The sequence below is a fragment of the Pseudomonas sp. CG7 genome, from assembly GCF_023701885.1.
GTDB classification, from domain to species: domain Bacteria; phylum Pseudomonadota; class Gammaproteobacteria; order Pseudomonadales; family Pseudomonadaceae; genus Aquipseudomonas; species Aquipseudomonas zanjanensis.
The window spans coordinates 1-57,671 of sequence record NZ_JABAEE010000039.1 but is presented as its reverse complement, the minus strand read 5'-3'; the positions used below and the strand labels follow the sequence as shown (position 1 = coordinate 57,671).

The 57,671-nt window shown below is 60.3% G+C and carries 29 protein-coding genes and 3 pseudogenes (1 of these 32 running past the window's edge); 20 read left to right on the top strand and 12 right to left on the bottom strand.

Annotated elements, in window-relative coordinates:
* The 6 genes from recC to yfiB all read left to right on the top strand — a co-directional run.
* A protein-coding gene (gene recC, locus HGO40_RS17015) for an exodeoxyribonuclease V subunit gamma (RefSeq protein ID WP_250963957.1) crosses the window boundary here: on the top strand, positions 1 to 3,305 show its 3' portion. It extends 148 nt beyond the left edge of the window; only the last 3,305 of its 3,453 coding nucleotides appear in the window; the start codon falls outside the window, past its left edge; it ends in the stop codon at positions 3,303 to 3,305.
* The gene (recB, locus tag HGO40_RS17010; protein ID WP_250963956.1) at positions 3,302 to 6,991 is read left to right on the top strand and encodes an exodeoxyribonuclease V subunit beta; all 3,690 of its coding nucleotides are present in this window, start codon (positions 3,302 to 3,304) and stop codon (positions 6,989 to 6,991) included. Before recC ends, recB begins: the two co-directional genes overlap by 4 nt.
* Positions 6,988 to 9,078, top strand: coding sequence for an exodeoxyribonuclease V subunit alpha (gene recD, locus HGO40_RS17005; protein WP_250963955.1), 2,091 nt, complete (start codon positions 6,988 to 6,990; stop codon positions 9,076 to 9,078). Before recB ends, recD begins: the two co-directional genes overlap by 4 nt.
* Positions 9,079 to 9,217: 139 nt before the next feature.
* Complete coding sequence (gene yfiR, locus HGO40_RS17000) at positions 9,218 to 9,793, top strand: regulatory sequestration protein YfiR (protein ID WP_250963954.1); 576 nt, start codon at positions 9,218 to 9,220, stop codon at positions 9,791 to 9,793.
* Complete coding sequence (dgcN, locus tag HGO40_RS16995) at positions 9,790 to 11,058, top strand: diguanylate cyclase DgcN/YfiN (protein ID WP_250963953.1); 1,269 nt, start codon at positions 9,790 to 9,792, stop codon at positions 11,056 to 11,058. The genes yfiR and dgcN overlap by 4 nt, the downstream gene beginning before the upstream one ends.
* 3 nt (positions 11,059 to 11,061) lie before the next feature.
* Entirely contained in the window at positions 11,062 to 11,565 is a 504-nt protein-coding gene (gene yfiB / locus HGO40_RS16990; protein WP_250963952.1) for an outer membrane lipoprotein YfiB, read from the top strand.
* Here the strand turns inward: yfiB and HGO40_RS16985 are convergent.
* The gene (locus HGO40_RS16985) at positions 11,562 to 12,509 is read right to left on the bottom strand and encodes a LysR family transcriptional regulator (protein ID WP_250963951.1); all 948 of its coding nucleotides are present in this window, start codon (positions 12,507 to 12,509) and stop codon (positions 11,562 to 11,564) included. The genes yfiB and HGO40_RS16985 overlap by 4 nt on opposite strands.
* Before the next feature lie 140 nt (positions 12,510 to 12,649).
* Here HGO40_RS16985 and HGO40_RS16980 point away from each other — a divergent pair, with 140 nt between their 5' ends.
* Complete coding sequence (locus tag HGO40_RS16980; protein ID WP_250963950.1) at positions 12,650 to 14,176, top strand: CoA-acylating methylmalonate-semialdehyde dehydrogenase; 1,527 nt, start codon at positions 12,650 to 12,652, stop codon at positions 14,174 to 14,176.
* A gap of 10 nt (positions 14,177 to 14,186) precedes the next feature.
* Entirely contained in the window at positions 14,187 to 15,074 is an 888-nt protein-coding gene (gene mmsB / locus HGO40_RS16975; protein WP_250963949.1) for a 3-hydroxyisobutyrate dehydrogenase, read from the top strand.
* Positions 15,075 to 15,261: 187 nt separating this feature from the next.
* Here the strand turns inward: mmsB and HGO40_RS16970 are convergent, their stop codons facing one another.
* Together HGO40_RS16970 and HGO40_RS16965 are read right to left on the bottom strand one after the other, a co-directional pair.
* Positions 15,262 to 15,606, bottom strand: a complete 345-nt coding sequence (locus HGO40_RS16970; RefSeq protein ID WP_060739285.1) for a cupin domain-containing protein — start codon at positions 15,604 to 15,606, stop codon at positions 15,262 to 15,264.
* A gap of 96 nt (positions 15,607 to 15,702) precedes the next feature.
* Positions 15,703 to 16,584: a LysR substrate-binding domain-containing protein gene (locus HGO40_RS16965; protein ID WP_250963948.1), complete on the bottom strand. Its 882-nt coding sequence runs from the start codon at positions 16,582 to 16,584 to the stop codon at positions 15,703 to 15,705.
* A gap of 215 nt (positions 16,585 to 16,799) precedes the next feature.
* Between HGO40_RS16965 and HGO40_RS16960 the strand changes: the two genes are divergently transcribed.
* The gene (locus HGO40_RS16960) at positions 16,800 to 17,564 is read left to right on the top strand and encodes a sulfite exporter TauE/SafE family protein (protein ID WP_250963947.1); all 765 of its coding nucleotides are present in this window, start codon (positions 16,800 to 16,802) and stop codon (positions 17,562 to 17,564) included.
* Here HGO40_RS16960 and HGO40_RS16955 read toward each other — a convergent pair.
* A complete protein-coding gene (locus HGO40_RS16955; protein ID WP_207963412.1) occupies positions 17,554 to 17,868 on the bottom strand; it encodes a putative quinol monooxygenase in 315 nt (104 codons plus the stop codon). The genes HGO40_RS16960 and HGO40_RS16955 overlap by 11 nt on opposite strands.
* Positions 17,869 to 18,069: 201 nt before the next feature.
* On the opposite strand from HGO40_RS16955, the gene mdaB reads away from it, so the two are divergent.
* The gene (gene mdaB, locus HGO40_RS16950; protein WP_250963946.1) at positions 18,070 to 18,660 is read left to right on the top strand and encodes an NADPH:quinone oxidoreductase MdaB; all 591 of its coding nucleotides are present in this window, start codon (positions 18,070 to 18,072) and stop codon (positions 18,658 to 18,660) included.
* 211 nt (positions 18,661 to 18,871) lie between these two features.
* The gene (locus tag HGO40_RS16945; RefSeq protein ID WP_250963945.1) at positions 18,872 to 19,783 is read left to right on the top strand and encodes a LysR substrate-binding domain-containing protein; all 912 of its coding nucleotides are present in this window, start codon (positions 18,872 to 18,874) and stop codon (positions 19,781 to 19,783) included.
* Between the two features lie 405 nt (positions 19,784 to 20,188).
* On the opposite strand, the gene HGO40_RS16940 is transcribed toward HGO40_RS16945, so the two are convergent.
* The gene (locus HGO40_RS16940; protein ID WP_250963944.1) at positions 20,189 to 21,634 is read right to left on the bottom strand and encodes a SulP family inorganic anion transporter; all 1,446 of its coding nucleotides are present in this window, start codon (positions 21,632 to 21,634) and stop codon (positions 20,189 to 20,191) included.
* A 335-nt stretch (positions 21,635 to 21,969) separates the two neighbouring features.
* Here HGO40_RS16940 and HGO40_RS16935 point away from each other — a divergent pair, with 335 nt between their 5' ends.
* The 4 genes from HGO40_RS16935 to HGO40_RS16920 all read left to right on the top strand — a co-directional run bounded on the left by HGO40_RS16935 (position 21,970) and on the right by HGO40_RS16920 (position 26,168).
* Positions 21,970 to 23,319: a GntT/GntP/DsdX family permease gene (locus HGO40_RS16935; protein WP_250963943.1), complete on the top strand. Its 1,350-nt coding sequence runs from the start codon at positions 21,970 to 21,972 to the stop codon at positions 23,317 to 23,319.
* A 21-nt stretch (positions 23,320 to 23,340) separates the two neighbouring features.
* Positions 23,341 to 24,201, top strand: coding sequence for a MurR/RpiR family transcriptional regulator (locus HGO40_RS16930; RefSeq protein ID WP_250963942.1), 861 nt, complete (start codon positions 23,341 to 23,343; stop codon positions 24,199 to 24,201).
* 1 nt (position 24,202) lies between these two features.
* Positions 24,203 to 25,675 (top strand): N-acyl-D-amino-acid deacylase family protein, encoded by a 1,473-nt coding sequence (locus tag HGO40_RS16925; RefSeq protein WP_250963941.1) that lies wholly within the window; start codon positions 24,203 to 24,205, stop codon positions 25,673 to 25,675.
* Positions 25,676 to 25,799: 124 nt separating this feature from the next.
* Positions 25,800 to 26,168 (top strand): glyoxalase superfamily protein, encoded by a 369-nt coding sequence (locus HGO40_RS16920; protein WP_250963940.1) that lies wholly within the window; start codon positions 25,800 to 25,802, stop codon positions 26,166 to 26,168.
* A 6-nt stretch (positions 26,169 to 26,174) separates the two neighbouring features.
* Here HGO40_RS16920 and HGO40_RS16915 read toward each other — a convergent pair whose 3' ends face one another.
* The 6 genes and pseudogenes from HGO40_RS16915 to HGO40_RS30880 all read right to left on the bottom strand — a co-directional run.
* Complete coding sequence (locus tag HGO40_RS16915) at positions 26,175 to 29,042, bottom strand: RHS repeat-associated core domain-containing protein (RefSeq protein ID WP_250963939.1); 2,868 nt, start codon at positions 29,040 to 29,042, stop codon at positions 26,175 to 26,177.
* Positions 29,039 to 33,481 (bottom strand): SpvB/TcaC N-terminal domain-containing protein, encoded by a 4,443-nt coding sequence (locus HGO40_RS16910; protein ID WP_250963938.1) that lies wholly within the window; start codon positions 33,479 to 33,481, stop codon positions 29,039 to 29,041. Before HGO40_RS16910 ends, HGO40_RS16915 begins: the two co-directional genes overlap by 4 nt.
* Positions 33,478 to 38,022: pseudogene (locus tag HGO40_RS30670) on the bottom strand (Tc toxin subunit A-related protein). Before HGO40_RS30670 ends, HGO40_RS16910 begins: the two are co-directional and overlap by 4 nt.
* Positions 38,023 to 38,050: 28 nt before the next feature.
* A complete protein-coding gene (locus HGO40_RS16895; RefSeq protein ID WP_250963935.1) occupies positions 38,051 to 40,582 on the bottom strand; it encodes a Tc toxin subunit A in 2,532 nt (843 codons plus the stop codon).
* A gap of 255 nt (positions 40,583 to 40,837) precedes the next feature.
* A complete protein-coding gene (locus HGO40_RS30885) occupies positions 40,838 to 41,542 on the bottom strand; it encodes a methyl-accepting chemotaxis protein (protein WP_434576621.1) in 705 nt (234 codons plus the stop codon).
* A 201-nt stretch (positions 41,543 to 41,743) separates the two neighbouring features.
* Positions 41,744 to 42,622, bottom strand: a pseudogene (locus HGO40_RS30880) (methyl-accepting chemotaxis protein); the annotation flags it as partial.
* A gap of 325 nt (positions 42,623 to 42,947) precedes the next feature.
* On the opposite strand from HGO40_RS30880, the gene pmrG reads away from it, so the two are divergent.
* Positions 42,948 to 43,640, top strand: a complete 693-nt coding sequence (pmrG, locus tag HGO40_RS16885) for a lipopolysaccharide core heptose(II)-phosphate phosphatase PmrG (RefSeq protein WP_250963933.1) — start codon at positions 42,948 to 42,950, stop codon at positions 43,638 to 43,640.
* Between the two features lie 24 nt (positions 43,641 to 43,664).
* Positions 43,665 to 44,525, top strand: coding sequence for a phosphatase PAP2 family protein (locus tag HGO40_RS16880; protein ID WP_250963932.1), 861 nt, complete (start codon positions 43,665 to 43,667; stop codon positions 44,523 to 44,525).
* A gap of 97 nt (positions 44,526 to 44,622) precedes the next feature.
* Here the strand turns inward: HGO40_RS16880 and katG are convergent.
* Positions 44,623 to 46,887: pseudogene (gene katG / locus HGO40_RS16875) on the bottom strand (catalase/peroxidase HPI).
* Positions 46,888 to 47,579: 692 nt separating this feature from the next.
* On the opposite strand from katG, the gene HGO40_RS16870 reads away from it, so the two are divergent.
* From HGO40_RS16870 to HGO40_RS16860, 3 genes are read left to right on the top strand one after another with little or no spacing between them, the layout of a single operon-like run.
* Complete coding sequence (locus HGO40_RS16870; RefSeq protein ID WP_284739142.1) at positions 47,580 to 49,286, top strand: ShlB/FhaC/HecB family hemolysin secretion/activation protein; 1,707 nt, start codon at positions 47,580 to 47,582, stop codon at positions 49,284 to 49,286.
* 24 nt (positions 49,287 to 49,310) lie between these two features.
* Complete coding sequence (locus HGO40_RS16865; protein WP_250963931.1) at positions 49,311 to 56,738, top strand: two-partner secretion domain-containing protein; 7,428 nt, start codon at positions 49,311 to 49,313, stop codon at positions 56,736 to 56,738.
* Positions 56,739 to 56,741: 3 nt separating this feature from the next.
* Positions 56,742 to 57,377, top strand: coding sequence for an SMI1/KNR4 family protein (locus HGO40_RS16860; RefSeq protein WP_250963930.1), 636 nt, complete (start codon positions 56,742 to 56,744; stop codon positions 57,375 to 57,377).
* Positions 57,378 to 57,671 lie beyond the last annotated feature (294 nt).

Below are 57,671 nucleotides of genomic sequence, written 5' to 3'. Positions count from 1 at the left end.
TTGCCCAATGGCTCAAGCTCGCACTGGCTGAAGACCCGGAAGATGATGATTCCGGCGGCTGCGGTATCGCGGCGGCTATTGATGTGCAACTGCCAGGCAGCTTCATGTGGCAGCTCTATCGAATGGTCCTAGGGCGTGATGAGATTCCGGCCAAGTCGCTGTTGGACAAGGCTCCGCTAACCTGGCGCCTGATGCGCCTGTTGCCGCAGCTTATCGAGCAGCCGCATTTCGAACCTCTACGACGATTCCTTACCCACGACACCGACTTGCGCAAGCGCTATCAACTGTCCGAGCGCCTTGCCGATCTGTTCGACCAGTACCAGGTGTACCGGGCCGACTGGCTCGAGGACTGGGCTGAGGGTCGACACCAGACCCGAAATGTCCGAGGTGAAATCAAGCCGCTCGCGCCGGCGAATTGCTGGCAAGCGGAACTGTGGCGAGCCTTGTTGCTGGATGTGGGGGAACAAGGCATGGCGCAAAGCCGCGCAGGCGTCCACCAGCGCTACATCGAACGTATCAACAATCTGGAAGCAGCTCCGAAAGGCTTGCCCGCGCGAGTCATCGTGTTCGGTATTTCCTCGTTGCCTGCCCAAGTCCTCGAGGCGCTCGCCGGTCTTTCCCGGTTCAGCCAGGTTCTACTCTGCGTGCATAACCCGTGTCGCCACCATTGGGCGGACATCGTTGCCGACAAGGACTTGCTACGTCATCAATACAAGCGCCAGGCACGCAAGACCGGCATGCCCGCCGTCCTCGATCCACAAATCCTGCATCAACATGCCCATCCGTTATTGGCCGCCTGGGGCAAGCAGGGGCGCGACTATATCAACCTGCTCGACAGCTACGATGACCCCAACAGCTATCGCGCTGTATTTCGCGACGGGCGCATCGACCTGTTCACTGATGGGACCCCGACGACCCTTCTCAGCCAGTTGCAGGATGACATCCTGGAACTCCGTCCCCTGAATGAAACCCGGGAACACTGGCCCGTCGTCGACACGGAACGAGACGGCTCGATCCGTTTTCATGTGGCCCACGGCGCCCAGCGTGAAGTGGAAATTCTCCATGACCAGTTGCTGGCCCATTTCAGTGCGGATCCGACATTGCGCCCACGGGATATCATCGTCATGGTCCCGGACATCGACAGTTATGCGCCACACATTCGCGCGGTGTTCGGCCAGCTCGACAGGAGCGACCCGCGTTTCATTCCATTCACACTGACCGACCAGGGCCAGCGCGGACGTGATCCACTGCTGATCGCCGTCGAGCATTTGCTCAAGCTGCCGGACAGTCGTTTCCCGGTCAGCGAAATCCTCGATCTGCTGGATGTCCCGGCGTTGCGCGAACGGTTTGGTATCGATGAGGCCGACCTGCCGACATTGCATCGTTGGATCGAAGGGGCGGGGATTCGCTGGGGAATGAGTGCCGAACACCGCGCCGGGTTGGGCTTGCCCGCGGAGCTTGAGCAGAACAGCTGGCATTTCGGCTTGCGGCGCATGTTGCTGGGGTACGCCGTCGGCAGCTCGCAGGCCTATGACGGCATCGAACCCTATGACGAGATCGGTGGCCTGGACGCGGCGCTGATCGGTCCGCTGGTTGCTTTGCTGGATGCCTTGGAAGTCGCCCACCAGGAACTCACCCAGCCAGCATCGCCGCAGCAATGGGGTTCGCGTCTGCACGATCTGATGCGGTTGTTCTTCCAGGCGAGTAACGAGCATGACGACTATCTGCTGGCCCAACTCGAGGACTTGCGTGAAACCTGGCTGGAAACCTGTGAGTCGGTAGGGCTGCACGATGAACTGCCGCTGACGGTGGTGCGTGAAGCGTGGTTGGCCGGGCTGGATCAGGGGCGACTGTCCCAACGCTTCCTGGCCGGAGCCGTCAATTTCTGCACCTTGATGCCAATGCGTGCGATCCCCTTCAAGTTGGTGTGCCTGCTGGGGATGAATGATGGTGATTACCCAAGAGCCCAACCGCCTTTGGATTTCGATCTGATGGGCGGCGACTATCGCCCGGGCGATCGTTCTCGCCGTGAGGACGACCGTTACCTGTTATTGGAAGCGCTGCTGTCGGCCCGGGAAAAGCTCTATATCAGTTGGGTGGGACGCAGTATCCGCGATAACAGCGAGCGGCCGGCATCGGTGTTGATCGGCCAACTGCGCGATCATCTCGCCAGTGGCTGGCGGTTGGCCGATGACAGCAAGCCTCTCCTCGATGCCCTGACTCAGGAGCATCCGCTGCAACCGTTCAGCGCGCGTTATTTCCATCAAGGAGACGAGCTGTTCAGTTACGCGAGCGAATGGCGAATGCTCCACGACATCTCCGATGACACTGACAAAACTCAGGTGCTGGAACCCTACGTCCAGGAGGAGCCCTTGGGCCTCGGTCAGTTGCAGGACTTCCTGCGCAACCCCGTCCGCCATTTCTTCAGCCAGCGGCTGAAAGTGTTCTTCGACGCCATCGAAGCACCTCTGGCCGATGACGAACCTTTCGTGCTCGACGCACTGCAACGCTACACCCTGAGCGACAGCCTGCTCGAGGCCGCCCTGGTACGCCTGGACCAGCCGGACCTGGCCTTGGCCGCCCATGCCCAGAGGCTCCAGAACAGCGGGCTGTTGCCGATGGCCGGGTTCGGTGAGTGCATGCAGCGCGAATTGATCGAACCCTTGCCGGATCTGCTCCAGCGCTACCAACAGCTTCTGGCGTTGTGGCCCACACCGCTGACCAGTGCTGTGCCGGTCAGCCTGCAACTGCAAGGAGTGAGTGTCGAAGGGTGGCTCAGTGGCCTACACCAACGCTCCGACGGTGCGGTTCTCGCCATCACCGCCATACCCAACAGCATCGGCTCCACCAAGACCCGCAAATGGCATCGCCTGATACGGCCCTGGGTCAATCATCTCGTGGCCTGCGCTAACGGCTTGTCGTTGACGACGGCGCTGGTGGCCAGTGATGACAGCTTGCTGTTGCCACCTTTTGAAGAGCCCGCCGCACAAAAAATGCTTGGCGACCTATTGCAGGCCTGGCAGGCCGGTATGCGCCAGCCGCTACCGATCGCGGTGAAGACGGCGTTCGCCTGGCTCGGCCAGAGTGATCCGCTCAAAGCCGAAGCCGCGGCGCGCAAAGCCTATGAGGGCGACGGACAGACGTTCGAGGGCGAGCGGCGGGAAAGCCCGGCCTTGGCTCGACAGTTTCCTGATTTCGCGGCCTTGATGGCTGACGAAACATTCCCCGACTGGTGCGATACGCTTTACCGACCATTGCTCGAAGCCCCGTGGCGTTCATTGGTCAGCGAGGAGGCCCGTTCATGAGTCAGCAGGCACCATTGGCCCTGGCTTTCCCGCTGCGGGGCAGCCAACTGATCGAGGCCAGCGCCGGTACCGGCAAGACCTTCACCATTTCGGCGCTGTACCTGCGCCTGGTGCTAGGGCACGGCGGTTCGGCGTCCGGTTTTGGCCGCGAGTTGCTTCCGCCGCAAATCCTGGTCGTGACCTTTACGGACGCCGCCACCAAGGAGTTGCGTGAGCGAATTCGCACCCGTCTGGCCGAAGCCGCACGTTTCTTTCGCGATGAGATTCCAGCTCCGGATTCACTGATCGGCGCATTGCGCGATGAATTCAGTGCTGAGCAATGGCCGGGTTGTGCGAATCGGCTGGACATCGCCGCGCAGTGGATGGACGAAGCGGCCGTCTCGACCATCCATAGCTGGTGCCAGCGCATGTTGCGTGAGCATGCCTTCGACAGCGGCAGCCTGTTCACCCAGACCCTGGAAACCGACCACAGCGAATTGCTGGGCGAGGTATTGCGCGATTACTGGCGGCTGTTCTGCTATTCGATGCAAGGCGAGGCGTTGAACTGGGTGCGTACCCATTGGGGAGGTCCAGCGGCGCTGTTGCCACGGGTGAGGGGGTTGTTTTCCAGCGAGCCTGGCGACGCTGACGGGCTTGAGCCTGCCGAGCTAATCGCCGCTTCGTTGCAGGAGCGCAGTGCCGCCTTGCTCGATCTCAAGGCGCCGTGGCGGCAATGGGCCGTGGAACTGTTGGAGATCTGCCAGCAAGGCGTCGCCAGCAAGTCTGTTGATGGACGCAAGATGCAGGCGCGTTACTTCGAACCGTGGTTTCAGAAAATCACCGCCTGGGGCGATGACGAAAGCCACGAGTTGCTGGATATCGGCACCGGGATCACACGCCTGACGCCCGAGGGCATGGCCGAAGCCTGGAAAGGCGAAGTGCCCAACCATCCCGGGCTGGAGGCCATGGCCGGTCTCAAGGCCGACCTGGATGCGTTGCCCACCCCTGATGCCGCCGTGCTGCAGCATGCCGCGCAATGGGTCGGGACGCGTTTCGAAGCGGAGAAACGTCGCCGCGCCGAAATGGGCTTCGACGACATGCTGCTGCGTCTCGACGCGGCGTTGCAGGCCGACGGGGGCGAGCGCCTGGCGAGCCTGATCCGCGAGCAGTTTCCGGTGGCGCTGATCGATGAATTCCAGGACACCGACCCGGTTCAGTACCGGATCTTCGAAAGCATCTACCGTATTGAAGACAACCACCCCGGGACCGGACTATTCCTGATCGGCGATCCGAAGCAAGCGATCTACGCCTTTCGCGGTGCCGACATCTACACCTACCTGCGCGCTCGCGAGGCCACGGCCGGCAGGTTGCATACGCTGGGCACGAACTTCCGTTCCAGTCATGCCATGGTGGGGGCGGTTAACCATATTTTCCAGAAGGCCGAGTCCCGCCCGAAGGGGCGTGGGGCCTTTCTGTTCCGTGAGCCTTCGGGTGATAACCCGGTGCCGTTCCTGTCCGTTGAGTCCCAGGGCCGCAAGGAGTCCCTACAGGTGGCAGGGCACGCCGTTGCGGCGCTGAACATCTGGCACCTGTCGTCGGACCAGCCGCTCTCCGGTGCGGTGTATCGGCAATCCATGGCAGCCGCCTGCGCCAGTGAGATCACGGCATTGCTCAACGGTGGGCAGTCGGGGCGCGACGGCTTCACCGTCGATGGCGAAACGCTGCGCGGGTTGCGCCCGGCGGATATCGCTATCCTGGTGCGCGACGGTAAAGAGGCGCAGGCCGTGCGCGACGAGTTGTCCACGCGGGGCGTGCGCAGTGTCTATCTATCCGACAAGGATTCGGTCTTTGCTTCGCAAGAGGCGCGGGATTTGCTGACCTGGCTCAAGGCCTGCGCCGAGCCGGATGTGGAGCGACCGCTACGGGCAGCGCTGGCCAGCATCACGTTGAACCTGCCGCTGACGGAGCTGGAGCGTCTCAATCAGGATGAGCTGGCCTGGGAAGCCCGGGTCATGCAGTTTCGCGGTTATCGCACGGTCTGGCGCAGCCAGGGCGTGCTGCCGATGTTGCGGCGCCTGCTGCATGATTTCGAATTGCCCCAGGCCCTGATGACGCGCAGCGATGGCGAGCGGGTGCTGACCAACTTGCTGCACCTGTGCGAACTGTTGCAGCAGGCCGCCGGCGAGCTGGATGGCGAACAAGCCTTGATCCGGCATTTGTCCGAGCACCTGGCCTTATCCGGACAGGCGGGAGAAGAGCAGATCCTGCGTCTGGAAAGCGATGAGCAGTTGGTCAAGGTGGTCACGATCCACAAGTCCAAGGGGCTTGAATATCCGTTGGTTTTCCTGCCCTTCATCTGTTCGAAGAAACCGGTGGATGGCAGTCGATTGCCGTTGCATTACCACGACGAGGCCAACAAGGCGCAGATCAGTCTCAAGCCCACCGCCGAATTGATCGCCAAGGCCGATGACGAGCGACTGGCCGAGGATCTGCGGCTGCTCTACGTGGCACTGACCCGCGCACAACATGCCTGCTGGCTGGGTGTCGCGGACCTCAAACGGGGCAATAACAACAGCTCGATCCTGCATGTGTCCGCGCTGGGTTATCTGTTGGGCGGAGGTGCGCCGTTGACCGATTCGGTGGAGCTGAGGCGTTGGCTGGAAGACCTGCAACACGGCAGCGTCGCGGTGAACTGCCAGCCCATGCCCGAAGCGACTGACGAGCACTATCGGCCGCCACGCAACGACGCCGTGTTGCTCGAGCCCTTGGTGCCCTTGCGAAAAGCCAGCGAAAATTGGTGGATCGCCTCCTACAGCGCCTTGCGCATCGGCGAAAGCCTGAGCGAAGGCAGCGATACCGCGCCGGAGAATCCACAGGCCCAGAAACTGTTCGACGATGAGCGTCTTGACCCGGACGCGCCCAGGGAGCCGATCGCCGTCGGTGGCGACATCCACCGCTTTCCCCGCGGCCCCGGTCCCGGCACTTTTCTCCATGGCCTGCTGGAGTGGGCTGCCGGGGAAGGGTTTTCATCCGCGCCGGCAGATATCGAGGATGCCATTGCCCGACGCTGCAATCGCCGAGGTTGGAAAGGCTGGATCACCACGCTGAGCGACTGGCTGCAGCATTTGATTAAAATGCCCATGCCCGTCGGCAGCGACCAAGCGCCGGTGGTACTCGAACAACTGACCCGGTTCCAGGTCGAGATGGAGTTCTGGTTCGCCAGCCACAAGGTCGATGTGCAAAAGCTCGATCACCTGGTTTGCCGGTTCACCCATGGCGGTGTCGCCCGCGTCGCGGCGGAGCCGGTGCTGCTCAACGGCATGTTCAAGGGGTTCATCGATTTGACGTTCGAGCACGACGGCCGGTATTACGTGGCCGATTACAAGTCCAACTGGCTGGGGGTCGATGACATGGCCTACACCGTACAGGCCATGGAGCAGTCGATCCTGGACCATCGCTACGACCATCAATACGTGCTGTACCTGTTGGCCCTGCATCGCCAGCTCAAGGCTCGGCTTCCCGATTATGACTACGACCGGCACGTCGGCGGCGCGCTGTACCTGTTCCTTCGTGGGACCCGCTCGACCAGCCAGGGCGTGTATTTCACCAAGCCGCCACGGGCCTTGATCGAACAGCTGGATCGGCTGTTCCAGGGCGCGCCAGAGCCCAAGGCTGAGCCAGCGTGGGTACAGGGAGAGTTGCTATGAGTCGTTCCTTTGCCGACCTGCTGCCCAAGGCGTCCGACGATGAAAGCCTGGTTGACCTGGCGCCTTTGAGCCGTGCGCAGGACCTGCTGTTGTTGCTGACGCGCTGGGTCGAGCGCGGCTGGCTGCGTGCCCTGGACAAGGCCTTCGTGGCGTTCCTCCATGAACTGGCGCCCGACGATGATCCATTGGTCCTGCTCGCCGCTGCGCTGACCAGCCATCAACTGGGTCATGGGCACGTTTGCCTGGATATATTCGAGACCCTCAAGGAACCGGACTTTGCCCTGTCGCTGCCCCCCGAGGGTGATCCGCAGACCGGCGCGATGCTGCTGCCCTCGCAAATATTGCAGACGCTCGACGGCGCCCATTGGTGCAAGGCCCTGGCGTCCAGTCGGCTGGTGGCCTTGGCTGTGGACGAGAGCGAAGAGGCGCAGCAACGTCCATTGGTACTGTCTGGCAAGCGTCTTTATCTGCGTCGCTACTGGGGGTATGAACGGCGGATCGACGAGGCGTTGCGCCAACGGTTGGTCGAGCAGGAAGCGGCGCCCGGTGACCTGCGCGAGCGTTTGGACGGGCTGTTCGGGCCGGCCAATGCCAGCGGCCCGATCGATTGGCAGAAACTGGCCTGCGCGCTGGCGACCCGTGGGGCCTTCAGCATCGTGACCGGCGGCCCGGGCACCGGCAAGACCACCACCGTTGTGCGTCTGCTGGCCCTGTTGCAGGCTCCGGCCGCCGAGGCCGGGAAGCCGCTGCGGATTCGCCTGGCTGCGCCCACGGGCAAGGCGGCGGCGCGCCTGACCGAGTCCATCAGCCAGCAGGTCCGGACCCTGGATGAGGCTGTGCGCGGGTGCATTCCCTGCGACGTCACGACGGTCCATCGATTGCTGGGCAGTCGTCCCGGCACTCGGCATTTTCGTCACCATGCAGGCAATCGCTTGCCGCTGGATGTGCTGGTGGTCGATGAAGCGTCGATGATCGACCTGGAGATGCTGGCCAATCTGCTGGACGCACTGCCGGCCCATGCACGGTTGGTGTTGCTGGGGGACAAGGACCAGGTGGCCTCGGTGGAAGCCGGTGCGGTGCTGGGGGATTTGTGTCGAGACGCCGAGGACGGCTGGTACAGCCCCCAGACCCGTGCCTGGCTGGAGTCGGTCAGTGGGGAAACCCTGGCGGCCAGCGACCTGCAGCAAGACCTCAATGGCACTCATCCCCTGGCGCAGCAAGTAGTCATGCTCAGGCATTCCCGGCGCTTCGGAGAAGGCAGTGGGATCGGTCAGCTCGCTCGTTCGGTCAACCAGCAACAGCCGGAAAAAGCCCGCCAATTATTGGATAACGGGCAGTACGTCGATTTGTTTTCCTTGAAATTGGCAGGTGAACACGACACGAAGCTGGAAAAACTGTTACTCGACGGCAAGCCAGAAGGGCCCAAGGGTTATCGGCATTACCTGAGCCTGCTGCGGCAGCGCCGTCCGGCCATTTCTCAGCCATTGGAAGATCGTTGCTGGGCCGATTGGGCCCGTGAGGTCTTGGCGGCCTTCGACGAATTCCAATTGCTTTGCGCGGTGCGCAAAGGCCCGTGGGGCGTCGAAGGATTGAACCAGCGAATCACCGCCGCATTGCTCAAGGCCCGCCTTATCGATAGCGATCACCAGTGGTACGAAGGCCGTCCGGTACTGATGACCCGTAACGACTATGGGCTGGGGTTGATGAACGGTGATATTGGCATTGCCCTCAAGCTTCCCGAGCGTGACGGGCCGGATGCCGGCAAACAGGTCCTGCGGGTCGCTTTCCCGCGCAATGACGGCCAGGGCGGCGTGCGTTTCGTCCTGCCTAGCCGCCTGAACGACGTAGAGACCGTGTATGCCATGACGGTGCACAAATCCCAGGGCTCGGAATTCACCCATACCGCGTTGATCCTTCCGGATGCGCTCAACCCGGTCTTGACCAAGGAATTGGTGTACACCGCCATTACCCGGGGCAAGCAATGGTTCAGCCTGATCGAACCGCGGGCGGGGGTCTTCGAAGAGGCGGTCGGGCGCAAGGTCAAGCGCTTGAGCGGTTTGATGCTGGCGTTGGAGCAGGCTGACTGAATCATTGGCTTTCAAGGATTCATGTCCTTCTGGCAACCTGGCCTGTTTCGCTTTCAAGCCTGCGTAACACGCTGTCTCGCTGGCTTTTTGGCACTGTGCTATCGTTCCGGCACTTATCGTCTGGATCAAGAGATTTTCCATGGAAGTGCCTGTAGGGGAGGCAGTGCGCAGCAAGGGCTGGGGGCATGTTCTGCTTGCCGGCCTTTTGTGTTTGCTGCTGCCTGTCGCGGTTGCCCAGGAGCAGGCCTCCACGACCCAGGCCGAGCAGCGGGCCGAAGCGGTGACACAAGTGGTCTTGGGCATTCTCAGTTATGCCCGCTGGCCGGTGGAACCCACTCAACTGCAACTGTGCATCGTCGGGCCGACCCAATACACCGACGATCTGGTCAAGGGCACCACCCAGGCCACGGGGCGACCGGTAATTGTGCAGCGGTTGTTGGCCGATCATCCCAATATCGCCACTGAGTGCAACGCGGTCTACGTCGGCAGGCTGACCAACGATGAGCACACCCGTCTGTTTGCGTCCTTGATCGGCAAGCCCGTGTTGAGCATCAGTGAGGGCGGCGACCAGTGCACCGTGGGTAGCCTGTTCTGCCTGCGGGTAGGTGATGAACAAGTGTCTTTCGAGGTCAACCTCGATTCCGTGGCACGTAGTGGCGTGCGCATCCATCCGAGTGTGCTGCAGCTTTCCCGCCGCAGGTCCGCAACCCCATGAAGCAGAGCAAACCAAGGGTCCGTCCCACCCTGGGCTCGGTCATCGGTCGCGGTCATCTGATCGTCGCATTGGTGGCCATTACCATGGCCAGTGTGTCCCTGACCTTGCTCGGGCTGTTGGCGCTGCGAGTCTATGCGGATCACAACCTGCACTTGATCGCCCGTTCGATCAACTACACCGTGGAGGCCGCCGTGGTCTTCGATGATTCGGCCGCGGCCACCGAGGCACTGGCCTTGATCGCCTCCACCGAGGAGGTCGCCGATGCCGAGGTATTCAATGAACACGGCCGTCTGTTGGCGCGCTGGCAACGACCGCAAACCGGCCTGTTGTCGGAACTGGAAGTGCACATTGCCAAGGCATTCCTGGAAAAGCCCATCAGCCTGCCGATCGTTCACCAAGGGCAGAACATTGGTCGCATCGTGTTGGCGGGGCATGGCGGTAGCCTGTTGCGCTTTTTGCTCAGCGGTTTGGCGGGGATCATCCTGTGCACCGCGGTGAGTGCCTGGGTGGCGCTTTATCTGGCGCGGCGGCAGTTGCGGGCGATCACCGGGCCGCTGCGCAGCCTGGCCGAGGTGGCCCACGCGGCCCGCAGTGAACGAGCCTTGGACCGACGCGTGCCGCCGGCCGCCATCGCCGAACTGGATAATCTGGCCAATGACTTCAACGCGCTGCTCGATGAACTGGAATCCTGGCAGACCCACCTGCAAAGCGAAAACGAAACCCTGGCCCACCAGGCCAGCCACGACAGCTTGACCGGCTTGCCGAACCGGGCATTTTTCGAGGGCCGGCTGATTCGCGCCTTGCGCAATGCCAGCAAGCTCAATGAACAAGTGGCCGTGCTGTACCTGGACAGTGATCGGTTCAAGGGCATCAATGACAATTTCGGCCACGCCGCCGGCGACGCGGTGCTGACGGCCGTGGCGACCCGGGTCCGGGCGCAGTTGCGCGAGGATGACTTGGTCGCGCGCTTGGGGGGCGACGAATTCGCCGTGCTGCTGGCGCCTTTGCACAAGGCCGAGGACGCTGAGCTGATCGCTGAAAAGATCATCGCCAGCATGGAAATGCCGATTCAATTGCCCGGCAACGCCTCCGTGTTGACCTCCCTCAGTATCGGCATTGCCGTTTTCCCCGATCACGGTGCCACACCGGGCACCCTGCTACACGCCGCCGATGCGGCCATGTATCAAGCCAAACGCCTCGCCCGAGGCGGTCAACATACGGCGGGGTCGGATCACTCCGTCGCTGATCTTCAAACCAGGAGCTGACTCGTGCGTTCATCCCTTCAAAATTCCCTGCGCTGGTTCGCGGCGCTTTTCCTGCTTGCTGTCGTGGCCCTGAGCGGTTGCCAGACGGCACCGCCGAAAGGCCTGACCCCGGCGCAAATTGCCGTGCTCAAGCAACAAGGTTTCGAGCTGACTGACGATGGCTGGGCCTTCGGTTTGTCGGGCAAGGTGCTGTTTGGCAGCGATGTGGAAAACCTCAACCCGGCCAGTACCGAAATCGTCGAACGAATTGGCAAGGCGCTGCTCGGGGCCGGAATCGAGCGGGTGCGGATCGATGGACATACCGATGCATCGGGTTCTCAAGCCTATAACGAACAACTGTCGATACGTCGGGCCAACAGCGTAAGCAAGGTATTGATCGGCGTAGGCATGCGCCAAGAAAACGTTCAATCGCGCGGGCTCGGTAGCAGCAAGCCGGTCGCATCCAACGATACGGTCGAGGGCCGCACCGAAAACCGCCGCGTCGCCATCGTGGTCATCGCCGACTAGTCGGCGAATACCATCTCCCGACGCTCACCCATCAGCAATGGCCGGTTCTGTTCAGTCACCTCGCGGATGTAATCCCACAACAACGTAATCCGCTTCAACTTCCTCAAATCCTCCCGGCAGTACATCCAGAACTGCCGGGTGACGTTGATTTCCTCCGGCAGCACCGGCAACAGCCGTGGATCCTGGGCGGCGAGGAAGCAGGGCAGGATTGCCAGCGAACGGCCTTGCTGCGCTGCCACGAATTGCGCGATCACACTGGTGCTGCGCAGGTGGGCATTGGCGCCGGGCAGGACGTTGGCCAGGTAGAGCAACTCGGAACTGAACGCCAGGTCATCCACGTAGCTGATGAATGAGTGCCTGGCCAGGTCGGCCGGGCGCTGGATCGGTGGGTGATTGTCCAGGTAAGGCTGGGTGGCGTAGAGCTGCAGCCGGTAGTCGCACAGTTTGCAGCACACATACGGGCCGTGTTCGGGGCGTTCGAGGGCGATGACGATGTCGGCCTCGCGCTTGGACAGGCTGATGAAGTGTGGCAGCGGCAGGATGTCCACCGAGATGGCTGGGTAGGCGTCGACGAAGTGGCTCAACTGCGGGGTGATGAAGAAGCTGCCGAAGCCTTCGGTGCAGCCCATGCGCACGTGGCCGGACAACGCGACGCCAGAGCCCGAGACCTGCTCGCAGGCCATGTGCAAAGTGCTTTCGATCGATTCGGCATAACCCAGCAAGCGCTGGCCTTCGGCCGTCAGGACAAACCCGTTGGTCCGGGATTTCTCGAACAGCAGCGTGCCCAACGAGGCTTCCAGCGAGCTGATGCGTCGCGACACCGTGGTGTAGTCGACGGCCAGGCGCTTGGCGGCCGTGCTGGCCTTGCGGGTGCGGGCCACTTCGAGGAAAAACTTGAGGTCGTCCCAATTCAGCGACCCCAGGGAGGTGATGTTTTTTTGCATGATGGACCGGCTTTTATGTGCATTCTTATTAGAAGTTTGCACATCTATACTCCAAAAACCGTCTCATCACCAACCGTGCTCGCGCACCTTGGTCTTTGCTGAACCAGCGCTCTCTCATAAGAACAATCCCGGAGGCCAGCATGAACGTTTCCCTTACGCCCAGCGATACCACCCTGCAAACCGTCAGACTGCTGATCGATGGCGAGTGGGTCGAATCCCAATCCAGCGAATGGCACGACATCGTCAACCCGGCCACCCAGCAGGTGTTGGCGAAGGTTCCGTTCGCCACGGCCGCGGAAGTCGATGCCGCCATTGCCGCTGCCCAGCGTGCGTTCCAGACCTGGAAATTGACGCCCATCGGCGCGCGGATGCGCATCATGCTCAAGCTCCAGGCATTGATCCGCGAGCATTCCAAGCGCATCGCCGCGGTGCTCAGCGCCGAGCAGGGCAAGACCATCGCTGATGCCGAGGGTGATATCTTCCGTGGCCTGGAAGTGGTCGAGCACGCTTGCTCCATCGGTACCCTGCAAATGGGCGAGTTCGCCGAGAACGTCGCCGGTGGCGTGGTCACCTACACGCTGCGCCAGCCGATCGGCGTGTGTGCGGGCATTACGCCGTTCAACTTCCCGGCGATGATTCCGCTGTGGATGTTCCCGATGGCAATCGCCTGCGGTAACACGTTCGTGCTCAAGCCGTCGGAACAGGATCCGCTGTCGACCATGCTGCTGGTGGAGCTGGCCATCGAGGCCGGCGTCCCGGCGGGTGTGCTCAACGTGGTGCATGGCGGCAAGGACGTGGTGGATGCGCTCTGCACCCACAAGGACATCAAGGCCGTTTCCTTTGTCGGTTCGACTGCGGTCGGCACCCATGTCTATGACCTGGCGGGTCGCCATGGCAAGCGCGTGCAATCGATGATGGGCGCCAAGAATCATGCGGTGGTGCTGCCCGATGCCAATCGTGAACAGACCCTCAACGCCCTGGTCGGTGGCGGTTTCGGCGCGGCGGGCCAGCGTTGCATGGCCACTTCCGTGGTGGTGATGGTGGGTGCGGCAAAACAGTGGTTGCCAGAGCTCAAGGCCTTGGCACAAAAGCTCAAGGTCAACGCCGGCAGCGAGCCGGGCACCGACGTCGGTCCGGTGATTTCCAAGCGGGCCAAAGCGCGGATCCTCGAGTTGATCGAGAGCGGTGTGCAGCAAGGCGCGAAGCTGGAACTCGATGGCCGAGGCATCAGCGTGCCGGGCTTCGAGCAAGGCAACTTCGTCGGCCCGACCCTGTTTTCCGGCGTGACCACCGACATGCGCATCTACACCGAAGAAATCTTCGGGCCGGTGCTGGTGGTGCTGGAAGTCGACACCCTCGACCAGGCGATTGCCTTGGTCAACGCCAACCCATTCGGCAACGGCACGGGTCTGTTCACCCAGAGCGGTGCGGCAGCGCGCAAATTCCAGAGCGAAATCGACGTCGGCCAGGTGGGCATCAACATCCCGATTCCGGTGCCGGTGCCGTTCTTCAGCTTCACCGGTTCCCGCGGTTCGAAACTCGGCGACCTCGGCCCGTACGGCAAACAAGTGGTGCAGTTCTACACTCAGACCAAGACCGTGACCGCGCGCTGGTTCGATGACAACAGCGTCAATGACGGTGTGAACACCACCATCAATTTGCGTTAAGGAGCCGGACATGAACATCGCATTTATCGGCCTGGGCAACATGGGCGCCCCGATGGCGCGCAACCTGCTCAAGGCCGGCCATTCGCTGAACCTGTTCGACCTGAACCAGACGGTACTGGCCGAACTGGCAGCATTGGGCGGTACCATCAGCGCCTCGCCGCGCGACGCAGCCCAGGGCGCGGCAATGGTCATCACCATGCTGCCGGCCGCCGCCCATGTGCGCAGTGTCTGGCTGGGTGAAGACGGTGTGCTGGCCGGTATCGCCGCTGGCACGCCGGCAGTGGATTGCAGCACCATCGATCCGCAAACCGCCCGTGACGTAGCGGCTGCCGCGGCGAAACAAGGCGTGGCGATGGCCGATGCGCCGGTCTCGGGCGGCACTGGCGGCGCGGCGGCGGGCACGTTGACCTTCATGGTCGGCGCCACGGCTGAGTTGTTTGCCACCTTGCAACCGGTGCTGGCGCAAATGGGTCGTAACATTGTGCATTGTGGTGAAGTCGGTACCGGGCAGATCGCCAAGATCTGCAACAACCTGCTGCTGGGAATTTCCATGGTGGGCGTCAGCGAAGCCATGGCCCTGGGCGATGCCTTGGGGATCGACACCCAAGTGCTGGCCGGCATCATCAATAGCTCAACGGGCCGCTGCTGGAGTTCGGACACCTACAACCCGTGGCCGGGCGTGATCGAAACGGCCCCGGCGTCCCGTGGCTATACGGGTGGCTTTGGCGCCGACCTGATGCTCAAGGACCTGGGCCTGGCGACCGAAGCCGCGCGGCAGGCCCATCAGCCGGTGGTGCTGGGGGCTGTGGCGCAACAGTTGTACCAGGCGATGAGCCAGCGGGGCGAGGGCGGCAAGGACTTTTCGGCGATTGTGAACAGCTATCGCAAGCCGCAGTAAACCTGTGATATCGAGAGGCTTTTGTGGCGAGGGAGCTTGCTCCCGCTGGGCTGCGTAGCAGCCCTGTTTGTTGGCGGTTGCTGCGCAACCGAGCGGGAGCAAGCTCCCTCGCCACAGAGCTGAAGCGGTGAAGTTTTCACGGTTGTTTTCCGAGAGACCACGTCGGGTGGTCTCTCGGTTTTTTGTTTCAGGCGAAGACGAAATATTTACGCACGGTCTCGACCACTTCCCAGGTGCCTTTCATGCCGGGTTCGATGACGAAAATATCACCGGCGCGCAGATGGATCGGCTCCAGGCCCTCTGGGGTGATGATGCAGTAGCCTTCCTGGAAATGGCAGTACTCCCACTTCACGTATTCCACATACCATTTGCCCGGTGTGCAGATCCAGGTGCCCATGATCTTGCTGCCGTCTTCGCTGGTGTAGGCGTTGAGGTTGACGGTGTGCGGGTCGCCTTCGAGTTTTTCCCATTTGCAGGCATCGAGTACGGGCAGCGGATGGGTGTCGCGCAGGACGGTGATGGGGGCGGTCATGTGAGCTCCGAAAGGGCGGAAGAGGACAGGCACCCTAACGCGCGGCAGGGGTGGGTAGATGTCTGTAGTCGACACCGGGCTATCCAGAAACGCGCATCAATCGGCCAGATGCCGAGCCAGGGCCTTGGCGTAGGTGGGCAAACCTTCGAAGTTGCGGGCGCACAGCAGCAGCGCCCGGTGGGTCCAGGCCTCGTGCAGTGGGACGCATTGATACGACAGCTCGGTCGGTCGCCGATCGACGGCCGCCTTCGGCACGATGGCAATGCCTGCGCCATGGGTCACCATGCGAATCATCCCGTCGAAACCCTCGGCGCGAATGCGGATTTGCATGCGCGAGCCGATGTGCAGGGCCTGTTCTTCCAGGTGGATCGCCAGGGCACTGGCGGCGTTCAGGCCGACATAGTCGTGGCTGAGGGTTTCGCTGAAACGCACGGTTCGACCGTCAGCCATGGGATGTCCGTTCGGTAGGATCAATACCAGCGGATCGTCGCGAAACGGCCAGGCCTGAAGGCCATCGGTGTCCACCGCGTCGGAAACGATCCCCAAGTCCGCCGCGCCCTCGCGCAGCGCATGGGTGATCCGTGAGCTGGGCAACTCCTGCAAGTCGATGTCGAGGTTGGGATGGGTCTTGAGAAAGCCGGCCAGCAGTTCGGGCAGGTACTCGGTCATGGCGCTGGTGTTGCACAGCAGCCGTACCCGGCCTTTGACCCCCTTGGCATATTCGGCCAGGTCCTGTTGCAGGCGTTCGGCCTGTTGCAGCAGGAGCCGGGCGTGCTCGGCCAGGGCCCTGCCAGCCGGCGTTGGGGTTACGCCACGTCGTCCGCGTTCAAGCAGGTCGATGCCCAGGGACCCTTCCATGGCCCGCACTCGCGCACTGGCCGCAGCCAGGGACAAATGGCTGCGAGCCGCACCGGCGGTGATGTTGCCGGTGTCGAGGATGTTCAGGTAGAGGCGCAGGTCGGTGAGGTCGAAGTGCATGGGCGGGAATCCTGTCTCAAGGGCTGTGGTGCTTGGTTTATCGTCATCGCGAGCAAGCTCGCTCCCACAGTTTGAAATGCAATCCCCTGTGGGAGCGAGCTTGCTCGCGATGGCGCCAGTAGCATCCACAAAAATTTTCAGCCTCTTTCTGAAAGAGAGGCACCCTCAGTATATGGCAGATTTTCAAGCCAAGCCCCGGGGCGCACGATAGCCCCATGAACACACTCATCGCTTTCTATCAGAATCTCGGCCTGGCCCTTTCCTTACTGGTCATCGGCACCTTCCTGCTGGCCGGTACCATCAAGGGCGTGATCGGCCTCGGCCTGCCGACCATCTCCATGGGTTTGCTCGGTCTGGCTATGGCTCCGGCGCAGGCTGCGGCGCTGCTGATCATCCCGGCGACCCTGACCAATCTTTGGCAACTGGCGTTCGGCGGCCATCTGCAAACCTTGATCCGGCGTTTGTGGCCGCTGTTACTCGCTATTTGTATTGGCACCGGGCTCGGTACGCTGTGGATCGGCATGACAGGCGGGGCCTGGGTGGTGCGGGCCTTGGGCGGGGCGTTGTTGCTGTATGCGCTGAGTGGGCTGTTGCTGCCGACGCTGCGGGTCGGTCCCGATGCCGAGCCGTGGATCGCTCCGCTCTGCGGGTTGCTGACCGGCCTCGTCACTTCCGCTACCGGTGTGTTCGTCATTCCGGCAGTGCCTTATCTGCAAGCGCTGGGCTTGAGCAAGGATGAACTGGTGCAGGCCCTGGGCCTGTCATTCACCGTTTCGACCCTGGCCCTGGCCGCCGGCCTGTTGTGGCGCGGCGCGCTGGGCGGGGGCGAATTGAGTGCTTCGTTGTTGGCGCTGGCCCCGGCGCTGCTGGGGATGTGGCTGGGGCAATGGCTGCGCCAGCGGATCAGCGCCGTGTTGTTCAAACGGGTATTTTTCATCGGCCTCGGTGCGCTCGGCGGCCATCTGCTGGTCAGCGGCTAGCCGAGGACGGGCTGAGCATGTCGACGCGGCGGATGTCGAAGTCGCGCTCCAGATAATCCATGCGTTGTTCGGAAAATTGCTTCATGTGCGGCAGGTTCGAATGCACCTCCAGGTGTGCCTGGGATGCCCAGATCTCATAGAAGATAAACAGCGTTGGATCCTGTTGGTCCCGCAGCATGTGATATTCGATGCAGCCAGGCTCGGCACGGCTTGGTTCGACGTAGGCGCGGAACAGCGCCTCGAAGGCCTCGGCTTTTTCCGGACGGGTCTTGGCGTGCAGGATGAAACCGTGCAGTTCGCTCATGGAGAGGGCTCCTGAATTAAAAGAGGTGCCGAAGCTTACGGCAACAATCGGTCATCCATTCTTGCGTATAGGTCAAATCACTTTTGTCGTTGCGGTGCTTATTCCGCGCGAAGCTCGTCGGTACTCTGCCGCCATCAATTTCAATCTTTCCATGCGGCGGCCAGCCAACGGCCCACGCTGTGGAACCCGATGAGGCTCCCCATGAAAAAAGTCCTGTTGCTCAACGGCGGCAAACAATTCGCCCATTCCGACGGTCGCTACAACGCCACCCTCCACGAGACGGCGCTCAGCGTGCTGGACCGTGGCGGGTTTGATGTGAAAACCACTTTCATCGATGGCGGCTACGACCTCCAGGAGGAAGTCGCCAAGTTCCTCTGGGCCGACGTGATCATTTACCAGATGCCAGGTTGGTGGATGGGCGCGCCGTGGACCGTGAAGAAGTACATCGACGAAGTCTTCACCGAAGGCCACGGCAGCCTCTACGCCAGTGACGGTCGGACCCGTTCCGATGCCTCGCAGAAATACGGCAGTGGCGGCCTGATCCAAGGCAAGCAGTACATGTTGTCCCTGACCTGGAACGCCCCGCAGCAAGCCTTCGACGACCCGAGCGATTTCTTCGAAGCCAAGGGTGTGGACGCGGTGTACTTCCCGTTCCACAAGGCCAATCAATTCCTCGGCATGACCGGCCTGCCGACCTTCCTGTGCGTGGATGTGATGAAGCGCCCGAACATCGAAGAAGATGTGGCGCGGTATGAGCGGCATTTGCGCGAGGTGTTCGGCCTTTCGCGGTAATCCAGCTACTATCGGGACTTACCCGAACGCAATCCTGCACCCAAGGCGAGCGGGCTTCTGTGGCGAGGGAGCTTGCTCCCGCTGGGCTGCGTAGCAGCCCCCCAAAAAGCGGCCGCTGCGCGCTGGAGCGCCAGCCCGGCCGAGCAGGAGCAAGCTCCCTCGCCACAAAAGCATCCTTCACACTGGATGTGCATTCCACGAGAGGCTGTCTGTGAAAGCCAGATCCGACGAGTTGCAGATTTTCGTCTGCGTAATCGAATGCGGATCCATCTCCGCCGCCGCCGAGCAAGTCGGGCAGACGCCGTCGGCAGTCAGCCGCACGTTGTCGCGGCTGGAGGCCAAGCTCGATACCACGTTGATCAACCGCACCACGCGGCGCATGGACCTGACCGAAGAGGGCAAGTATTTCTTCGAACAGGCCAAAGGCATCCTCGACCAGATGGATGAGCTGGAAGAGCGCCTGTCGTCTCGCCAGAAAAATCCTTCAGGACGCTTGCGGATCAACGCGGCCTCGCCGTTCATGCTGCACGCCATCGTGCCGCACATCGAAGAATTCCGCCGGCTTTACCCGGACATCCAGCTCGAACTCAACAGCAACGACCTGATCATCGACCTGTTGGAGCAAAGCACTGACATCGCCATCCGCATCGGCACCCTTATCGACTCGACGCTCCACGCCCGCTCCCTGGGTTGCAGCCCGTTGCACATCCTCGCCAGCCCGGCCTATTTGAAGCAGCACGGCACTCCCACAAGCGTTGCCGAACTGTCGGAGCATGCGCTGCTGGGGTTTGCCCAGAACGAAGGCCTCAACCAGTGGCCGCTGCGTCACCAACATGGCGATCGCTGGCCGATCCAGGCCGCCATCAGCGCGTCCAGCGGCGAGACCGTGCGTCACTTGGCGCTGCAAGGGCAGGGCATTGCCTGCCTGTCAGACTTCATGACCCGCGACGACATCCAGGCCGGCCGGCTGAAGGTGCTGCTGGCCGATGCCAACAGCGGCTACCGCCAGCCGATCAACGCGGTGTACTACCGCAATTCGCAACTGGCCCTGCGGATCCAGTGTTTCCTGGACTTCATCCAGGGCAAGCTCGCCGACTACGCCTCGCGGGAGTTCAAGGGTTGATTCGAAACTTCAAGGCAAGAGTGATTTGGGCAATGAGTGTGCGCGGCAACAATGCCCGTGAGCTGCTGGGGTGGGCACCGAAGCGGACGTCGGTGGTGGCATGGATTCTTGAAGAGATGGTGCGAGTGACGCCGGTAGTGCCCACAGAATAAGCACCCTTGTGGGAGCGAGCCTGCTCGCGAAAGCGGAGGGCCAGGCAACATTTGTTTTGACTGGCAGACCGCATTCGCGAGCAGGCTCGCTCCCACAGTTGATCGCCAGAGATCACTCTATCTTCATCAGTTCTATAACCCCCTGTGGGAGCGAGCTTGCTCGCGATGGCGCCAGGTCAGTCAGTAATGAAGTCGGCTGATCCACCGCTATCGCGAGCAAGCTCGCTCCCACAGGTTTTGTGTTGGCATGACATCAGTCGTGTTGCACGCCCGCGCGCTTGAGCATTTGTTTGCAGCGCTCGGACAGGTGATACACGCGCAGGTGCTTGCCCGCTTTGCTGTAGCGCTCACGCAAGGTCTTGAGCGCGGCGACGGCCGAGTAGTCGACGAAGCGCAAGTGACGGCAATCGAGGGTCACCAGGGCCGGGTCGTTGGCCGGGTCGAACTGGTTGAGAAACGGCGTCGACGAGGCAAAAAACAGCGTGCCGTGCAGGCGATACAGCTTGCTGCCGTCGGCTTCCTCATGAGTGTCGGCATACAGCTCCCGGGCCTGTTGCCAGGCGAAGTTGAGCGCCGCGATGATGATCCCGCAGAGCACGGCCACGGCCAGGTCGGTGAACACCGTGATGACCGTCACTGCGATGATGACCAGCACATCATTGGCCGGCACTTTGTTGACCACTCGCAACGAGGCCCAGGCGAACGTCTGCTGCGCCACCACGAACATCACGCCCACCAGCGCCGCCAGCGGAATGCGCTCGATCAACGGCGAGAGGAACAACACGAACAGTAACACCATCACCCCGGCCACCACGCCCGATAACCGCCCGCGCCCGCCGGAGCTGAGGTTGATCATCGTCTGGCCGATCATCGCGCAACCGCCCATGCCGCCCAGCAATCCAGAGGCCATGTTGGCCGCGCCCAATGCCACGCACTCACGGTCCGGATACCCACGGCTCTCGGTGATTTCATCGGTCAGGTTCAGTGTCAGCAGGGTTTCCAGCAAGCCGACCATCGCCATGATCACCGCATAGGGCGCGACGATTTGCAGGGTTTCCAGGTTCCAGGGAATGTCCGGCAGGGCAAGCGTCGGCAAGCCGCCGGCAATGTGGGCCATGTCACCCAGGGTCCGGGTCGGCAGACCGAGCAGATAAACCGCCAGGCCAACGCCGAGGATCGCCACCAAGGCCGGCGGTACGCTGCGGGTCAGGCGCGGCAACAGGTAGACGATGGCCATGGTCAGCGCCACCAGCCCGGCCATCAGGTAGAGCGGGGTGCCGCTCAGCCAGACGCCGTCCTTCTTGAAATGCTCCAGTTGCGCCAGCGCAATCACAATGGCCAAGCCATTGACGAAACCAAGCATCACCGGGTGCGGCACCATGCGCACCAGCTTGCCCAGCCGCAACAGCCCGAACGCCATCATGATCAATCCGCCCAGCAGCACGGTCGCCAGCAGGTACTGCACCCCGTGCTGCACCACCAGCGCGACGATCACCACGGCCATCGACCCCGCCGCGCCTGACACCATCCCGGGGCGACCGCCGAACAACGCGGTCAGCGTACAGAGGATGAACGCACCGTACAGCCCCATCAGCGGGTTGAGGTGGGCCACCAGGGCGAAGGCGATGCACTCGGGGAGCAAGGCGAAAGAGGTGGTGAGGCCGGCGAGGGCGTCGGCGCGAAGACGTGCTGGTTTCATGATTTACCTGACTGGGCGCCGGTGGACCGTCGGCTGCCGGGGAGTGGTGCAAAAACAGGTGCGGATGGTACGGAATTGAGTGCGGGGCGGCCAGCCGTTGGTCGATTGTGCTGGTGAATTTGGGGCCGCTTCGCAGCCCAGCGGGAGCAAGCTCCCTCGCCACAAAAGCGATGAAAATCTTGCGCTGAATTTTCATCAACGCCGTGTCGCGTTGTCCGTCAGCGACAAGTTTTACCTCTGCGCGAAAATTACTTTCAACGGGTTTGAAGATTCTTCGTCGAAATGATTTAAGAGTTTCACAACACATCGACGTGACCCCATTCGAGGAGTAACGCATGGCACCTGCTTTCGGTTATTGGCTATTGGTCTATGCGACCATCGCTATCATCGCGCTGATCGTCCTGATCGCGCGCTACCGGCTCAATCCGTTCATCGTGATTACCCTGGTCTCCATTGGCCTGGCGTTGCTGGCCGGGATGCCGCCGTCGGGTGTGGTGGGGGCGTACGAGGCGGGTGTCGGCAAGACGCTGGGGCACATTGCGCTGGTGGTGGCCCTGGGCACCATGCTCGGCAAGATGATGGCCGAGTCCGGCGGGGCCGAGCGCATGGCGCAGACGCTGATCGAACGTTTCGGCGAGCGCAACGCCCACTGGGCGATGGTGTGCATTGCCTTCCTCGTGGGGGTGCCGTTGTTCTTCGAGGTCGGTTTTGTGCTGCTGGTGCCCATCGCGTTCACTATCGCCCGGCGTGTGGGCGTGTCGATCCTGATGGTGGGGCTGCCGATGGTCGCCGGGCTTTCGGTGGTCCATGCGCGGGTGCCGCCGCATCCGGCGGCGATGCTGGCGGTGCAGGCGTTCCAGGCCTCGGTGGGGCAGACCTTGCTGTACGCGATCCTGATCGGCATTCCCACTGCGATCATCGCCGGCCCGCTGTACGCCAAGTTCATCGTGCCGCGCATCCAGCTACCGGCCGAGAACCCGCTGGAGCGACAATTTCTCGACCGTGAACCGCGAGCCAACCTGCCGGGTTTCGGCGTGACCCTGGGGACCATCCTGCTGCCGGTGATCCTGATGCTGATCGGCGGCTGGGCCAACCTCATCTCCACGCCGGGCAGCGGTTTCAACCAGTTCCTGCTGTTCATCGGCAACTCGGTGATCGCTCTGCTGCTGGCGACCATCCTCAGTTTCTGGACCCTCGGCCTGGCCCAGGGATTCAACCGCGAATCGATCCTCAAGTTCACCAACGAATGCCTGGCGCCGACTGCCAGCATCACTTTGCTGGTGGGCGCCGGTGGTGGTTTGAACCGGATCCTGGTGGACGCCGGGGTCACGCAGCAGATCGTCGGCCTGGCCGAGGAATTCCAGTTGTCACCGCTGGTCATGGGCTGGCTGTTCGCCGCGCTGATGCGGGTTGCCACGGGTTCGGCCACGGTGGCGATGACCACGGCCTCGGGCATCGTCGCGCCGGTGGCGATTGGCCTGGGTTATCCCCATCCCGAGCTGCTGGTGCTGGCGACCGGCGCCGGGTCGGTTATCTTTTCCCACGTCAACGACGGCGGCTTCTGGCTGATCAAGGAATACTTCAATATGACCGTCACGCAGACCTTCAAGACCTGGACGGTGCTTGAAACACTGATATCCCTGGTCGCGTTCGCCCTGACCCTCGGGCTTGCGCGCGTGCTTTGACCGCCACTGCAAGGAGTCGTCATGGACATCCTCTACCAGATCCGTGCCCGTCAGGATTCCTTCAGCGCCGGCGAAGGAAGAATCGCCCGGCTGATGCTCGAAGACGTAGGCTTTGCTGCCTCCGCCAGCCTCGATGAACTGGCCCAACGGGCGGAAGTCAGCAGCGCCACCCTGTCGCGCTTCGCCCGCACCGTCGGTTGCCGCGACCTGCGAGACCTACGCCTGCAACTGGCCCAGGCCAGCGGCGTCGGCAGCCGTTTCCTCGACCCGGCCGGTGCGCCGGAGCAGTCGGCGTTTTATGGACAGATCGTCGGCGATATCGAAGCGACACTGCGCCAACATCTGTCAGGGTTCGAAGAGTCGCGATTCGGCGATGCCGTGAGGATGATCGGCAAGGCACGGATGATCCATGCGTTCGGCCTGGGTGGCTGGTCGGCGCTGTGCGGCGAGGAGTTGCAAGTGCGGCTGGTGCGCTTTGGCTACCCGATTGCCGCCTGCCGCGACCCGGTGATGATGCGCATCACCGCCACCTCGCTGAGCGACCAGCATCTGGTCATCGCCTGCTCACTGACCGGTATCACGCCGGAGCTGTTGAGTGCGATTGAACTGGCCCGCAGCTACGGTGCGGCGATCCTGGCCATCACCCGCGCCGACTCGCCACTGGCCCAAGTGGCCGATTGCGTGCTGCCCCTGCAAAGCGCCGAGACTTCCTTTATCTACAAACCCACGGCGGCGCGCTACGGCATGCTGCTGGCCATCGACGTGCTCGCCACCGAGCTGGCGTTGGCCCATCCCGAAGACAATCAAGAGCGCCTGCGGCGAGTCAAGCTCGCCCTGGACGATTACCGCGGCGGCGACGATCATTTGCCGCTGGGAGACTGACATGCTGTACGACACGCTTATCCGCAATGCGCTGGTCCTCGACGGCAGCGACACGCCCGGCTACCACTCCGACGTAGCGATCCACGGCGGTCGCATCCAACGCATCGGCGAGCTGCGCGATGCCCGGGCCGAGGAAGACATCGACGCCGCCGGCCGCGTGCTGGCGCCAGGCTTCATCGATGTACACACCCACGACGACACAGTGGTCATTCGCCAACCGCAGATGCTGCCCAAGCTCAGCCAGGGCGTGACCACCGTGATCGTCGGCAACTGCGGCATCAGCGCCGCGCCGGTGAGCCTGCGGGGCGATCCGCCAGATCCAATGAACCTGCTCGGCACGGCCCAGGCGTTCGCCTACCCACGCTTTGCCGATTATCGCGCAGCGGTGAAAGCGGCGACGCCAGCGGTCAACGTGGCTGCGTTGGTCGGGCACACGGCGTTGCGCAGTAATCATATGGACGATTTGTTGCGCACGGCCTCGGTAGGAGAAATCACCGCCATGCGTCGGCAATTGCGCGAAAGTCTGGAGGCCGGTGCCTTGGGGTTGTCCACCGGCCTCGCCTACGCCAACGCCTTTGCAGCGTCCACTGACGAGGTCATGCAACTGACCGAAGAATTGAGCGCATTCGGCGCCGTCTACACCACCCACCTGCGCAGCGAATTCGAACCGGTGCTCGAGGCCATGGACGAGGCGTTCCAGATTGGCCGTCATGCGCAGAGTCCGGTGATCATTTCCCACCTCAAATGCGCCGGCGCCGGTAATTGGGGACGAAGCCCGCAGGTGCTCGCGGCATTGGAAAACGCGGCGAAAACCCATCCGGTCGGTTGCGACTGCTACCCCTACGCGGCCAGCTCCTCGACCTTGGACCTCAAGCAAGTGACCGATGCCCATCGCATCACCATCACCTGGTCGACACCTCACCCGTCGGTGGGCGGACGCGACCTTATCGACATCGCCCGCGATTGGGAGGTGTCGCTGTTGGAGGCGGCGCGGCGCCTGCAACCGGCAGGCGCGGTGTACTACGGCATGGATGAAGGCGACGTACGACGGATCCTCGCCCACCCGTTGACCATGGTCGGCTCTGACGGTTTGCCCGAAGACCCGTTTCCCCATCCGCGTTTGTGGGGCGCTATTCCACGGGTCCTGGGACATTTCAGTCGTGACGTCGGGCTTTTTCCGTTGCACACCGCCGTGCACAAGATGACTGGCCTTTCCGCAGTACGTTTCGGCCTCAAGCACCGGGGTGAAATCCGTGAAGGCCATTGGGCGGACCTGGTGTTGTTCAATCCCCACACCATTCGGGACGTCGCCGATTTCAATGAACCTCAGCGGGCAGCCGAAGGCATTGACGGTGTGTGGGTCAACGGTGTCCTGAGCTATCGCGACGGCCAGGCGAATGGGCGCCGGGAGGGGCGCTTCCTGGCACGCGAAGGCGATCTGCGTCGAGGCTTTGGTCCATCGAATGGCGTGTAAATGGCTAATGGGGTGTTAATTGGCGTCACAATAATGGCATTGCGACACTAAAGAAGCCGGGTTTAAAGCCGAAGCATTGGAGTCAACCCATCTACACTGGGTCTTTTCAGCCAGGGAGCAACCCATGAGCTTCGGTAAAACCACCCCGATCCTGCGGATCTTCGATGAAGCCAAGGCGTTGGCGTTCTATGTCGACTTCCTGGGCTTTACCGTTGACTGGCAACACCGCTTCGGTGACAACTTTCCCCTCTACCTCCAAGTCTCCCGCGGGGACTGCGTGCTGCACCTGTCCGAGCACCATGGCGATTGCACGCCGGGCTCGGCGCTGCGGATCGAAACCGATGAGCTGGAAGCCTTCCAGCAGCAATTGCTTGCCAAGCAATACCGCTACGCCCACCCACAAATCCAGGCCATGCCCTGGGGCAGCCAGGACATGGCGATCAGTGATCCGTTCGGGAATCGGTTGGTGTTTACCAGCGCCATTAGTATCTGAACAGCATCACCTTCTGCCGCTTCTACTCCCTCCGGGACGAGGCCGTGATCCTCCTCCTCTAGGTTGATAGCGCGAGTTCCCTCGTTCAGGTCGTGACTCTGATGCGTTTTGTATTCGCTGAACGGTAGAGTGGTATCCCGCATAATCGATGGGGGTACGTCCGGTGGGTATGGTGATCGGCGTCGGAAGAATGCCGCTGCAGTTGATGCAGGCGGGGAAAGACTGGGGCGTGTTTCCCCGAAATAGTGTGTCCGTGAATATTGTCGTGTTGGACAGCATTCTTTCCGCTCTGTCCGGATAGAGCGCTACCACTGCATTGGCCAGCCGGACTTCCGCATGAGTTCCAGGGCCACCGGCACGAGTCGGCATTATCCCATCCATCTTCTCAATATGTTTTGCGATCCAGTCTCGGGTCGGTTGTTGCAATTCATGGACCTGTTCGGTCGTCCTGCTTAGCGTCGGAGCGTCCCTCAGGACATCTGCCTCTATGGTAGTGGAATGGAACAGGTTGTTTCGGGCCGAAACATATCGCTCGGACAAGTCGCTCAGATAGTCAGGGATGTTGCTGATCCGGTAGGTACCGTAATTCAAATAATAGTTGGAGGGGGTAGGGGTCTTGGCACGGCCATCGTAGGACCGGTCCACGCCTCTGTAGTTCGTCATACCGCCTTTAGGCTTGGGAAGGTTGAAGTAATCGCTGAACCCAACCTCTGTAGCCTCTACATAGCCATAGGAGTGAGCGAGAAACTCTTTACTCAGTAGCCCGGTATTAAGTTTCTGATCGGACGACTTATCGTAGTTATCCGGCATCAGTGGATCGGAGAAGTTACCTATTGCGGAGTTCATAATTTCCTGCGACCTGCTTCGTCCCCATCTTTCGAACTCTCGAAGCTCCTCCGCCCTCATCAACCCAGATGGATCGACAAACCTCACCGGGTTGTTTCCCACCATGCAATACAAGTTCAACCCGTCAACCGCCCCCGCCGGGTCGGGACTGACCCAGCGTTGCAACCACGGCGCGTAGTACCGATGCCCGTAGTAATACAACCCGCTGGCATCGCGTTCCTTGCCGGAGTAACGAATGGTCCGGTAATCGGCCTCCACGGCCGAACGGGATGCCACCCAAGCGGTTCCTCCATAGGGCAGGTAACTTTCCTGGCTGATCAGGTCGGCCTTGTCGTCGAGTTCCAGTGAGCTGGAGCCCAGGTGGTCATCAAGGCTATAGCGCAGTTGATTGGCCGCGATCCTGGACGGTCGGCCTTCGGTCCAATGCAGGTAACGCACGTTGCAGCGTCCGGCTTGCAGGGTGATGACCTCCAGGCGTTCGTTATGACGTGTGCGGATTTCGAGGCCCGGCAAGTAGCGGACTTCCTCAGTGTGGATCATTGCAGCGGCATGGGTGGTCTTGATCTTGCGCGCGCGTTGGCCACTGCTGTCGTAGGCATAGTGCTCGGTGTCGTCGACACCGTTTTCGCGCTTGACCAGCACCACACTGTCGAGTTGGTTGCGACTATTCCATGCCAGTGCCTGGCCCGGACATAGGGCCTGCATGTTGCCGTTGGCATCGAAGTCCAGCGCTATTCTGGTCGTCGTGTCGTCGCCCTGGCTCCAAGACATGAGGCGATTGCTGGCGGTGGCCACGTTCAATGTGCGGGTGTAGTTATTCCCCTCGCGAACATGACGCAGTTCGGTCAGGTTGCCGCCATCGTCGTACGTGTATAGCTCGGTAAAGTTGAACAGTTGCGTGGGGTCGAATGGAATCGTACCGGCGGTAGGAAGGGCGGGAGGCTGAGTCAGTCCGGCGGCCTCACGCCCCGTGGCGCTGGTCAACTGGTAGAGGCTGTCGTAGGTGAAGGTGCTGACGGGTTTTACCCGTTGATTGCTGTTGAAACGCTCCGGTTGGACGTTGTCGGTAATTTGCAGCACGTTCCCCACGGCGTCGTAGGTGTAGTGGAGTTCTTGCAAGGTTTTGCCAGGCACCGATGCGCTGAGCGACATCAGTCGCCCGCTGGGTGGATCGAATATCGCGCGACTCGTCACGCCGTTGCCGGCGGTTTGCGATTCGACTTGGCCGAATGCGTTGTAGACGAGGTCTTCGACAATCGTTTTTTTGGCCTCGGTGCCTTTTATTTTCAGGCTCGCGGATTTGAGTTGGCCCGCGACATCGAAGGTGTAGTGCTGTTCGTGTCGGGCGGCATCGGTCTGCTGGATAACTTGCCCCAGTGCGTCGTAGGACCAACTCGTTTTGTAGCCTTCGCTCTTTTCAAGAAGACCATCACGGTCTTTCAAGTCGGTTGGCCAGTCAGGTTGTGCAGCCTCGATCAGCATGTGCCTTGTCTGGCCAAGCGGTTTACCGCATAACGCATATTCGTCGACGATCAACGTGCCCGCGCTGTCGTCGTGGCGAATGAGCGCGCCGCATTGATTGAGCGCCGCCGACTCCTGCGAGCTGTCGCCATAGCTCAAGCACTCTACGTTACGCAGCTCTTTTCCCGCAGCTTGCTCCTCGACTGTGATCAGTCTCAGTTGGTTGTCGTAAGTCGATTGCCAGTGGTTTCCTCGCTGATCCCAACTGCGCAAAATCTGTCCGGCGTCGCCGGGCAGGTTCAGACGCCATCCGGCGTCGACGCTGTTTACTCGCAATGGTTTGCCGGACAGGCTGTAGACGGTCGCAAGATTGGCATCAGTTGCGTTGGCAAGTCGAGGGTCGCGCTGGGCAACCAGCCGCCCGGCGACGTCGTACTCTTGCCGGCTGGCGCGCATCTGGGGTTTTTCGTCTTCCTTTCTTCGGCAGTAAGCGACCTGGCGCACCGGCAGGCTGCGACCATCGACGGCGTTGATGGCGGGAGTCTTGCGATGAAGTCGTGCGCTCATGCTTCACCCCCTGCTGTCATTACTTCTTCCAGCGTGTCGTTTTCATCCTCGTCCACGGTGTACCACGGATGACGGGTCTGCCGGCGCATCCGGGAAAGTCCATTCTGTCTGGCGAGACGGGTGTGGGTAGGGCGACCCAATGCATCGTAGAACTGCTGGTCGCAATGGCCGAACTGCCGAAAGGATTTATCGTTGATGTAGCGATGCTGATCAGCAAAATAGGGACGGTAGATCCGGATCGCCAAGCCCTTGCTGTTGTATTCCACCCGTTCGCTGACGAGCCAGCGCGTTGCGGTGATCTGTTCCAGCGGTTTGCCGTCCTCGTTGAGTGTCAGTTCGCCCTTGGCATCCACGACGTAAGCGATGCCTGATTCGACCCGCTGCTTACTTTGCAGCAGGCGACCAAAGCCATCGAAGCACGTCATGGCGATGCGGATTTGTTTCTGGTCGTCATTGGGGTAACGATCGGCGACCAGTGTGGCGACGTGTATCGGCTCGCGTTTCGAGGTACGAATTTCGCGTGTCAGTTTTTTATCGTCGGCAGAAAGTACTTCGAGTTTCGACCGCCGGGCGCGAGCCGAGGCGCGAATATGCCCGGTCGGCAGTACATCACCGTTGCTCACACAGCGCGCTAGCCAGTCGGTGTCGTTCAGGGCTGACGCCGATACCTTTCCCATCCAACTGAATGGCGCGTAATAGATGGCGGTGGCGGCGTCCTGCAAAGCATCTTGGCTTTGCGTGATCGCTGCTGCCGCGCTCCTGGACGATTGCTTGAACGCTGCGACCGGTCTGAAGCCAACAGCGTTGTTGTTCTCGTCGCCGTAAAAGGTGCTGGCCAGTACCTGGCCGAAGGTATCGGCAAGGGCTTCCTGTACGTTACCGTTGGGGTCTTTGACCCATTGGGGCAGGGAGGTACGGTAATCGTATTGCGCCTTGGTCGTGCAGCCATCGGGCAGTTCGAACCCGGTTACAAAGCAAGTGTATGGGTCGTAGCTGATCTTGGTCACGCCGTGGCTGTTGCTCGGCTGCACGGTCTTGGTTTTGTAGAAGCCTTCCAAACCGGCGTAGGTCGTGAAGCCACTTTTGACTGACCACAGTGTCTTGGATGAGGTGCTGGCGGGAAGGAAATCGATCATGGGTTCATAGCCGATTTTTTTCAGCAGTGCTCCCTCAGGACGAGATCCTTCCGGTAACAGGTCGAAGGCTTGCAGGGCGTTTTCGTCCAGCTCGGCGGTTTCCAAATGGTCGACCAGGGCTTCGAAGCTGGCTTTGCCGTCTGGCAAGGTTTTGTTTGCCGAAGCCTCCTTGTAGCGGGTTACGGACAGGCTGGTGAGAACGGCCTGGGTCGTCCAGCTTGGCTTAGCGACGAGTTCGGAAATCTTCTCAAAAGAAATATCCTCCGGTGCCAGCCCTTCGGCTTCAGTCGCCTTGGGCAGTTTCAACGCGTTGGTCCGCTGGCGATAAGGTAAACCCAGGCGCCATTCCTGAGGCGTTCGCAGGTTGATGAATTCGGAGCGAGTTTGTGCCAGGTAGTAAAACTGTTGCGCCGGATCATGAGCATCCCGCCACCATTGTTGCGGGTCTGGTTCGCTGAACGGCGGGGTGTCGGCAGCCGTTTTGCGTCGGGCGTAGTGGACGTTCACACTGTGAATGACTGCACCGTACTGATCATGCTGCAAATTGATCAGGTGTTGACACTGCGGGTCGTCGCTCTGGCCTTCGTATTGATAGCTGATGGTCTCCAGCAGCAGGGGCAACAGGGAAGCATAGCGCCGCGGGCCTTGGGGTGCCTGTAGCAGACGGACCCGATAACGGTTTTCCTGGACCGAATACAGCGTCTCGTTTTTGCCTCCTGCGTATGTCTCGCTGCGCAGTAAATGACCGCTCAGGGCGCGGCAGATTTCAAGTCTGGTCGCTTCGTCTGTCGCAACAACCCGCTCGTCCTCATTATTTTCGTCGTATCGGCACAGTAAGGCTTTACCCAACGCCTTGGCTTGCGAATCGGCACCGTGATAGTCGCGTCGGTCCATGTCCAATGCCTGGCCGGTATGAAACCAGCTTTTTTTCAAGCAAGGCTCTGTGAAACCTGGCGAATCGGCATCGTTGGGATTGGTTTCATTGTCGGTTTGGATCAGCAAGCCGAAGCCACGGAACTCCCGTTCGACGCCATCGTAATAACCTTGGCGATAGGTAAACCGCTGGGTCAGGCGATTACCGGTGATCTCGTCCCTCTGGACCAGGCGCGATACCAGGTGCAGGGGCATCGGTACATGGCAGGCCAGGGACTCTTTGGCTATGACCCTCGAGGCTTTCTCGTCCAGCCATTCCTGGGCCGAGCTGCGATAAGTGATGCGGTTGGCGGCGCCCATGTTGTTGTAAGTGACGGTCAACAGATAGGGTTTTTCGTCGACAAAATCGTAGTGCCACTGTTGCGCAGGGGTCAGATGCGGCATGCTCAACACCAAGCTGGAGCAACCCAGCCCTTGCAGGTCGACGACGCTTTCCTGGCATAAATTGTCGTAGCGCAGACCGGCCGGCCAGGGCAGCTCAACTGCGGGAGCGAAGCCATTGCCACCGCGGTTCATGAAGATCAGCATTCGATCCGCTTGCAGATAGATCAGGTCGGCGGCACCGGAACCATCCAGGTCCGCGAGACGGATGCGCGAGGCATCGAAGGTGGGGTAGGCGAGGCCCGGAAAATCCAACACGATGCTTTTGCCGAATCGCCCGTGGCCCAGGTTTGGCCAACACTTCACTTCGTCGTGGCGAATGCGCACCAAGTGTTGCTGGCCACTGCCGAGCAGATCACTGAACGCCACCAGCTCGGAAGGTGACCCGTTGAATACCGGCAGGGCATCGTCATCGTCGTCGCGAGAAACCTCCCGCGCCGCGGCGAAACCATCCTCGCGCTGGTTGGCATACAAGCGAACGCTGCGTGGGCCTATCAGGGCAAGGTCGCTGAGCCCTTCACCCCTCAGGTCGGCCAGATTCCCTTTCGGACTGAAGAATTCGCTAGGAAATGCCTGGAAGGTCGCGAAGTTCGACCACTTGCGATCCGCTCCGAGCGAAAAGAAACCGCTGAGCCCCGGTTGGGCAATGATCCAGTCCAGGCGACCGTCGCCTGTGAGCTCACTCAATGTTTGGCGCAGCGTGTTCGCTGTGTCGGTGACAGGCGTCTTGGGCAGCTCTTGCCACTGACCGTAAGCCACTTCATCAGTCTTGGCTTTAGCGCGCATGGGTTCACGGTAATACCAGCCTGCGTCGCGTCGATGGAGCACGCCGGGCAACCCTTCACCGTACAAATCCACCAGTTGAAAACCCTGTTCGCCGTCGAGCACGCCCTCAAAACGTTTCCAGGCGCCAACATCGGTCAGACCGTTGAACTCGCTGTAGCGAAATTCCATGGGAGGACGACTTTGAGGCACTGCTCCGTCGCCGAACGCTTGGTCGTGCGCTGCACTCAGGAGGTTATATCCCAGGGAAGTCTCGCGGTACTCAAGCAGCACACGCCGTACGAGAACAGGATCGGCGCTCAACTCGGGGAAGCGATGAAACATCAATACCTGGCGACATAGGCGATCGGTACGTAGTTCGAAACCGTAGGCAAAGGTGGAAAACGCATCGCTACGTTTTTGCGATTGCAGGCCTGCGTAGGGCGGCTTCTCCTCATACCCGGTACTTCGCTCCCCATAGTCGAACACCAACTCGAAGTGCCATTGGTCCTGTGTGGGCGGATCTGTTTTCCAAGCGTAAAGACTGGTGTCGGCCTTCACATTGCCGTAGCGCACATGGCTCAAATAGCGTTGGGCTCCGCCATTTCCCGCGTACACATATTGAATGTGCTCGCCATGCGCATTCAGGCTTTCCTCCAACAGCCACTCACCTACTCGGCTTGCGTCTTTTGGATCTGTTCGTCGCGACTCGGGATTTTTTCCGTAGACATGCAGACTGCCATCGGCCCCGTGCACGAGCCAGAAACCCGGTGTATCCCCATCCGACGACCAATGTTCAATCCGGTCGAAGCTGCTTTCGATTCTTGGCAGGTGGCGCGTCACTGTGTAGGTCGTGCCCAGGTCCAGGTCGTTGTAGCGATTGACTTGAGTTGGACTGATGCGATGTTCGGGCAACCAGACCACGCCGTTGGGGCCGACAATCTTGTCATCGTCGTTATAGGCGGGCACGCCCTTGCTGGTGCGCCGCGCCACGCTGGGCAACGACAATCCCCAGCCAGTGCCGAATACACCGTTGCCGGCCGAACTGCTGTAATTCAGGGTCAAGGACGGAGCAAAGCCACGCCCGGGAGAAATCGGCAATCCAACCTCATAGGAAGCCGTGCCGTGGGCGCCTATTTCGCCCCACCCTTTGCCGATACTGTGGATGGCGCCGCCCCCCTTGGGCAGCGACGGCGCGGTGATCGGCAGTGCGGTTTGTTCATTCATGGCACACCTCCGCCGACCCTGGCCGTGTAGCTCACATGCACGATGACGTCGGTCAGCGAGTCGAGCAGGTCTTTTTGCGCTTCGGGGTTCGGGAACGTCAGTTGCCATTGGGAGACCGCGCCGGTGTATTCAAACGGCAGGTAGCGTTCATCGTTGAAGTTCAAAGTGAACAGGCCGTTGTCGTCGACGCCGGTGGAAAGGGCGATCTGTTGGTTGGCGCGCCGGCCCTCCATGGCTTGTGCATTGGCATCAGGCGATATGAACACTTTGCTAGAGGTCTGGGTCAGTATGGCGCGGATGTTTTCGTAAGGACCCACAACGGTCGGCAAGGAAACACTGATGGTTTTGATCCGCCGCAAGTAGTGCTTCTGATCTTTGTAATCACTCTCGAACAGTTCTTGGGACAGCTCGAATTCGCATTGGCCTTTCTTCAGTTCGGCATGCATGTCCAGCCATGGCTTGTTGATCGTTGAAGTCTTGGTCTGGTCTTTCAATTGGAGCAGTGAAATCGTCTTGCGGATCTCCAGCTCTCGCTGGTTACGGCGCAGATATTCGGCCTGCATGTTCAACAGGCTGAGTTTCAATTGCTCGCCTGCGCCAAGTCCTCGATAGGTGGTATTCCAAGTGCCGGGCTGAATGAATTGCGTGTCGAAATCGGCGATTTCGTATCGCCAGCAAGCTTCTGCGGCCAGGCACAGGCCCAGTGCCGTGTCGTAGGCCTGGCGGTAAAACAGCGCAAACCGGCTGTTCAGCCATTGGTACAGTTGTGTCTTTGTGAAGCGTTTGCTGAGAAAGTCATAATGGGTCTTGGTTTGGCTCAGGGCGGTTTCAGTCAGGCGTAGTTGCAGGCGCGTGGCGGTTTGCTGCTCGTTGAAGTGCGCCAGTTGAGCATCCACCTGGGCAAGTTCGAGTTGTGCCTGATCGTGTCCCTGCACCCATTCATCCCGGCGGCGATTGAACGATTCCATACGGTCCAGTTGCTCTGCGGCCATACGGGCCGTAAGCGCGCCGGAGTGGGCCGCTGCGCCGGCAGCGATCATCGGGCCTTCCCAACGGCTGCCGCCAAAGCAGAAACCTGCAATGTTCGGAACCAGCATCAGTCCCCCCGCAGCGACCTGACAAGACGCCGCCGCGATCTCAAGCCCGCCGCTGGCCACGTAGAACTGGGTGGCATGTGTCTCGTTTTGGCTGATGTCTCTTTCCAGCAAACCTTTGTAGTGGTCGACTCTACCTTGGACAATTGCCTTGCTGGCCAGCAAGGCCTGGTGTTGTTGGCGGTCGATGCTCAGGAACTGGCGCTGCAGGTCGACGGAGATTTTCGCCAGGTTCCAGGCTTGCTGCTGCTGTAGTTCTTGCAACTGTGCCTGTTCCTTGCGCTCGATCAGCGACAGCAGCACGGCGCCAAATTGGCTGAGGCTTTCCACCGCGCCCAAGGCCTGGCTGTGCATGACCGAGAACCGATAGTGCGGGATAGCTGTGGGCGGCACCCGTTCAATCGTATTGTCCGAAGTATTCAAGACAGCGGGACTGAGCAATACGCGAGGGTCCAGCGGCGCTGCAAATATCGGCAGATGCAGCGGCTTGCCGGCCATATCGAGGTTGTGTCGCAGGTTGTACAGACGGCTTTCTGCAATGTCCCAGCACTGGAGCAACTGCGGGTGGAACGGTAGGCGTAAATGCGGGCTATCGATGGCTGGCAATGACGCGTGCGAAGTGCCCTCGCGGACTGGCGATAAGGCCTGGGAGTGGGGCTCCGATCGTTCATATTCGCGCAAGTTCTTATTGGTCGCTTCGCTCAGCGTTTGCAGGCTGATGCTCGCCCAATCATCGATGAGTTGAACGGTCGGGCGTGGTCCCAACAGATCCAGCACCCGCACGTACCACAGCTTTGCCTCGCTGAGGCTGTCAGGGGTCAGTTCGCGGTAGGCGGCGTCGCCTCGATTGATCAGGATGTCGAGGTACAGGAAGTAGAGCGCCTTGCGAAAGTGAGCTGGATGACTGAGCGCGATCTGATGAGGGTCATGGGGCGCCTGGTCGGCATACGAAGGCGTGCTGCTATCGATTAACGGAACGGCCCTCCAGCAGTCTTCTTTGCCGCGACTTGGATCGAAGACGCGGCGCAGCCAGCGTTCGGCCTCGTCATAGCGCTGTTCGGCGTTCAAACGATGGGCGACCAGCCATGGCAAGTATAGGAACAGTTCGGTGAAGTAGCGGCCGTAAGGGCCGTGGAAGTCCATCCCGTTGTTGACGCCGTCGGGTAGGGTCGGTTCTGGCAAATGTTGTGTCGTCTAGTCGAACAACTCATCCAGGCCGTTCTCTGTACGGCGGATCAGTTCTGCGGCGAACGTGGTGTTCAACCTGATCGGCTGGCGGAGTAGGCCTCCGGCATCGCTGGTTTTGACGTCGCTATGGGTGAAATCGATAAATTGGGTGGTGCCCAGTCCGGCTGCCGATGAGGGGGTAATGCCTGGGGCCTGGAGGCGCGTAAGGATGCGGTTCAGCTTGATGGCTTTAAGGGCGGAATAGCGCTTCGTTTCCGGTTCATTGGGGTAGACAAAGGCCACCCCACAAAAAATAGTATCGCCGTTACCGCTGAGATCCTTGCTGTGCCAAGCGAACTCGAAGGACTCCATCAGCTTAGACGCGGGCTTGGACTCCGCTACCACCGTCAGGTCTGTATATGACGGCGGTTGAGTTGCCAAGGTGGTTGGCTGACGGAAAATTACATATTGAAGGTAAAGTGGTTCATCAAGATTGATGGTTGCCTCACCAAAGTTGATATCTGTGCCGTTGGCTTGCATCGTTACGTTTTTTACCGTTCCGGAAATTGAGCTGTTATTCCCGCGTCTACTTTCCGTAATCAGATGCCGTACTGCCGCTGTAGAAACAACTTTTCCTCGAAGATCTGAATTTGCGCCCAGGGTGATACCGAGCGAACGTTCAGAGTCTCTGAGCACATCAGCCAAGCCGTCGATCGTTAGTTTGTGCGGGTGCGATAGCGGGGTGTAGCTGCTGATGGTGAGTTCTGAACCCGGCTCAAGCAGCACGTAGTCTGCGTCTGGCAGGCTGCGGGCAGGAAGCACTAAGTGAAGTTGAAGTCTCGGGGATCGATCGGGCCGGGTTGCAAGTCTCAATTTGATTGTATCAGGGGGTGTATCTAAACCCGCTCCGTTGAGGACGCTGCTTGAGGTCATGCGTAGCGTCACCGCTTGGGCGGACCGGTTTTTTTCCGGTTTGATGCTTATCCATTGTTGTTGGCTTTCGAAATCCGACATGAGAGTGTTCATGTGCGTTGGGAGAGGCGCTTCATCGATTTCGATTTCTGAAAGTATTCTTGTTTGAATGCGTTGGTTGACCGCCCCTATGTGCTCTTTCTCGGTGAAGGTTGGGCTAGTAGTGGCGAGATTACTGTCGATACAAATCGTTCTATTGAAGGCAAGTTCGGTGTCGGCCTTTTGGCGGGCGTCGGTTTCGGACCCTGCTGCATACAGAGTGAGAAACAATGCACCGTGGGCGCCTTTATTGTGTTGCTCAGCCACAGTACCTATAGAAGATTTAATGGCATCAAGGTCCCTGCCACACAGCATTTTTTCCTCGTAATAACCCTGCAGGCCAACTCGCGGGGTACTCCAAATGCCATCTTGTTTTTTGAAGCAATAGCTCAAGCGCAGCAGTGGATGACTTGTCTTCGTGTTCACGGCGTCGTCGCTCGATGGGGCTGTGGAGGCCGACGAGTCCTGATGGATGCATTCGGCCCACACGACGAACAGACGATTGTTGAACCAGACAGGACGGATCGAGTATTCAACCGCACTTTCGGGAATCGGCACATCGGCTTTTTCCCAATCCGACCAGGCGAACGGATCCGGCTGATCCAGTTTGGTGGCAATGGCAGGGGGCTGCGCTGGCGTGCCGTTCAGCGGGCGTTGCGTCATGTCCAGCGAGCGCCAGAAATAGGTGTTTTCGGTGCGTGACTTGGCGATGAAATAGTAGGTGCTGTTGGCAAAGTCTTCGCCGTCGATGTAGCCATTGAGAATATTCAAATTGGCGATTTCTTCGAATCGGGTCAGGTAGCCCATGACCGCCGACTGAACCGCATCGGCCTGGAGTCGGTTCTGGTTGAGGGCGTTTTCCAGCTGCTGGAAATTGTCGCTCTTGTCGCTCCTCAGAGTGGGCTCCAGATAACTTGCCGGGAAATAAAGCAGATTCTGATGAGCCGCCCAGATGGGGTATTGATGCATCTCATTGCGCCACGTATGCCTATGCTCGGGCGTGATGCTTGCCTGGTCGTAACCGGGCTCCATATTCATCAGGATGCGGTTGATGTATTGCTGAAGGCTGGCAATGGCGCACGCCACGGGCGTGGTGGGCACGTCCTGGCTGACCAGCACGTCCAGCAGCCAATATTCATAAAGGTCTCGGGCAGTCTTGAGTCGCACTGCTCCTGGCAAGCTTTTGCCCGGCGCGATCTTGTGTAGGTAGAACGCCAACTGCGCATCGCGCAGGCTTTCATCCAGCTGCTTTTTCATGGCAACGGTCATATTCAATCCTTGAATAAAAATGTACGCATCAATGGCACGCAGCGATCAGCCCTTCACCGACGTTTTTCCACTCCTCGCTCGGGCTGTCTCCATTAAGTGCGGCGGCCTTGAGCAGCAGGCTTGCCGACAGGCCAGTACTGATGCAACACGCCTGGCAGCGCATGACCCAATCTACGTCTTGCATCGTGGTGGCGCGTCCTGAAGGCAGTTGCGCTGTCAGGCAACTCACTTGCTCAACGTTCCAGCCCAGCAGATGGGCCAACAGTTCGTTGGCTGTCTCTGCTGAATGTTGCGACAGGTCTTGATTGGTGAGTTGGAAGTAGTGCAACAGGTTCTCTTCTGACTGCGCCTGATGTCTTGCGCAATGACTGAACCGTTCGAGTAAATACAGCGTTTGAGGCTTAAGCGTTCCCGAACTGTTCGAGGCTAACCACGTGGGGTGGTCCATCAATGTCTGTAGCGTGCTGCTGCTCAGATGTAAGTTCTGGCAGGCTTGCGCGGTGCGAAGCACGCGTGCCAGCAACGGGGAGACTTCGCCGTCAGGTGCGATGATGGCCTCGACAATTTCCTTGGCATTCGTCTCGGCCATTTTCATCACACAGGGGGAATACTCGGCGGGCAAGTCAGCGATATCGTGCAGCAGTGTTTCTACCAGGCGTTGGTCGTCTCTGGTGAGCTTGGCGTGCTCTCGAAGTGCGGCCAGTCGGTTTTCCAGAGTTTGATTCAACGGTAAGTCATCTCTGGAAGTGTCGAACAGGCGACACCACGCCAGCACATCGAGATGGTTTTGCTTGAGCCAGTCCACTGCCCAATCCATCGCCATCAGTACATCGAGAATGTCTGGGGACGTAGTGTCCAGTGCCCCCGTCACCAACGCCCGACAGAACTTATCCCCACCGAGTAACCGAGCCAGTTCCGTGCACTCAAGAGGCGACAGTCCGAACATCCGCGCGATACGGGCCTGACGGTAGAGCGAGGAGATCGTCGGCAAATCCTGTTTCAATGGCAGGTATTTTTCAGTCTGTTTCACAAGCAGCAACAACGCATCTTCAGTGATGGCAAGTCCCAGGCCCGCGCCGAGGTAGCTGAGCGTCTTCAGGTCGGTGATTTCGAGATCCGTCGCCTGCCCTTCCCACGCAGGGCTTTCGAGCAGACGGGTGCGATTGAATACCTGGTCAAACAACGAAACACGCTCTGCGCTAGCGCGAGTCGGCATTTCGCTGATGAGCGCGGCAAACTCGTCTGGTGTGATGCCATGGCGCCGCGTCATGTACTGATAGACCCCGAGCGCCCGCAAGGTATTGGCGCTGAGTGTCATCGCGGTGTTGACTTCCGAATACATGATATTGATGAGCAACGTATCCAGCTCGGCAAAGGGAATGCCCGTCCATTGCTGCAGGCGGATCATTTGCTGCATGCGGTCGAAACGTTCGAAGGACTCGTGGCTGAACCCTTGCTTGTCCCTCTGGGTTTCAAGCGCGAGGGCAGAGGAGGTGTCGGGCCCATTGATGTAAGTAGAGCCTTGGCGGTTACGAGTCGAGGGCGGGATATGGGTTGAGGAGCGAGCGCTGTATCTGCCATGCCCCAGTAGTTGCTCGACCTGTTCCGTCGATAGCCCGGTGCGCTCCCTGAAGCATTTGAGGTCTCGCAGGCCTGCGAGATCTTTGGTGCCATAGGCTTCTTCCAGTGCCTCGAAATCTAGATCCGAAGCGAGCGGTGCGAGCAAGATTTCCTGCTGCTGCGGACTGAGCCCTGAAAGCAGCGTTTGCGCCTCGCTGGGTGGTTGCGAAACGTGCCCGTACGGTGAGCCGTCCTGGCAAAACGGCAGCTTGAGACTGATCCTGTAATTCACTTCGCCCAAGGTGGGTTTACCTGAGCCCAACCCAAGCAGGCATTGCTGATGATGAAGGTCATAGGGCAGTGAAAAGGGATAGTGTGCGCTGGCCAAGGCCTGATGGACCGTTGTGTCCTCATCGAGACTGGCCTCGATATGGCTGCGCAACGTGTCGTTGACGATGTTGAGCATGGGGCGTGGAACCAAGGCGCTCTGTGGATCGAGCATCAGTGTGTCGAGATCCGGTCGACGTGATGCCAGGGATATCTTGCGGCTATCCGTGGAGCTGTCTTCCAGCCGCCTGGCGAACCGGTACAGCGCACGCAGGTAGGCCACGGGCGAGTCGATCGCGGCGATGTCACCGTCTTTGCAGAATTGATCCCAGTTTTCCTGGAACAGCGCTTGATAGCTGATCGGCCCGGATGTTGGGTCTGAATCAAGACTGCGTCGAACACGGCGGGTATTGCTGGAGGAGAGTTGATGCTCCAAGTACAAGCGACTGATCCTTCGGGCATGGCCCTGCGCGTTGTCGTAGGCCTGCTCGGCATTTGCATCGCAGTACCTGGCGACTTCCTGGGCGAACTGCGCCTTGCTCATGCGCACAATGTCGAACACCGATGTCACGCCCATTTGTTCCAGGGCGGTTGTCAAAGCGGTTTTTGTGGCGTCCTCGCCGTCGTGGGAGCCAACGAGCCTGTGCAACAGTAAGTTGTTGCTTACGTCCATGTGGGGGCCTCTCCTGTGCGAACGGAATGTGCTTGTCCAAGCGAAAACCGTACAGGAGTGGGCCAAGAAAGGCGGTAGGACGAGAGGCGGGAGATTTGTACGAAAGAGCGATTTGTGGGGTGCGCTGAGGCAAACCCTGTGGGCGCGGGCTTGCTCGCGATGGCGGTGGCTCAGTGAACTTCAATGCTGGCTGGTCTGACGCCTTCGCGAGCAAGCTCGCTCCCACAGTGGGTCATGCAGATATCGAGGCGGGTGTTAGACGCGGAAGTGGCTCACCATCATCTGCAACTGATTGCCCAACCGCGCCAGTTCTACACTGGACGCAGCGGTCTCTTCGCTGGCGGCGGCGGTCTGTTCGGAGACGTCGCGCACGTTGATGATGCTGCGGCTGATCTCCTCAGCCACGGCGCTTTGCTGCTCGGCGGCGGCCGCGATCTGCTGGTTCATCGACTGGATGTTCGACACCGTGCGGGTGATGTTCTCCAGTGACACACCAGCCTTGCGGGTCAGGGCCACACTGCTGTCGGTGAGGTTGCGGCTGTTGTTCATCACCGCAGCCACTTGCTGGGTGCCGTTCTGCAGGCCGGCCACCAGGCCTTCGATTTCCTCGGTGGATTTCTGCGTACGCTGGGCCAGGCCACGGACTTCGTCGGCGACGACCGCGAAGCCACGGCCTGCTTCACCGGCGCGGGCGGCTTCGATGGCGGCGTTGAGCGCCAGCAGGTTGGTCTGTTCGGCCACGGCCTTGATCACGTCCATCACCGCGCCGATTTTGTCGCTTTCCTGTTGCAACACGGTCATCGCATCGGTAGAGCGCACCACTTCGCTGGCCAGTCGCTCGATCTGGGCGATGGCTTCGCTGACCACCTGATCGCCGGCGCGGGCTTCACCGTCGGCGGCGGCCGCGGCCTGGGAGGCTTCCTCGGCGTTGCGCGCCACTTCCTGGACGGTAGCGGTCATCTCGTGCATGGCGGTCGCGACCTGATCGGTCTCGACTTTCTGGCTGTTGACCCCGGCGCTGGTCTGCTCGGTCACGGCAGACAGTTCTTCGGCGGCGCTGGCGATCTGGGTCACGCCATCGCGGATGCCGCTGATCAGGTCACGCAGGGTCACGCCCATGCGGGCGATGCCTTGTTGCAGCACACCCAATTCATCGCGGCGGGTGACAACAACGTTCTGCGACAGGTCGCCGCTGGCAATGCGTTCGACCACGGCCAGGGTTTCGCGCAGTGGGCCGGTGATCTGACGCGTAATGATCACGGCGGCAATGACGCCGACCAGCAGCGCCAATAGGGTGCTGATCAATTGCAGGGTGCGGGCCTCGGCGCTTTCGGCGTCGCGGCGGTCGAGTTGGATCTGGTACAGCTGCTCGCTTAGGGCCACGATGGTCGCGCCCTGGTCGGTCATCTCCTTGCGTGCCTGTACCACATCGGCGGTGGCCAGCTTGAAAGCCTGCACAGCGCTGCGGTATTGGGTCAGGGCGTTTTCCAGCTGGCGCAGTTCATCCTGGCGGGTGCTGGAGAAAAGTTCATTCAATGGCTTGAGCGAAGCGATGGCGGCGTCCAGTTGGGCGACGGCCTTGCGTTCAGTGTCGGCGTTGCTGTTGGTGGTGTAGCCGCGCACTTCATAGCGGGCCAGCATGAAGGCCTGCTTGGCCTCGGTGATGGCCTGGAACTGGGCGAAACGCTCATCGCTGAGGGCCATCTGGCGCACGTCGGCGTCGATGGTCTCGATCAGCTTGTGGGCGACCTCTGCGTTGGTACCCATGACATCGCGGGCGCTGTTGCCGGTGCGGTAGGCGCTGCGCATCTTATTCAGGGACACCTGATAGGCGCCGATGACTGCGCTCTGCTCCTTGAGCAGCTTGACGTTTGCCGGGCTCTTGAAGCTGCTGAGCAAGGCGTTCTGTTGCGCCACGAAACCATCGAGGGTGGTCTGCACATTTTGTGCGACGGTCTCGTCACCGTTGGCCAGCATGTATTGCAGGCGAACGACGCGCAGCTTGGTCAGGCCGGCGTTGAGCTGGGTGATGTCGCTCATCCAGTTACTGCGATCGATCAGCCCGCCGAGGCTGGTCCAGCTGGTCAGGGCCAGCAGGCAGGTCAGTACCAGCACCAGGCCAAAGCCCAGGCCCAATTTCATGTTGACGCTAATGTTGCCAAACCAGCTGTTCATCAATTCCTCCAGGAACGTTGTGCTGCTTGATCGTCGGTACGCTGGAAGATTGTTGTTGTTAAGAGCCAGCAAGAACATGTAACAGGGCTATATCGGCGACGGCCCCCGGATCTGAAGTTTTTTTTCACATCGCTTTCACTGCCTGCCTACGTTGGCCTCTCTACTGTCGCGCCATCGAATCACTGGGTGGATGCCGTCGGGGCGGCTTGATGTGGAACTGAGACTGAGTTTTTTCGGCCTGGCGCGCTCGATCGATACGAGTCGCTTCGCCCGTTACCAAAACACGATGGTCGTGCTGGCTTCGGCGCTGCTGGTCATCCCGCTGGTCTTCTGGCTGCTCAGCCCGGCGGCGGTGCCGGACCTGGCCCATGGCAACGTCGCTGGCGCCCGGGCCTTGGCCGAGGGCTGGGCCAAGGGCGAGATGATTGTACTGGTGCGCCATGTCGAGCGCTGCGACCACGCCAAGGCTGCGTGCCTGAATGACCGCGAAGGCATCACCGATCGCGCCCGTGCCGTTGCGGTGGGCCTCGGTGCCCGGTTCGAACAACTGGGCCTGGACAATGTCGACCTCTACAACAGCCCACGGGTGCGCACGGCACAGACGGCGGGGTACATGTTCAACAAGGTGAGTGCCGGTGACGATTGGCTGTTCAACTGCCGACACGATCTGCTGCGCAATGCCTTGGCCCACAAGGTGGCCGGGCGCAACCTGATCCTGGTCACCCCCAGCGAATGCATGCAGGCGATGGAAGCCGCGCTCCAGCGCCCGACTTCCTCGTTCGGCTATGGGGCTTCGGTGTTCGTTTCCAGCGCCCAGCCACAAGCGCCACGATTGCTCGGTTTTATCGAAGCCTCCGATTGGCGCTCGGTGACATTCCAATAACTTTCCCCTCGATCAGGACCGCTCATGCTGACGTCTGCACGCGCCCGTTTCTACGGGCTCAACCTCGGAATTCCCCTGGCCTGTGCCGCCGTGGTGTTCCTGCTGTTCGATCTGACCCGTATCGACATCGCCATCAGCGATCTTTTCTACGACCCGTTGCACCGAGTCTTTGCGTTGCAGCACGAGCGCCTGTTCGAGCAAATCACCCACAAATGGGCGAGGGTCATTCCGAACTGGACGGGCGAGGCGGCGATTGTCGGTGCACTGCTGTCGTTTATCTGGCCGCTGTTCAAGCCTGAGAAACACCCCGCATTGCTTCGTGTGCTGGACAAGGCCAGGTTGACCAAACCGCTGCGTGTTGCCCACAGGCACCGTCGCGAATTTCTCTATGTGGTCTTCGCCTTTTCCCTCAGCACCGGCGTCATCCATTACCTCAAGGGCCACACCAGCGTGTATTGCCCGGTGGAAACCACCCAATACGCCGGCAAGATCGAGCACAGGGAGTGGTTCCAGAATTTCGACCTGCTGAAGGTCGCCGGCGACGGCCGCTGCTGGCCCGGCGGTCATGCATCCGGCGGCTTCACGATGTTGGCGCTGTATTTCATCGCCCGCCGCTACCGCTGGCGTCACTCCAAAGCTGTGATGTTTGGGGCGTTGGCCTTGGGGTTTGTCTATGGCACGACGCGAGTCCTACAGGGCTGGCACTACATGTCCCACACTTTCTGGGCGGGGATCTTTGTCTGGTTGAGCTGTTGGCTGATGGCGTTGCTGTTTTATGGGCGAGCGGCCTTGGAACGGCCGGTGTCGGGCAACGCCCTTCGTCAGCCTGAACGCCAGGCAAAAAAAAGCCCGCTGGGAGCGCGGGCTAAAACCTTAGTTTCTTGAATGAGCGAGGGGACTTTACCGAATCACGCGGGGGCGTAGGGTGAAGAAAAGTTCATGGGGCCGGCGCCTTGCACGACCTCATGTCCTCCGACACTTTTCACCTGAGATCAAACCGATCCAGGTTCATCACCTTGACCCACGCCGCGATGAAGTCGTTGACGAACAGCTCTTGCGCATCCGCGCTGGCATAGACTTCGGCCAAGGCCCGTAGCTGGGCGTTGGAGCCGAAGACCAGGTCGACACGGGTGCCGGTCCATTTGACCTGGCCGGTCTCGCGGTCGCGGGCCTCAAAGGTTTCCTGAGTGTCAGAGAGTGGTTTCCATTCCACCCCCATGTCCAGCAGGTTGACGAAAAAGTCATTGCTCAACGTCCCTGGCCGGTGGGTAAAGACACCGTGCGCCGTATGGCCGACGTTAGTATCCAGTACCCGCAGACCGCCGATCAGCGCCGTCATTTGCGGGGCGCTGAGGGTCAGCAGTTGTGCCTAGTCGATCAGCAGCGCCTCGGCAGCCACGCGGTACCGCCCCTGGAGGTAGGTGCGAAAAGCATCGGCGAGGGGCTCGAGAAAACCGAACGACTCGACGTCCGTCTGCTCCTGGCTTGCGTCCATGCGCCCCGGTGCGAACGGAACCGTCACGCTGAGCCCGGCATTTTTCGCCGCCTGTTCAACACCGGCGCTGCCGGCCAGCACGATCAGGTCCGCCAGGGAGATTTTCTTGCCGTCGGATTGAGCGGCGTTGAACGCGCTCCGGACCTTGTCGAGGATCGCCAGCACTTGGGCCAGTTGCTCAGGCTGGTTGACTGGCCAATCCTTCTGCGGGGCCAGGCGTAGGCGGCCTCCATTGGCGCCTCCGCGTTTGTCGGAGCCGCGGAAGGTGGAAGCCGCAGCCCATGCCGTAGACACCAGCTGTGAAACCGTGAGACCCGAGGCCAACAGCTTGCCTTTCAGGGCGGCGACGTCGCTGTCGTCGACCAGCGGATGGTTGACCGCGGGAATAGGGTCTTGCCACAGCAGTTCTTCGTTGGGCAGTTCCGGGCCGAGGTAGCGTGAGAGCGGGCCCATGTCGCGGTGGATCAGCTTGAACCAGGCGCGGGCAAAGGCGTCGGACAGTTGCTCCGGGTTTTCCAGGAAGCGCCGGGAGATTTTTTCGTAGATCGGGTCGAAGCGCAGTGCCAGGTCGGTGGTCAGCATCGTTGGGTTGCGCCGTTTGGCCGGGTCGTGGGCATCGGGAATGATGCCCGCGCCCGCACCGTTTTTTGGCGTCCATTGGTGCGCGCCGGCCGGGCTCTTGGTCAGTTCCCACTCGAAGCCGAACAGGTTCTCCAGGTAGTTGTTGCTCCAGCGGGTGGGCGTGGTGGTCCAGGTGACTTCCAGGCCGCTGGTGATGGTGTCGGCGCCTTTGCCGGTGCCGAAGGTGCTCTTCCAGCCCAGGCCATGCAGCACCAGGCCGGCGGCTTCGGGCTCGGCACCGACATTATCCGCAGGTCCCGCGCCGTGGGTCTTGCCGAAGGCGGGGCCGCCGGCAATCAGTGCCACGGTTTCTTCGTCGTTCATCGCCATGCGGCCGAAGGTTTCGCGGATGTCCAGCCCGGCGGCGACCGGGTCCGGCTGGCCCTCGGGGCCCTCCGGGTTGACGTAGATCAGCCCCATCTGCACGGCGGCCAGCGGGTTCTCCAGATTGCGTCCGTCGTCAGTGCGGCTTTCTTCGTTGCCAGGCTCGGCGACCAATTGGCCTTCGCCGGGAACCTGCATGGCGGCTTTGTCGGGCTTGCCGTAGCGAACATCGCCCCCCAGCCATTTGTTTTCGGAACCCCAGTAGACGTCTTCATCGGGCTCCCAGACGTCGGCGCGGCCACCGGAAAAACCGAAGGTCTTGAAGCCCATGGACTCCAGCGCGACGTTACCTGTGAGGACGATCAGGTCGGCCCAGGAAATGTTGCGACCATACTTCTGCTTGATCGGCCACAGCAGCCGGCGTGCCTTGTCGAGGCTGACGTTGTCGGGCCAGCTGTTGAGCGGCGCAAACCGCTGCTGGCCGGAACCCGCCCCACCGCGTCCGTCACCGGTGCGGTAGGTGCCTGCACTGTGCCAGGCCATGCGGACAAACAGCGGCCCATAGTGGCCGAAGTCCGCCGGCCACCAGTCTTGCGAGTGGGTCATCAGTGCATTGAGGTCTTGTTTCAAGGCCTGGAAGTCCAGGCGCTTGAACGCTTGGGCATAGTTGAAATCCTCGCCCATGGGGTCGGACAGCGAGGAATGCTGGTGCAGGATCTTCAGATTCAGTTGGTTCGGCCACCAGTCGCGGTTCGTCGTGCCACCGCCAGCGGCGTGATTGAACGGGCATTTCGATTCGTTTGCCATGGGAAGCTACCTTTGGTCGTATTCATCCAGCTATCCAGCCCGGCCGGGCTTCGGATAGCGACAGGCGAAATAAATGACACAGGGCGCAGGGCTCACAGTTCGCTCAACTGATCGTGTGTGGCGACACGGCTAAATGGCCCACGACAAGCCCAATACGTTTCTGAGCGCTTCGTATCTCTTTGTCAGGTTTCACGGGCCGGATTGCACCAGCCTGAATTCAGGCTAGTTCCCCTTTGCCAGATAGCTAATAGGCGCAGTATTAACGCTCGATAGGGTCAATCTTTTAACGAGGCCAAGCGGTGAGGCAGATGATGGGAACGGTCAACCGATAAAACGCATCACTGTGCGTACCAAGGTCGAAGCCATTCACTTAAGAAAGTGATGAACCCGTGGCGAGGGAGCTTGCTCTCGCTGGGCCGCGAAGGGGCCCCACAATGTTGCGGCCGCTGCGCAACCGCGCGGGAGCATGCTCCCTCGCCACGGATTTTCGCTGCCTTAAATGAACAGTGTTGCGAACCTGCTCGTGCCTTACAGAAGTCTTTTTCCCCTGTGATTGTCGACGCTGTCTGTGAGACGCCTCTCTTTTTTGCATAGAAAGTTTCCGCTCTCTTGAACCGAAGGCGATATGCAGGGTCTGGTGTGCGCGCATGGCTGTGCATGCCTGCTGTCATTTCTGTTTCGAGGGATCGAACATGTCCGTATTTGCCTTAGGGACGAGGCTAGTCGTCGCGTCGCTGTGTTTTCTAGCGATGAACATTGCCGTCGCCGCGCCAACCCCCGGCGATACGGACCTGATCCGTGAGCGTCAGGACCGTCTGCTCGAAGAGCAGCGCCGACGTCTTGAAGAACTCAAGGACCTGCCTGGCAAGGAGGCGAAGCCGGCCCAGCCCACGGCACCTGTCGATACCCGTTGTTTCCCGATCAAGACCATAGAGCTCAAGGGCGCCGACGCCCTGTCCGAAAGCGAGCGCCAGCGCCTGCTCAAGCCCTTTCTCAACCAGTGCCTGGGCGTGCCGCAGCTTAACCAGTTGCTCAAAGTCATCACCGACCATTACCTGGAAAAAGGCCTGGTCACCAGTCGCGCCTACTTGCCGCAACAGGACCTGTCCAGCGGTCACCTGCAAGTGCTGGTGGTCGAGGGTCGCCTGGAAGGATTGAAAGGTGCCGAGAACAGTAAGCTGTCGGAGCGCGAGTTGGCGATGGCGTTTCCCGGCAAAACCGGCGAACTGCTCAACCTGCGTGAAATGGAGCAGATGGTCGATCAACTGAACCGTTTGCCGTCCAACCGTGCACAAATGGAACTGACGCCGGGGCAGAACATCGGCGGCAGCGAAGTGCGGGTCAACAACACCCCGCAAAAACCTTGGCGCGCCGGCCTGTCACGGCATAACGATGGGCAGAAAAGCACCGGCGAGCAGCAATGGGGCGCCTCCCTGGACTGGGACAGTCCCCTGGGCCTGGCTGACCAACTGGCCTTGCGCGGCGGCCACGATGCCGTCAGCGATCACCAGAAAACCTCGCGCAACGGCATGCTCTATTACAACTTGCCGTTTGGCTGGTGGAACCTGAGCTACACCTACAGCCAGAGCGAGTACCGCGCCGTGGGCCAGGCCAACGGCTTCAACTTCAAGCAGAGCGGCGACAGCCAGAACCACCAGGTGCGCCTGGAACGGGTGGTCCATCGCGATGCGGTGAGCAAGACCTCCCTCAACACGGGCCTGGCGTACCTGCGTACCAACAACTTCGTCGCCGACAGCAAGCTCGCCGGGAGCAGCAATCGCATCAGCGAGGCGCAGTTCGGCATCAACCATGGACGGCGGATTGGCAATGCCTTCGTCAACCTCGACCTGGGCCTGCAACAAGGTATTGGCGCCCTCGATGCCCAGGGCGATCACGAGCTGGGGCCTGGGCTGCCGGATGCACGCTATCGCAAATACACCGCCACCCTCAGCTACCTGCAACCCTTTGAACTGGGTGGCGAATCCTTCAGCTTCAGCAGCCTGATGACCGGCCAGCGCAGCGAAGACGTGCTGTTCAGCCCGCAGCGCATGAGCCTGGGTGGCCTGTCGTCGATTCGTGGCTACAAGGACCAGACATTGTCCGGCGACAGCGGCGGCTACTGGCGCAACGACCTGCGCTGGAGTCGTCCGGTGACACTGGAGTGGATGCGCCCGGTGTTCGCTGAATACGGCACCAGCCTTGGTTATGACCAGGGCGTGATTCGCGGTAATCGCTACAACGGCGACGAGCACGGGCGCATGTCGAGCAATTCGCTGGAGTTGTTCGCCCGTGGTGAACACCTGAACGCCAGCGTCACCTTCGCCCATTCCCTGGAACGCCCGGATGCCCTGACCGAGCGCGAAGCGCCGATCTATTTCCGCTTGGATGTATCCATCTAATTTTTGCTGCAACGAGACCTGATCATGGACGACCGCCAATACGCCTTCCTGGCCCGCCAGCCTTCTGCTGCCCTGAAAACCCGCGACGCCTTCTGGGGCATGCCCAAGCGTGGCCTGGCGTTCCTGCTGGTCAACGTCATGTTCTGGCAACCGATGTGGGCCCAGGCGGGTGGCATCGTGGTCAGCGCGCCGGGCACCAGCCTCGGCCAGGCCGGCAATGGCGTGCCGGTGGTCAACATCGCCAAGCCCAACGGCAGTGGTCTGTCCCACAACCAATTCAAGGACTACAACGTCGGCAGCAACGGCGTGATTCTCAACAACGCCACCAACCCCGCCCAGTCCACGCAACTGGGCGGGATCATCCTTGGCAACCCGAACCTCAAGGGTACGGCCGCGAAGGTCATCCTCAACGAAGTCAACGGCGGCAACCCGAGCCAATTGCGCGGCTACACCGAAGTGGCGGGGCAGTCGGCCCATGTGATCGTCGCCAATCCCTACGGCATCCCTTGCAATGGCTGCGGTTTCATCAACACACCGAAGGCGACCCTGACCACGGGCAAACCGATCATCGAAAACGGCCAGGTGGGTCGCTATCAGGTGGACCAGGGCAGCGTTGCGATTGAAGGCGCGGGCCTGAATGCGAACAACGTTGACCGCTTCGAAATCATTACTCGCAGCGCCAAGATCAACGCCGAGATCCAGGCGAAGAACCTGACCATCGTGGCCGGGCGCAATGATGTTAATGCCAATACCCTGAATGCCACTGCCCCTGCCGATGAGGGCAGCGCCAAACCGGAGTTGGCCATCGACTCCTCGGCGGTGGGCGGCATGTATGCCGGGGCGATCAAGTTGGTGGGCACCGAAGCGGGTGTCGGGGTGAAGCTGGACGGCAAGATGGTTGCCAGTGGCGGGGATATTCAACTCGATGCCAATGGTCATTTGAGCCTGGCGCAGACCACGGCGGCAGGCGCCGTCGAGATCAAGGCTCAAAGCCTGGACGCCCAAGGGACGATCTATGCCGGCAGCCATGTCCAGGCGACGACCAAGGGCGCTCTCAGCAACCAGCGCGCCATCGCGGCGCGCGAGAAGGTCACGCTGACCACCGACGGCCAGCTCAACAACCTCGGCATCATTGAAGCGGGCGTCAACGTCGATAACACCCGCAACCAGGTTGGCGATGTCGTGCTGACCGCGGCGAATATCGACAACCGCGGGAAGAGTGTCATCGCCAGTCGCGACTTGAAAGCCACGACCACGCAGACCCTCGACAATCGCGGCGGTACTTTTTCCGCCGGCAAGAGCCTGACGCTGAACAGCAAGGACATCGATAACCGCGCCGGCACGCTTGTCAGCCAAGGCAAAATTCAAGCATCGGCCACTGGGGCGTTGGATAACTATGATAAAGGGATCATCGCCAGCAACGGCGAGCAGACCCTGGTCGCCGGGGCGCTGAAGAACAGCGCTGGCATCATCAGCAGCAACGACTTCCTGAAGCTCGAAGCGAAAACCCTGGATAACAGCGGCGGCAAGATTGCCTCCGACGCGGCACTGACCCTTAGGGGCGGCAATGTTGAAAATAGCGCAGGACAAATCACCAGCCAGGGTGATCTCGTTGCCACGCTGAAAAGCTTCAACCAGCAGGATGGCAAATTGGTCAGCCAGGGGAAACTGACCCTGACCGCAGACCGCATCAACAACAGCGACGATGGTTATATCGCCTCGGTCAAGGCGATGAGCCTGACCGCTTACCAGCAACTGCTCAATAACAGCGAGGCGATCATCAGTACTGAGCAGGGACTGACGATCAGCGGCGGCGGTCTCGATAACACCAAAGGCAGTCTGCTCAGCCAAGGTGACCTGAACGTCGATATCACCGGGGATTTCCTCAACCAGGATGGCAGCGCCATCACCCAGGCCGGGAACGTGGATATCGAGGCGAGCAGTCTCGATAACCGTGGCGGTGTTCTTGCCAGTGTCGGCGGTTGGCTGAAAGCCACGTTGGACAAAGTGTTGGATAACGGCGAGTCGCTTGCCTCGGCAGACGCAGCTGGCTTGATCCAGGCACAGTCCGTCGATCTCGATGCGAAACAAGCGGTGCTCAATAATGGCGGGCAGGTTTCGGCTTTGTCCGATGACGTTGATATCACCACCGCCACGCTTGAAAACCGCAACGGTGCAGTGCTCGCCAAACAGGCCCTGACTGTCCGTGCTCAGAATCTGGACAACAGCGACGGACGCGCAGCGGCAAACGCCATTGATTTCGGTTTGACCGGGGCTCTGAACAACCAGCGCGGTCTGGTGGATGGCTCCAATGGCCTGCTGGTCCGTGCTGCGTCAGTTGATAACCAGGGCGGCAAGTTGCGCTCGGTGGGCAAGCTGGGGACCGCGACGCTAACGGTTGATCAACTGCTGGACAACCAGGGCGGCGTCATTGAAGCGGCCACCCAGAATCTGTCCTTGCAGATGGCAGGCTTCAACAATGCTGGCGGCAATGTTCGTCATGTGGGCACCGGCACTTTAGCTGTGGACCTCGCCAGGTTCAGCAACATCGGCGGCAGCCTGATGACCTCAGGCACCCTGACCGTCGACGCGGCGCGTTGGGACAACAGCTCGGATATCCAAGCCAATGTCCTGAACCTGAAGGTGGGCCAGCTCAATCAGACCAGTAGCGGCAAGTTGATCGCGGTGCAAAGCCTGCTGGCCACGGGCGGCACCTGGAATAACGCGGGCATCATCAGCAGCGACGTTGATTTGGATCTTAAGCTGACCGGCGCTTATGTCGGCACCGAAAACGGCCGCCTCAGCAGTGTCGATCAATTCGATCTGAGCGCCGCCAGCCTCGATCTCTCCAGCGGCTCGCGCCTGGCCGGCGGTGGCATGACCACCATCACCAGTCTCGGTGCGCTGAATAATGCCGGCCGGATCACTGGCGGTGGCAAGTTCTCCCTGGCCGCCACGAGCCTGGTCAATACGGGCACGCTGGGTGGCGCCGACACCGTCGAACTGGCTGCCAACGAGGCCCGTAACGATCGCGGCCTGATCTTCAGCGGCGCGGACATGGCCCTGCGCTTCAACCGCTTCACCAACTATCATGCGGACGTCTACAGTCTGGGGGCACTGAGTGTTGCAGCTCAAGATGGCATCGCTCGCAGCGTGCTGCTGGAGAACATCTCCGGCACCCTTGAATCGGCAATGGACATGTCGCTGCGCAGCGACACCCTGATCAATCGCAAGGACGTCTTCTCTACCACCGATGAGCTGGTGTCGGGCTCCATCAGCGTCAAATGCTATGACTGCGGTGGTGACCACCACAACGTCGACTATATAGCCCGGGAGACCTACCAAAGCGCAGTGCTTGAAGACTCGGCCAGTGCCACGTTGATGAGTGGGGCGAAGCTGACTGTTGATGGCTCTGCGGTGACCAACCAATACAGCGTGATGGCCTCGGCTTCCGACCTGCTGATTACCGCCGACAACTTCGCCAACGTTGGCGCTGCTTCCGGCACCAGCGTCAGGACGCGGACCTGGAACACCGGCCGGGTCACCGATGGCACCGACGAGCGTGTCCGCAGCAGGGTCATCGTTCCCTACAACGCCCAGGCCAACCCGAAACCACTGCCGGTCGATGCGTTGCACCGTTTCCGCCAGGTGGGTGATATCACGATCGTAACGCCAGGGGAGTCGCTGGCGCCGTCGGTTGTTCAATCGGGCGGCAACATCAGCATCCAGGCTACGCAGCGCCTGGAGAACAGTAGCATCGTGCAGTTCCAGGCACCGCTGGCGGGCGCCACCAAGTCAGCGGCCACCGATGTGGCCAGCGCCGCACAGCCAGCGGTCGTGGTGCTCAACCCGCAGGTACCGCCGGCTCTGGCCCAACAACAAGTCAACCCGCCCACCATGCCCGGGATCACCTTGCCGACTGGCGAGAATGGTTTGTTCCGTGTCGTCGACAGCGCGGCCGCCGCGCAAGACAGCCACGAGCAGAGCCGGGCCACCGTCCAGGGCTCCGACGCCAGCCGGGTCATCTCCGGCCCCAAATACCTGATTGAAACCAACCCCGCGCTGACCGACCTCAGGAAGTTCATGAGCTCGGACTACTTGCTGGGAAACCTGGGTTATGACCCCGACACCAGCTGGAAGCGCCTGGGCGATGGTTTGTATGAACAACGCCTGATCCAACAGGCGGTGCTGGCCCGCACTGGGCAGCGTGTCATAGCCGGACAGACCAGCGACGAAGGCATGTTCAAGTACCTGATGAACAACGCCATCGCCAGCAAGGAACAACTGAACCTGGCCCTTGGCGTGACCCTGACGTCGCAACAAGTCGCCGCGCTGACCCACGACATCGTCTGGATGGAAGACCAAGTCGTCAATGGCCAACATGTCCTGGTGCCGGTGCTCTACCTGGCACAGGCCAACAACCGGCTGATGGCCGATGGCGCGTTGATCCAGGGCAAGAACCTCACCCTGATGGCGGGCACCGACCTGAAGAACGCCGGGACGCTGCGTGCCAGCGAGAACCTCTCGGCGGCAGCCGGGAACAATCTGATCAACACGCGCCTGGCCGAGGCTGGCGAGCGGCTCAAGTTGGTCGCGGGCAAAGACCTGGTCAACATGCAAGGCGGCATCCTCAAAGGCAAGGACGTCGAGCTCTCGACCTTGACCGGCGACATCCGCAACGACCGGACCATCACCACCCTTGAGAACAGCGGCAAGGGCTTCAGTTCGAAAACCTCCGTTGTCGACAACGCCGCGCGCATCGAGGCCGGCAACAACCTCACCCTGCGTGCTGCGGGCGATCTGCTCAACGTGGGCGGCGCGATCACGGCGGGCAACACCGCGGATTTGAGTGCGGGCAAAGACGTTGTCATCTCCGCGGCTCGCGAAGAAAGCGGCTCGATGCGTCAGGACAAACGCCACTTCTGGGAGCAGAGCCAGACCGTTCAGCACGCCAGTGAAGTCAAGGCGGGCGGCGACCTGAGCGTCACCGCCGGCAACAACCTGACCGTGGTCGCCAGCCATCTCCAAGCCAAAGGCGATATCAACCTGAGCGGCAACGAGGTCGCCCTGATCTCGGCGGCGAACGAGAATTCCAGCGAGTACCGCTACAAGCGCAGCGGCAAGAAGATCAACAAGGAAGAAGACCATGTCTCGCAGCAGGCGACCACCCTCGATGCCGGAGGGGATGTAAGGGTTGCTGCGCGCAATGATCTGTTGATGGTCGCGAGCAAGATTGCGGCGGGTAACGAGGCGTATCTGGTGGCGGGTAAGCAGCTGAGTCTGCTGGCTGAGCAGAATCGTGATTACTCGCTGTATGACATGAAGAAAAAGGGGAGCTGGGGCAGCAAAGCCGCACGACGCGATGAGGTGACGCAACTCACCCATGTCGGAAGCGAGATCAGCACCGGGGGCGACCTGATATTGGTCAGCGGTGGCGATCAGACCTATCAAGTGGCGAAGCTGCAAAGCGGCAACGACCTGATCATCGACAGCGGCGGGCGCATCACCTTCGAAGGGGTCAAGGACTTCCACGACGAGAGCCATACCAAGAGCAAAAGCGACCTGGCCTGGTACAAGATGAAAGGCGAGGGGCGAACCGACGAAACCTTGCGCCAGAGTGCTCTGGTTGCCCAAGGAAAGTTGGTGATCAAGGCCGTCGATGGGCTACGCATCGATGTCAAACAAGTGGATCAGCAGAGCGTCAGCCAAACCATCGATGCAATGGTGAAGGCTGAACCGGAACTGGCCTGGATGAAAGAGGCCCAGGCGCGTGGCGACATTGACTGGCGCCAGGTGAAGGAAATCCACGACAGCTTCAAGTATGACAACTCCGGTCTGGGAGCCGGGGCCAAGATCGCCATCGCGATTTTGATGTCGTTCATCATGGGGCCGGCAGGTTTCGGACTGTCGGGCACCAATCTCGCGGTCGCCACCAGCCTGAGCACCACGGCGGTTACAAGCACCATTGAGAACAAAGGCAACCTGGGACTTGCGCTGAAGGAAACAGTCAGCGCCGATAGCCTGAAAAGTGCGGCGATTGCCGGTTTTACCGCCTATGCATCCGCATACGCGGACCAAGAATGGTTTAGTAGTACCGACAGCTCCAGCACGACCACTCAAGGCGTCGAGCCGTCGACGGGCTCGGCGGGGTCGGCAGGGTCGGCATCGAGCGCGAGTAATTCCTGCAAGGATATCTTCCGTTGGAACACCGCGACTGACACTGCAATCCGCACAACCGGGCAAGCAGTGATCTCCAGCAGTATCTCCACCGCGATCGGTGGTGGCAGCTTTGGCAGCAATTTCAATGCTGCCCTGCTGGGAGAGGCCGGCAATGTGGCGATGGCGACCGGCTTCAACTGGGTGGGCGATACCATCAAGTTCCCCGATGGCGGCCCACAGAAAATTGTTGCCCACGCGATCATGGGTGGCCTGCTGGCTGAGCTGACGGGCAGCGACTTCAAGACCGGTGCGGTTGCCGCCGGTTTGAATGAAGCGCTGATTCCTGGCATGGCCAAGGTGGCGGGTGAAAACAAAGATCTGCAACTGATGCTGTCGCAACTGACGGGGCTTCTGGCAGCGGCTGCGGTCGATGGCGACCTGAATACAGGTTCGACGATCGCCAAGAAAGCGACGGAATTCAACTATCTGTTCCATGCCGAACTGGTCGAAAGAGAACAGAAGCTCAACACCTGCGCCTCCCCAGCGGATTGCCAATCCGTTAGGGACTATTACAACAACCTTGATACGACTCGGAACAAAGAGTTCGGACAGTACTGCCGGAATAACCCGGCTAGCTGTTTGCAGGTGACGAAGCAGTTGGTGGATGAGATTCCAGCCAATGAGAAGATGCTGTATGACGGCAGGAGCGCCGGGCTCGATCGTTCGGCAGCGCTTTGGGAAATTACTCGAAGTAACGAGCGGGCCATCAATACCGGCATCATCGAGAAGACGCGTACCGATAAAGGCGATGGGGCTGCCTTACTGACGGAGCTTGCGGCGGATGGATTGAGTCAGGACCGGGGGCTGTTCTCGTCGACGGCTGGGGGTAAGGGTGGTACAACCGGGGTTAAGGTTGGGGTTGTAGGAAAGGATGGAACAAAAGGTGTCGGTGCCGCTGGGAGCGATGCTGAAAAGACTGTGACAGTCAGTAAAAGCCGCTTTCCTGAGTCAGCGCAACACATCGAGGATGCTATTGAGGCGGGTAAGCCTGGTACTCTGACCATAGATCGCGCGAATGCAGCATCACGTAGACGTGACTCTTTGCGGGGTGTTGAAACCAAACCAGGCCTTGATCGTGATGAATATCCGCCTGCAATGTTTCAAGAAGGTGGTCAAGGCTCTTCAGTGAAACATATCAACCCTAGCGATAATCGTGGGGCTGGCGCTTGTATTGGTGCTCAATGCAGAGAGCTGCCAAACGGAACGAAGATTCGAATAGATGTGGTGGATTAAAATATGACTAGCTTGGATACCTTACTATCGAACGCAAGTTCATCTTTGAGCGAGCATGAACCAAAAATATTAGATCTATCGCATGGGTTGCTAGGTACATTAGCTGATCAGTTTTTTGGAATGCTGCGCAGGCGTAACGGTTTTTATGCTTTCGAAAGCGCTTTGCACGTATTTCCAACACACTCTAATCAGCAAGAAATAGGAGTTTATGACTGGAATTCGGATGCTCTGTGGCGCAGCGGCTACAAAGGTATGGCCGATGGATGTCTTTTTTTTGCTGAGGATGTTTTTGGTGGGCAGTTCTGTTTTAAAGATGGCAAAATCTATATTTTTGACCCGGAAACAGGTTCGCTAGAGTACTTGGCTGACGATGTTGAAAGCTGGGCAAAAAGTATTCTCGTGGATTTTGATGTGCTTACAGGGCATCCGCTGGCGAATCAATGGCAAAAGCAGAATGGTCAAATTCCTGCGGGGAAGCGTCTGTTGCCAAAAGTGCCTTTTGTGCTTGGCGGTGAGTTCGTGCTGGATAATTTGTATTTGGCTGATGCTGTGGAAGGGATGAAGCTTAGAGCTGATATAGCTAGTCAAATCAGAGACCTGCCAGATGGTGCTCAGATTAAATTCAGTGTTAAAGATTAATTGTTAGAAGTGGGGTGAAAGGGGCTGAATAGAATTGAAAATCGACTCAAAAGGGAAGGATTTGAATGCCACCCTAGCGGATTGCCTATCCCTCAGGGACTATTACACCAACCTCGATACGGCTCGGAGCAAAGAGTTCGGACAGTATTGACGGAACAACCCAACAGGTTGTTGTAAGTAACATGACAGCTGGCGGATGAGATTCCAGCCAATGAGGAGATGCTGCATGACGGCAGGAGCGCCGGGCTCGATCGTTCGGCAGCGCTTTGGGAAATTACTCGAAGTAACGAGCGG

Coding starts and splice junctions, on each gene's coding strand:
- mdaB (WP_250963946.1), top strand. CDS start 18,070: ATGAAAAAAGTCCTGTTGCTCAACGGCGGCAAACAATTCGCCCATTCC.
- HGO40_RS16930 (WP_250963942.1), top strand. CDS start 23,341: ATGGACATCCTCTACCAGATCCGTGCCCGTCAGGATTCCTTCAGCGCC.
- HGO40_RS16935 (WP_250963943.1), top strand. CDS start 21,970: ATGGCACCTGCTTTCGGTTATTGGCTATTGGTCTATGCGACCATCGCT.
- HGO40_RS16955 (WP_207963412.1), bottom strand. CDS start 17,868: ATGAGCGAACTGCACGGTTTCATCCTGCACGCCAAGACCCGTCCGGAA.
- HGO40_RS30885 (WP_434576621.1), bottom strand. CDS start 41,542: ATGACCGCTACCGTCCAGGAAGTGGCGCGCAACGCCGAGGAAGCCTCC.
- HGO40_RS16985 (WP_250963951.1), bottom strand. CDS start 12,509: ATGCAAAAAAACATCACCTCCCTGGGGTCGCTGAATTGGGACGACCTC.
- HGO40_RS16910 (WP_250963938.1), bottom strand. CDS start 33,481: ATGAATGAACAAACCGCACTGCCGATCACCGCGCCGTCGCTGCCCAAG.
- HGO40_RS16980 (WP_250963950.1), top strand. CDS start 12,650: ATGAACGTTTCCCTTACGCCCAGCGATACCACCCTGCAAACCGTCAGA.
- pmrG (WP_250963933.1), top strand. CDS start 42,948: ATGCCGTCGGGGCGGCTTGATGTGGAACTGAGACTGAGTTTTTTCGGC.
- recD (WP_250963955.1), top strand. CDS start 6,988: ATGAGTCGTTCCTTTGCCGACCTGCTGCCCAAGGCGTCCGACGATGAA.
- HGO40_RS16970 (WP_060739285.1), bottom strand. CDS start 15,606: ATGACCGCCCCCATCACCGTCCTGCGCGACACCCATCCGCTGCCCGTA.
- yfiR (WP_250963954.1), top strand. CDS start 9,218: ATGGAAGTGCCTGTAGGGGAGGCAGTGCGCAGCAAGGGCTGGGGGCAT.
- HGO40_RS16960 (WP_250963947.1), top strand. CDS start 16,800: ATGAACACACTCATCGCTTTCTATCAGAATCTCGGCCTGGCCCTTTCC.
- HGO40_RS16940 (WP_250963944.1), bottom strand. CDS start 21,634: ATGAAACCAGCACGTCTTCGCGCCGACGCCCTCGCCGGCCTCACCACC.
- HGO40_RS16880 (WP_250963932.1), top strand. CDS start 43,665: ATGCTGACGTCTGCACGCGCCCGTTTCTACGGGCTCAACCTCGGAATT.
- HGO40_RS16920 (WP_250963940.1), top strand. CDS start 25,800: ATGAGCTTCGGTAAAACCACCCCGATCCTGCGGATCTTCGATGAAGCC.
- HGO40_RS16860 (WP_250963930.1), top strand. CDS start 56,742: ATGACTAGCTTGGATACCTTACTATCGAACGCAAGTTCATCTTTGAGC.
- HGO40_RS16865 (WP_250963931.1), top strand. CDS start 49,311: ATGGACGACCGCCAATACGCCTTCCTGGCCCGCCAGCCTTCTGCTGCC.
- mmsB (WP_250963949.1), top strand. CDS start 14,187: ATGAACATCGCATTTATCGGCCTGGGCAACATGGGCGCCCCGATGGCG.
- dgcN (WP_250963953.1), top strand. CDS start 9,790: ATGAAGCAGAGCAAACCAAGGGTCCGTCCCACCCTGGGCTCGGTCATC.
- HGO40_RS16915 (WP_250963939.1), bottom strand. CDS start 29,042: ATGAGCGCACGACTTCATCGCAAGACTCCCGCCATCAACGCCGTCGAT.
- HGO40_RS16870 (WP_284739142.1), top strand. CDS start 47,580: ATGTCCGTATTTGCCTTAGGGACGAGGCTAGTCGTCGCGTCGCTGTGT.
- recB (WP_250963956.1), top strand. CDS start 3,302: ATGAGTCAGCAGGCACCATTGGCCCTGGCTTTCCCGCTGCGGGGCAGC.
- HGO40_RS16925 (WP_250963941.1), top strand. CDS start 24,203: ATGCTGTACGACACGCTTATCCGCAATGCGCTGGTCCTCGACGGCAGC.
- HGO40_RS16965 (WP_250963948.1), bottom strand. CDS start 16,584: ATGCACTTCGACCTCACCGACCTGCGCCTCTACCTGAACATCCTCGAC.
- HGO40_RS16895 (WP_250963935.1), bottom strand. CDS start 40,582: ATGGACGTAAGCAACAACTTACTGTTGCACAGGCTCGTTGGCTCCCAC.